This window comes from Streptococcus cuniculipharyngis, from assembly GCF_007859195.1.
Classification (GTDB): Bacteria; Bacillota; Bacilli; order Lactobacillales; family Streptococcaceae; genus Streptococcus; species Streptococcus cuniculipharyngis.
The window spans coordinates 402,824-460,494 of sequence record NZ_VOHL01000001.1 but is presented as its reverse complement, the minus strand read 5'-3'; the positions used below and the strand labels follow the sequence as shown (position 1 = coordinate 460,494).

Annotated in this window: 55 protein-coding genes, 1 tRNA gene and 1 other annotated feature (2 of these 57 running past the window's edge); of the genes, 52 read left to right on the top strand and 4 right to left on the bottom strand. The window is 43.0% G+C overall.

What is annotated here, in order from left to right; all coding sequences use genetic code 11:
• The 13 genes from FRX57_RS02250 to FRX57_RS02190 form a co-directional block, all read left to right on the top strand.
• Nucleotides 1-126, top strand: partial view of a cell wall elongation regulator TseB-like domain-containing protein gene (locus tag FRX57_RS02250; RefSeq protein WP_146566206.1) — the 3' portion only. It extends 345 nt beyond the left edge of the window; the window shows 126 of its 471 coding nt (coding positions 346-471); the start codon falls outside the window, past its left edge; its stop codon occupies nt 124-126.
• Nucleotides 123-1,313 carry a pyridoxal phosphate-dependent aminotransferase gene (locus tag FRX57_RS02245; RefSeq protein ID WP_146566204.1) on the top strand — a complete coding sequence of 397 codons (1,191 nt, stop codon included), beginning with the start codon at nt 123-125 and terminating at the stop codon, nt 1,311-1,313. Before FRX57_RS02250 ends, FRX57_RS02245 begins: the two co-directional genes overlap by 4 nt.
• Nucleotides 1,314-1,335: 22 nt before the next feature.
• Complete coding sequence (asnS, locus tag FRX57_RS02240) at nt 1,336-2,682, top strand: asparagine--tRNA ligase (protein ID WP_146566202.1); 1,347 nt, start codon at nt 1,336-1,338, stop codon at nt 2,680-2,682.
• Nucleotides 2,683-2,747: 65 nt separating this feature from the next.
• Nucleotides 2,748-3,638 (top strand): RNase adapter RapZ, encoded by an 891-nt coding sequence (gene rapZ / locus FRX57_RS02235; RefSeq protein WP_146566200.1) that lies wholly within the window; start codon nt 2,748-2,750, stop codon nt 3,636-3,638.
• Nucleotides 3,635-4,612 (top strand): gluconeogenesis factor YvcK family protein, encoded by a 978-nt coding sequence (locus tag FRX57_RS02230; protein ID WP_146566199.1) that lies wholly within the window; start codon nt 3,635-3,637, stop codon nt 4,610-4,612. The genes rapZ and FRX57_RS02230 overlap by 4 nt, the downstream gene beginning before the upstream one ends.
• The gene (gene whiA, locus FRX57_RS02225; protein WP_146566197.1) at nt 4,609-5,520 is read left to right on the top strand and encodes a DNA-binding protein WhiA; all 912 of its coding nucleotides are present in this window, start codon (nt 4,609-4,611) and stop codon (nt 5,518-5,520) included. The genes FRX57_RS02230 and whiA overlap by 4 nt, the downstream gene beginning before the upstream one ends.
• A gap of 116 nt (nt 5,521-5,636) precedes the next feature.
• Nucleotides 5,637-7,148, top strand: coding sequence for a zinc ABC transporter substrate-binding protein AdcA (locus tag FRX57_RS02220; RefSeq protein ID WP_146566195.1), 1,512 nt, complete (start codon nt 5,637-5,639; stop codon nt 7,146-7,148).
• Nucleotides 7,149-7,405: 257 nt separating this feature from the next.
• Complete coding sequence (locus tag FRX57_RS02215; RefSeq protein ID WP_146566193.1) at nt 7,406-10,177, top strand: class I SAM-dependent DNA methyltransferase; 2,772 nt, start codon at nt 7,406-7,408, stop codon at nt 10,175-10,177.
• A complete protein-coding gene (locus tag FRX57_RS02210) occupies nt 10,155-10,898 on the top strand; it encodes a hypothetical protein (RefSeq protein ID WP_146566191.1) in 744 nt (247 codons plus the stop codon). Before FRX57_RS02215 ends, FRX57_RS02210 begins: the two co-directional genes overlap by 23 nt.
• Entirely contained in the window at nt 10,891-12,810 is a 1,920-nt protein-coding gene (locus FRX57_RS02205) for a DEAD/DEAH box helicase (protein ID WP_146566189.1), read from the top strand. The genes FRX57_RS02210 and FRX57_RS02205 overlap by 8 nt, the downstream gene beginning before the upstream one ends.
• Nucleotides 12,811-12,812: 2 nt before the next feature.
• Entirely contained in the window at nt 12,813-13,106 is a 294-nt protein-coding gene (locus tag FRX57_RS02200) for a hypothetical protein (RefSeq protein ID WP_246100897.1), read from the top strand.
• Nucleotides 13,090-13,959 carry a GIY-YIG nuclease family protein gene (locus FRX57_RS02195; protein ID WP_146566185.1) on the top strand — a complete coding sequence of 290 codons (870 nt, stop codon included), beginning with the start codon at nt 13,090-13,092 and terminating at the stop codon, nt 13,957-13,959. The genes FRX57_RS02200 and FRX57_RS02195 overlap by 17 nt, the downstream gene beginning before the upstream one ends.
• A 363-nt stretch (nt 13,960-14,322) precedes the next feature.
• A complete protein-coding gene (locus FRX57_RS02190; protein WP_146566183.1) occupies nt 14,323-15,339 on the top strand; it encodes a hypothetical protein in 1,017 nt (338 codons plus the stop codon).
• A 218-nt stretch (nt 15,340-15,557) separates the two neighbouring features.
• Here FRX57_RS02190 and FRX57_RS02185 read toward each other — a convergent pair whose 3' ends face one another.
• Nucleotides 15,558-15,800, bottom strand: coding sequence for a type B 50S ribosomal protein L31 (locus FRX57_RS02185; protein WP_146566180.1), 243 nt, complete (start codon nt 15,798-15,800; stop codon nt 15,558-15,560).
• Between the two features lie 70 nt (nt 15,801-15,870).
• The gene (locus FRX57_RS02180) at nt 15,871-16,827 is read right to left on the bottom strand and encodes a DHH family phosphoesterase (protein ID WP_146566178.1); all 957 of its coding nucleotides are present in this window, start codon (nt 16,825-16,827) and stop codon (nt 15,871-15,873) included.
• A 217-nt stretch (nt 16,828-17,044) separates the two neighbouring features.
• Between FRX57_RS02180 and add the strand changes: the two genes are divergently transcribed.
• From add to FRX57_RS02125, 11 genes are all read left to right on the top strand, one after another.
• On the top strand, nt 17,045-18,079 hold the full coding sequence (gene add / locus FRX57_RS02175; protein WP_146566176.1) for an adenosine deaminase: 1,035 nt from the start codon (nt 17,045-17,047) through the stop codon (nt 18,077-18,079).
• A gap of 59 nt (nt 18,080-18,138) precedes the next feature.
• On the top strand, nt 18,139-18,582 hold the full coding sequence (locus tag FRX57_RS02170) for a flavodoxin (RefSeq protein WP_146566174.1): 444 nt from the start codon (nt 18,139-18,141) through the stop codon (nt 18,580-18,582).
• Between the two features lie 170 nt (nt 18,583-18,752).
• Complete coding sequence (gene rplS, locus FRX57_RS02165) at nt 18,753-19,100, top strand: 50S ribosomal protein L19 (RefSeq protein WP_146566172.1); 348 nt, start codon at nt 18,753-18,755, stop codon at nt 19,098-19,100.
• Between the two features lie 54 nt (nt 19,101-19,154).
• A tRNA-Arg gene (locus FRX57_RS02160) sits at nt 19,155-19,226 on the top strand.
• Between the two features lie 33 nt (nt 19,227-19,259).
• Nucleotides 19,260-20,246 (top strand): YeiH family protein, encoded by a 987-nt coding sequence (locus FRX57_RS02155; protein WP_425472608.1) that lies wholly within the window; start codon nt 19,260-19,262, stop codon nt 20,244-20,246.
• 21 nt (nt 20,247-20,267) lie between these two features.
• A complete protein-coding gene (locus tag FRX57_RS02150; protein ID WP_146566169.1) occupies nt 20,268-21,476 on the top strand; it encodes an FtsW/RodA/SpoVE family cell cycle protein in 1,209 nt (402 codons plus the stop codon).
• 107 nt (nt 21,477-21,583) lie between these two features.
• Complete coding sequence (gyrB, locus tag FRX57_RS02145) at nt 21,584-23,536, top strand: DNA topoisomerase (ATP-hydrolyzing) subunit B (protein ID WP_146566168.1); 1,953 nt, start codon at nt 21,584-21,586, stop codon at nt 23,534-23,536.
• 90 nt (nt 23,537-23,626) lie between these two features.
• Nucleotides 23,627-25,351, top strand: a complete 1,725-nt coding sequence (ezrA, locus tag FRX57_RS02140; protein WP_146566166.1) for a septation ring formation regulator EzrA — start codon at nt 23,627-23,629, stop codon at nt 25,349-25,351.
• A gap of 205 nt (nt 25,352-25,556) precedes the next feature.
• Nucleotides 25,557-29,585, top strand: coding sequence for an SH3 domain-containing protein (locus FRX57_RS02135; RefSeq protein WP_246100895.1), 4,029 nt, complete (start codon nt 25,557-25,559; stop codon nt 29,583-29,585).
• Nucleotides 29,586-29,704: 119 nt separating this feature from the next.
• Nucleotides 29,705-30,928, top strand: coding sequence for a peptidase T (gene pepT / locus FRX57_RS02130; protein ID WP_146566162.1), 1,224 nt, complete (start codon nt 29,705-29,707; stop codon nt 30,926-30,928).
• 54 nt (nt 30,929-30,982) lie between these two features.
• Entirely contained in the window at nt 30,983-31,471 is a 489-nt protein-coding gene (locus tag FRX57_RS02125; protein ID WP_146566160.1) for an EbsA family protein, read from the top strand.
• On the opposite strand, the gene FRX57_RS02120 is transcribed toward FRX57_RS02125, so the two are convergent.
• Complete coding sequence (locus FRX57_RS02120; protein WP_146566159.1) at nt 31,461-31,655, bottom strand: ferredoxin; 195 nt, start codon at nt 31,653-31,655, stop codon at nt 31,461-31,463. The genes FRX57_RS02125 and FRX57_RS02120 overlap by 11 nt on opposite strands.
• Before the next feature lie 45 nt (nt 31,656-31,700).
• On the opposite strand from FRX57_RS02120, the gene FRX57_RS02115 reads away from it, so the two are divergent.
• The 19 genes from FRX57_RS02115 to alaS all read left to right on the top strand — a co-directional run bounded on the left by FRX57_RS02115 (nt 31,701) and on the right by alaS (nt 49,247).
• Nucleotides 31,701-32,354, top strand: coding sequence for an SAG1386/EF1546 family surface-associated protein (locus FRX57_RS02115; protein WP_146566156.1), 654 nt, complete (start codon nt 31,701-31,703; stop codon nt 32,352-32,354).
• Nucleotides 32,355-32,363: 9 nt separating this feature from the next.
• Nucleotides 32,364-33,047, top strand: a complete 684-nt coding sequence (gene cmk, locus FRX57_RS02110) for a (d)CMP kinase (protein WP_146566154.1) — start codon at nt 32,364-32,366, stop codon at nt 33,045-33,047.
• 26 nt (nt 33,048-33,073) lie between these two features.
• Nucleotides 33,074-33,198 (top strand) — a sequence feature (ribosomal protein L20 leader region).
• Between the two features lie 14 nt (nt 33,199-33,212).
• The gene (gene infC / locus FRX57_RS02105) at nt 33,213-33,743 is read left to right on the top strand and encodes a translation initiation factor IF-3 (RefSeq protein WP_146566152.1); all 531 of its coding nucleotides are present in this window, start codon (nt 33,213-33,215) and stop codon (nt 33,741-33,743) included.
• 38 nt (nt 33,744-33,781) lie between these two features.
• Nucleotides 33,782-33,982: a 50S ribosomal protein L35 gene (gene rpmI, locus FRX57_RS02100; RefSeq protein WP_146566150.1), complete on the top strand. Its 201-nt coding sequence runs from the start codon at nt 33,782-33,784 to the stop codon at nt 33,980-33,982.
• A 49-nt stretch (nt 33,983-34,031) separates the two neighbouring features.
• Nucleotides 34,032-34,391 (top strand): 50S ribosomal protein L20, encoded by a 360-nt coding sequence (gene rplT / locus FRX57_RS02095; protein ID WP_000124834.1) that lies wholly within the window; start codon nt 34,032-34,034, stop codon nt 34,389-34,391.
• A gap of 159 nt (nt 34,392-34,550) precedes the next feature.
• On the top strand, nt 34,551-35,786 hold the full coding sequence (locus FRX57_RS02090) for a homoserine dehydrogenase (protein WP_146566148.1): 1,236 nt from the start codon (nt 34,551-34,553) through the stop codon (nt 35,784-35,786).
• Nucleotide 35,787: 1 nt separating this feature from the next.
• Complete coding sequence (thrB, locus tag FRX57_RS02085) at nt 35,788-36,654, top strand: homoserine kinase (RefSeq protein WP_146566146.1); 867 nt, start codon at nt 35,788-35,790, stop codon at nt 36,652-36,654.
• 1 nt (nt 36,655) lies between these two features.
• Complete coding sequence (locus FRX57_RS02080; protein ID WP_146566695.1) at nt 36,656-37,909, top strand: bifunctional folylpolyglutamate synthase/dihydrofolate synthase; 1,254 nt, start codon at nt 36,656-36,658, stop codon at nt 37,907-37,909.
• 84 nt (nt 37,910-37,993) lie between these two features.
• Nucleotides 37,994-38,923, top strand: coding sequence for a UDP-N-acetylmuramate dehydrogenase (gene murB, locus FRX57_RS02075; RefSeq protein WP_146566144.1), 930 nt, complete (start codon nt 37,994-37,996; stop codon nt 38,921-38,923).
• A gap of 14 nt (nt 38,924-38,937) precedes the next feature.
• Nucleotides 38,938-40,092 (top strand): ABC transporter ATP-binding protein, encoded by a 1,155-nt coding sequence (locus FRX57_RS02070; protein WP_146566142.1) that lies wholly within the window; start codon nt 38,938-38,940, stop codon nt 40,090-40,092.
• Complete coding sequence (locus FRX57_RS02065) at nt 40,076-40,870, top strand: ABC transporter permease (RefSeq protein WP_146566140.1); 795 nt, start codon at nt 40,076-40,078, stop codon at nt 40,868-40,870. The genes FRX57_RS02070 and FRX57_RS02065 overlap by 17 nt, the downstream gene beginning before the upstream one ends.
• Entirely contained in the window at nt 40,867-41,643 is a 777-nt protein-coding gene (locus FRX57_RS02060; protein ID WP_146566138.1) for an ABC transporter permease, read from the top strand. Before FRX57_RS02065 ends, FRX57_RS02060 begins: the two co-directional genes overlap by 4 nt.
• Complete coding sequence (locus FRX57_RS02055) at nt 41,636-42,703, top strand: ABC transporter substrate-binding protein (protein ID WP_146566136.1); 1,068 nt, start codon at nt 41,636-41,638, stop codon at nt 42,701-42,703. Before FRX57_RS02060 ends, FRX57_RS02055 begins: the two co-directional genes overlap by 8 nt.
• Before the next feature lie 157 nt (nt 42,704-42,860).
• Nucleotides 42,861-43,379: a GNAT family N-acetyltransferase gene (locus tag FRX57_RS02050; RefSeq protein WP_146566134.1), complete on the top strand. Its 519-nt coding sequence runs from the start codon at nt 42,861-42,863 to the stop codon at nt 43,377-43,379.
• Nucleotides 43,376-43,993 (top strand): HAD-IA family hydrolase, encoded by a 618-nt coding sequence (locus FRX57_RS02045; protein WP_146566132.1) that lies wholly within the window; start codon nt 43,376-43,378, stop codon nt 43,991-43,993. The genes FRX57_RS02050 and FRX57_RS02045 overlap by 4 nt, the downstream gene beginning before the upstream one ends.
• A gap of 94 nt (nt 43,994-44,087) precedes the next feature.
• Nucleotides 44,088-44,795: an O-methyltransferase gene (locus FRX57_RS02040; protein WP_146566130.1), complete on the top strand. Its 708-nt coding sequence runs from the start codon at nt 44,088-44,090 to the stop codon at nt 44,793-44,795.
• Between the two features lie 58 nt (nt 44,796-44,853).
• Nucleotides 44,854-45,879, top strand: coding sequence for a peptidylprolyl isomerase PrsA (gene prsA, locus FRX57_RS02035; RefSeq protein WP_146566128.1), 1,026 nt, complete (start codon nt 44,854-44,856; stop codon nt 45,877-45,879).
• 247 nt (nt 45,880-46,126) lie between these two features.
• Nucleotides 46,127-46,612, top strand: coding sequence for an LURP-one-related/scramblase family protein (locus FRX57_RS02030; protein WP_146566126.1), 486 nt, complete (start codon nt 46,127-46,129; stop codon nt 46,610-46,612).
• A gap of 16 nt (nt 46,613-46,628) precedes the next feature.
• A complete protein-coding gene (alaS, locus tag FRX57_RS02025; protein ID WP_146566124.1) occupies nt 46,629-49,247 on the top strand; it encodes an alanine--tRNA ligase in 2,619 nt (872 codons plus the stop codon).
• A 109-nt stretch (nt 49,248-49,356) separates the two neighbouring features.
• Here the strand turns inward: alaS and FRX57_RS02020 are convergent, their stop codons facing one another.
• Nucleotides 49,357-49,983 (bottom strand): Pr6Pr family membrane protein, encoded by a 627-nt coding sequence (locus FRX57_RS02020; protein WP_146566123.1) that lies wholly within the window; start codon nt 49,981-49,983, stop codon nt 49,357-49,359.
• Between the two features lie 119 nt (nt 49,984-50,102).
• On the opposite strand from FRX57_RS02020, the gene FRX57_RS02015 reads away from it, so the two are divergent.
• The 9 genes from FRX57_RS02015 to FRX57_RS01975 all read left to right on the top strand — a co-directional run.
• A complete protein-coding gene (locus FRX57_RS02015) occupies nt 50,103-51,071 on the top strand; it encodes an aromatic acid exporter family protein (RefSeq protein ID WP_146566121.1) in 969 nt (322 codons plus the stop codon).
• Entirely contained in the window at nt 51,071-52,312 is a 1,242-nt protein-coding gene (locus FRX57_RS02010; RefSeq protein WP_146566119.1) for a DUF2130 domain-containing protein, read from the top strand. The genes FRX57_RS02015 and FRX57_RS02010 overlap by 1 nt, the downstream gene beginning before the upstream one ends.
• A gap of 58 nt (nt 52,313-52,370) precedes the next feature.
• Nucleotides 52,371-53,255: a tRNA pseudouridine(55) synthase TruB gene (gene truB, locus FRX57_RS02005; RefSeq protein WP_146566117.1), complete on the top strand. Its 885-nt coding sequence runs from the start codon at nt 52,371-52,373 to the stop codon at nt 53,253-53,255.
• Nucleotides 53,252-54,166 carry a bifunctional riboflavin kinase/FAD synthetase gene (locus FRX57_RS02000; RefSeq protein WP_146566115.1) on the top strand — a complete coding sequence of 305 codons (915 nt, stop codon included), beginning with the start codon at nt 53,252-53,254 and terminating at the stop codon, nt 54,164-54,166. The genes truB and FRX57_RS02000 overlap by 4 nt, the downstream gene beginning before the upstream one ends.
• 78 nt (nt 54,167-54,244) lie before the next feature.
• The gene (locus FRX57_RS01995) at nt 54,245-54,652 is read left to right on the top strand and encodes a Spx/MgsR family RNA polymerase-binding regulatory protein (RefSeq protein WP_146566113.1); all 408 of its coding nucleotides are present in this window, start codon (nt 54,245-54,247) and stop codon (nt 54,650-54,652) included.
• Between the two features lie 3 nt (nt 54,653-54,655).
• On the top strand, nt 54,656-54,931 hold the full coding sequence (locus FRX57_RS01990) for a UPF0223 family protein (RefSeq protein ID WP_146566111.1): 276 nt from the start codon (nt 54,656-54,658) through the stop codon (nt 54,929-54,931).
• A complete protein-coding gene (locus FRX57_RS01985) occupies nt 54,921-55,691 on the top strand; it encodes an inositol monophosphatase family protein (RefSeq protein WP_146566109.1) in 771 nt (256 codons plus the stop codon). The genes FRX57_RS01990 and FRX57_RS01985 overlap by 11 nt, the downstream gene beginning before the upstream one ends.
• 47 nt (nt 55,692-55,738) lie before the next feature.
• Nucleotides 55,739-57,049, top strand: coding sequence for an RsmF rRNA methyltransferase first C-terminal domain-containing protein (locus FRX57_RS01980; protein ID WP_146566107.1), 1,311 nt, complete (start codon nt 55,739-55,741; stop codon nt 57,047-57,049).
• Nucleotides 57,050-57,060: 11 nt separating this feature from the next.
• Nucleotides 57,061-57,671, top strand: the 5' portion of a protein-coding gene (locus FRX57_RS01975; protein WP_146566105.1) for a phosphate ABC transporter substrate-binding protein PstS family protein. It continues 256 nt past the right edge of the window; only the first 611 of its 867 coding nucleotides appear in the window; the start codon lies at nt 57,061-57,063; its stop codon lies beyond the right edge, outside the window.

Genomic DNA, 57,671 nt, shown 5'->3' with positions numbered 1-57,671 from the left:
ACTGCTATTAGAAAAACTGTTTTTGGTCTTTATCAAGGGCAGGCCATTTGGGAAGTAACCTCAGGTAAGGCCTACTATTTAATTGATTTTGTCACAGGAAATTTAGTGAAAAAGGAAGGGATATGAGTAAATTAGCCCACCGCATGACAGCCATGCAAGAGAGTGTGACCTTGGCCACCAGTGCCAGGGCGCAGGCCTTAAAAGCTCAAGGTCTGGATATTTTAGACTTGACCTTAGGGCAGCCAGATTTTATCACGCCTAGCTTTGTTCAACAGCAGGCCATGGCCAGTATTCAAGATGGTCGCGCTAGCTTTTACACACCAGCAGCTGGTCTTCCTCAACTAAAAGACGCCATTGCCAGCTATATGGCAACTTACTATGGCTATGGTGTGACCAGTCAGCAGATTGTGGCGGGAACTGGGGCAAAGTTTATCCTTTATGCCTTTTTTATGGCTGTTTTGGATCCCGGTGATGAGGTCTTAATTCCCACCCCCTACTGGGTTTCTTACGCTGATCAGGTCAGTTTAGCCCAAGGGCAGGCAGTCTTTGTCCCGGCTGAGGAGACCAATGATTTCAAAATTAAGGTGGAGCAGCTGGAAGCAGCTCGTAGCTCCAGAACCAAGGTCTTACTCCTCAATTCTCCTTCAAATCCGACAGGAATGGTTTATAACCGTGATGAGCTTTTGGCGATAGGTCAATGGGCTCTGGACCACGATATTTTAATCTTGGCTGACGACATTTACGGCCGTCTAGTCTATAACAGTGTGACCTTTGAGCCCATCTCTAGCTTGTCTGAACGCCTACGCCAACAAACAGTAGTGGTTAATGGGGTTTCCAAAACCTATGCCATGACTGGCTGGCGGGTTGGCTTTGCCGTTGGACCGGAGGAAATTATTGCTGCCATGAGCAAGCTAATCAGTCAAACGACCTCAAATTTGACAACAGTTGCTCAGTATGCTGCCATTGAAGCATTGACTGGCCCCCAAGAGGAGCTAGAAAAGATGCGGCAGATTTTTGAGGATCGCCTAAACACCATTTATCCCCAACTTAATGCCATTCCAGGTTTTCAAGCCCTCAAACCCCAGGGAGCTTTTTACCTCTTCCCAAATGTTACTGAGGCTATGCGTCTGACAGGCTATACGAATGTGACAGATTTCACCAATGCCATCCTTGAAGAAGCTCAGGTGGCTCTGGTGACTGGTGAGGGCTTTGGAGCCCCTAACCATCTTCGTCTCAGTTATGCGACAGACTTGGCGACCTTGCAGGAAGCCTTAAACCGCTTGAAAAAATTTATGGAAACTAAGAGTCAATAAAAAAGAAAGAGAAAAGAATTTTATGTCAAAAGACTACGTAGCAATCATTGATGTTAAGGACCACGTTGGTCAAGAAGTGACCATCGGTGCCTGGGTTGCCAATAAATCTGGCAAGGGGAAACTAGCCTTCTTGCAGTTGCGTGATGGAACAGCCTTTTTCCAAGCTGTTGCCTTCAAACCCAACTTTATTGAAACCTTTGGAGAAGAAGAAGGGGTAGCCAAGTTTGATACAATCAAACGTTTGAGCCAAGAAACCTCAGTTTTGGTGACAGGGATTGTCAAGGAAGATGAGCGGTCAAAATTTGGTTATGAGCTGGATGTGACAGACCTTCAAGTAGTTGGTGAGAGTGTGGATTATCCGATCACACCGAAGGAACACGGGACGGATTTCCTGATGGACCATCGTCACCTTTGGTTGCGTTCTCGCCGTCAAATGGCCATTATGCAAATTCGTAATGCCATCATCTATGCCACTTATGAATTTTTTGATCAAAATGGTTTTATCAAATTTGATAGTCCGATTTTGTCAGGAAATGCAGCAGAAAATACAACAGAATTATTTGAAACAGACTACTTTGGCCATCCAGCCTTTCTCAGTCAGTCTGGTCAGCTTTATCTAGAAGCAGGTGTGATGGCTCTGGGACGTGTCTTTGACTTTGGCCCAGTTTTCCGTGCCGAAAAATCTAAGACCCGCCGTCATCTGACTGAGTTTTGGATGATGGATGCGGAATATGCCTTCATGAGCCACGAGCAATCGCTTGATTTGCAGGAGGCTTATGTCAAAGCGTTAATTCAGGGGGTACTGGACCGAGCACCCCAAGCCTTGGAAATTCTAGAACGTGATGTTGAGGCCCTAAAACGTTATATTGACCAACCCTTCAAACGTGTTTCTTATGACGATGCCATCACCCTCTTGCAGGAGCATGAGGCAGATGAAGATACCGATTACGATCATTTGGAGCACGGCGATGACTTCGGTTCACCACATGAAACCTGGATTTCTAACTATTTTGGTGTACCAACCTTTGTGGTTAACTACCCTGCTAGCTTCAAGGCCTTCTACATGAAGCCTGTTCCTGGCAATCCAGACCGTGTGCTTTGCGCTGACCTATTGGCTCCAGAAGGCTATGGTGAGATTATTGGTGGCTCTGTCCGTGAAGATGACTACCAAAAACTTTATGATAAGATTGTTGAAGAAGGTCTAAATCCTGATGATTATGCCTTCTACCTAGATTTACGGAAATATGGCTCAGTGCCCCATGCTGGCTTTGGTCTTGGCTTGGAACGTATGGTGACCTTTGTTGCGGGAACCAAGCATATCCGTGAAGCTATTCCATTCCCACGCATGTTGCATCGTTTGAAACCTTAAAAACTGAGTAAAAGTCGCTCTTGGCGGCTTTTTACTGCACTAGGCCATCAGAAAGGAGAATCTTGATGAGTCAATCTCTTATTGATTTAGTGATTGTGACTGGTATGAGCGGGGCCGGAAAAACAGTGGCCATCCAGTCTTTTGAGGACTTGGGGTATTTTACCATTGATAACATGCCGCCAACCCTAATGCCAAAATTTTTAGACTTGGTCCAACAAACAGAGGATCATCAAAAGGTTGCCCTGGTTGTTGACATGCGAAGTCGTCTCTTTTTCAATGAAATTACCCAAATCTTAGACCAGCTAGAAAGTAAATCCCAGTTGGATGTCAAGATTCTCTTTTTGGATGCCACTGATGGTGAACTGGTTTCTCGCTATAAGGAAACCCGTCGGAGCCATCCGTTGGCAGCAGACGGTCGTGTCTTAGATGGGATTATTTTGGAAAGAGAACTCTTGGCTCCCTTGAAAAATCTCAGTCAGCATGTGGTTGATACGACAGAATTAACACCGCGTCAGTTACGCCAAACCATTTCAGACCAATTTTCTGCCTGCGAAGGCCAACACAGTTTTCGCCTTGAGGTCATGAGTTTTGGGTTTAAATATGGTTTACCCTTAGATGCTGACCTGGTCTTTGACGTCCGCTTTTTGCCCAATCCTTATTACCAGCAAACCTTACGTCAGCAGACTGGTTTGGATCAGTTAGTCTTTGATTATGTCATGGGGCATGAGCAATCAGAGGATTTCTATCAACATCTAGTGGCTCTCTTGACCCCCATCTTACCCGCCTATCAGAAGGAAGGCAAGTCTGTCTTGACCATTGCTATTGGTTGCACAGGAGGACAACACCGCAGTGTGGCCTTTGCTCATCGCTTGGCTCAAGACTTAGGGCAAGATTGGCCGGTCAATGAAAATCATCGGGATAAGGATAGACGGAAAGAAACGGTAAATCGCTCATGAGAAAACCACGAATAACAGTAATCGGTGGAGGAACTGGGATTCCAGTGATTTTGAGTAGTCTCCGGCATGAAGAAGTTGATATCACAGCCATTGTGACGGTGGCTGATGATGGCAGTTCGTCAGGCCAACTTCGTTCCGCCATGAAAATTTCACCACCAGGTGATTTGCGTAATGTCTTGGTGGCTATGAGTGATATGCCCAAGTTTTACGAAAAAATCTTCCAATACCGTTTTCAGGAAAATGACGGTCCCTTGGCTGGTCATCCTTTAGGAAATTTAATTATTGCAGGAATTTCTGAGATGCAGGGTTCCACTTATAAGGCCATGCAGATTTTGACCCAATTCTTTCACACCACAGGAAAAATTTATCCAGCCAGTGATCAGCCTCTAACCCTACATGCTGTCTTTCAGGATGGTCATGAGGTTGTCGGTGAGAGCCAAATTGCCAAGTACGATGGCATGATTGAGCGGGTTTTTGTTACCAACACCTACAATGATGATACCCCAAAGGCCAGCCATAAAGTGGTTAAGGCCATCATGGAAAGTGATTTGATTGTCTTAGGACCAGGTTCTCTCTTTACCTCCATCCTACCAAATCTCGTCATTCCTGAAATCAAACAGGCCTTGCAGACCACACCAGCAACAGTGGCCTATGTTTGTAATATCATGACCCAGCATGGCGAAACCGAGCATTTCACCGATAGGGACCATGTGGCGGTGCTCAATCGTCATTTGGGGGTAGATGTGATTGATGCCGTCTTGGTGAATCTTGAACCTGTCCCCCAATCCTACATGAACTGCCATGCCTTTGATGAGTACTTGGTCCAGGTAGAGCACGATGCGTCTGGTCTAGCCAAATTAGCCAAGCGAGTGATTTCCAGTAATTTTCTGTCTTTGAAAAATGGCGGAGCTTTTCATGATGGTGATCGTGTGGTGGTGGAGTTGCTACGACTGATTGGGGAGAGCACTCCATGACTTTCACCATCACCATCAAAGAAGAGTTGCTGACGCAGCCAATAGTGGCTAAGGCGCAACTGGCAGCTCTAGTCAAAATGTCGGGTACACTGGGGTTAACCGCAGAGGGGTTGACCTTATCGGTCTTGACGGAAAATGCCAAAATTGCTCGTCATATTTATGCCTTACTGGTAGAGTATTATCAGATCGAGCCTGACATTCGCTACCATCAAAAGACCAATCTCAAGAAGAATCGTGTCTATATGGTAGTGGTTAATCAGAAGGTTGAAGCCATCTTGTCCGACTTGCGGCTAGCAGATGCTTTCTTCGGTCTGGAAACAGGGATTGAACAAGAAGTCATGCTAGATGATGAGATTGGTCGAAGCTATCTCAGAGGGGCTTTCTTGGCCAGTGGTACCATTCGTGACCCAGAATCTGGCAAATATCAGCTAGAAATCTTCTCGGTTTATTTGGATCATGCCCAGGATTTAGCCCAGCTTATGCGGAAATTTATGCTGGATGCCAAGGTATTGGAGCATAAGAATGGTGCCATGACCTACTTGCAAAAAGCAGAGGACATCATGGATTTTCTGATTGTCGTTGGTGCCTTAGAGGGACTCAAGACTTTTGAACAGATCAAAATCTTGCGGGAAACCCGCAATGATCTCAATCGAGCCAATAATGCAGAAACAGCCAATATTGCCCGAACCATTACAGCCAGCATGAAGACCATCAATAATATCATTAAAATCATGGACACTGTTGGCTTGGATAGTTTGCCTTTAGAGTTACAGCAGGTGGCCCAGATTCGTGTGGCCAATCCTGATTATTCCATTCAACAACTAGCCGATAGTTTAGAGCCTCCCTTGACCAAGAGTGGGGTCAACCATCGCTTGAGAAAACTAAATAAAATCGCTGAAGACTTATAACTTCTAATAAAGCTAGGAAAATTTCCCTAGCTTTTTTAATATTAGGCTTGCAAATATTTTTTAATGTGATATACTTAACTAGTAAATGATTAACTGGTTAAGTAAAGGAGAAAAAAATGAATACGATAAAAACCATCTTTTCCATCTTGTTGGTCAGTTTAGTGATTAGCCTGTTTGGAACGGGTCCTGTCAGAGCCCAGGAAAAAAAGCAACTCCAGGTAGTGACAAGTTTCTACCCCATTTATGAATTTACTAAGGCTGTTGTTGGGGATACAGGTCAGGTCAGCCTCTTGATTGGGGCAGGAACAGAAGTGCACGAGTTTGAGCCGTCAACCAAGACCATTGCTAAATTGCAAGCAGCTAGCGATTTTGTTTACCTAGATGATAGCATGGAAACCTGGGTAGAAAAGACGAGGAAGTCTCTCAATCATAAAACCTTAACTGTTATCAAGGCCAGTGGCAATATGATCTTGGCAGCTGGCACAGAAACAGAAGAAGAGCATGCCAGTGAGGGACATAGTCATGCCTACGATCCCCACCTCTGGTTATCTCCGGCCAGAGCTCAGACACTGGTTGAGAATATTAGGGATGGTCTCATTAAAGCACACCCTGAATTAGCAGAGACCTTGACCAAAAATGCAGCCAAATACCTTGAAAAATTACAGGCATTGGACAAGGATTATCGGGAAGCCTTGGGTCAGGCTAAACAAAAAAGTTTTGTTACCCAGCATGCGGCCTTTGGCTATCTTGCCTTAGATTACGGTTTGAAACAGGTTGCGATTACAGGAGTTTCTGCTGATGCTGAACCTAGTGCCAAGCGCTTGGTTGAATTGAGTCGCTATGTGAAAAAATACCAGATAAAATACATTTATTTTGAAGAAAATGCTTCACAAGCTCTGGCTAAAACCCTAGCTGAGGAGGTTGGTGTGACCACTGCTGTTCTCAATCCGCTAGAAAGTTTGACCAAAAAGCAAATTCAGGCAGGTCAAGATTATTTTTCAGTCATGCGAGCTAACCTAGCCGCCTTACGCCTAACAACAGATCTTGCTGGCAAGGAGATCAGCCCTGAACATAATAGTGATCAGACGGTAGAAAAAGGTTACTTTAAAGATAAGGACATTAAGGATAGGACTTTGGCGGACTGGTCTGGCAACTGGCAATCCCTCTACCCTTACTTGCTAGATGGAACCCTGGATCCTGTCTGGGATTATAAGGCTAAGTCTAAGCAAGACATGACTGCCCAAGAGTACAAAGACTATTACACCAAGGGCTATCAGACGGATGTCGAAAAGATTAGCATTGATGGTCACAAGAAAACCATGACCTTTGTCCAAAAGGGAGTTAAAAAGACCTTTAGCTATCGTTACGTTGGCTATAAGGTTCTAACCTATCCAAAAGGTAACCGTGGTGTTCGCTACCTTTTTGAAAGCCAGGATAAAGATGCTGGTCAATTCAAGTATGTTCAATTTAGTGACCACGGCATTGCTCCACAAAAAGCAGAGCATTTCCACTTGTTCTGGGGTTCAGACAGCCAGGAAGCCCTCTTTAAGGAGCTGGAAAACTGGCCTACCTACTACCCAGACAAGCTTAGCGGCCATGACATTGCTCAGGCACTGGTCGCCCATTAAGATTGACAACCGAGAAGCATTTTCTCGGTTTTTTCTGTACACAAAAGAAAACGCTGCCATCGCTTATATACTAGTATATAAGTTAGTAGTAGTCATTGACATTCCTACTACTAACTTACAAATAATTGTCTCGTCACTGACCAGAGTTGAAAAAACTAGTTTGTATCGTTATCTGATAAGATAGCGACATCTGATCAGTCTTTTATCTACTCGTTGTACTAGAACAAGAGGTTTGGCGAGATTTACTAGGAGTAAGTATGGCAAAACTTGATATTATTACGATTGAAGACAAGATAAAGCAGTTGTTGGAAGCAGGCATTGACCCTGCCACCTTTCTCTACGATTTCTTGTCTTTTTATGCTATTCCCAAGGCAACCATTACACGGTTACGCAAGGAAAATGGCACGACGATTAAGAACAAACTCTATTATCGGCAAGTATCAACAGAGCAGTCGGTTGTGGCTGAGGTAGCAAAGATTGAAGCAGAAATCAGTCAGCAAAAGTCTCAACCACGCTACATTATCGTGACCAACTTTGAGCACTTGGCTAGTAAAGATACCAAGACGGGGGACACGCTCAATATTGCTTTTGCAGATTTGGCCAGCTATGCGGATTTCTTTTTGGCCTGGAATGGTGTAGAAAAGGTTGACTATGCCAAGGAAAATCCTGCCGACATCAAGGCGGCGGAACGCTTCACGCGTCTCTATGACGAACTGCGAAAAATCAATCATTTCACTAATCAAAGTGAGGCTGAAAAAGAGTTTAACCTATTCTTGATTCGTCTCCTTTTCTTGCTCTTTGCAGAAGACACCGACATCATGAAAAAGGGGATTTTAACCAATGCCATCAAGACCCGCTCACGCGAGGATGGTAGTGACTTAAATGCCCTTTTCAACCAAATTTTTGCCAGTTTGGATGTAGCCAATCGTCTCAAACAAGAGAATTGGTTACAGGAGTTTCCCTATGTCAATGGTAAGCTCTTTACAGCGGCCCAAACCAATCTGACCTTTGATCGTAAAACGAGAAAGCTCATCATCGAGGCGGGAGAATTGCTCAACTGGAATGAGATCAATCCTGACATTTTAGGCTCAATGATTCAGACGGTAGCTAGTCAAGAACATCGGTCACGTGCAGGCATGCACTACACCAGCGTCAGCAATATCATGAAGGTCATCAAGCCCCTTTTCTTGGATGACCTGACCCAAGCCTACCAATTGATTATTGATAAAATCAATGAAAATGAAGACAAGCTCATTGCTGACAGAACGCGGCGTGATAATCGTTCCCTATATGCCAAAGCACTCAGAAACTTGCTGGAACGTATCAGCCAGATTAAGTTTTTTGACCCTGCTTGTGGCTCAGGTAACTTTCTGATCATCATCTACAAGGAACTCCGCCGCTTGGAAATCAAAATCCTCAAAAGCCTGCGTCAGCTGACGGATAACCATGCCATCAGTCTCTTTGAAAGCTCCCGCATTTCTCTCAATCATTTTTATGGCATTGAGCTAAATGACTTTGCCCACGAGGTCGCTCGTCTCTCCCTCTGGATAGCAGAGCACCAGATGAATGTCGAGACCGAAAAAGAAATCAACCTCAAACAAGCCTTTCTCCCCCTCAAGGACGCAGGTCATATCGTCCAAGGCAATGCCCTAAGGCTTGATTGGAATGAAGTTGTCCCCCACACAGCAACCGATGAGATTTATCTGATTGGCAATCCGCCGTATATAGGGTATCAACTTCAAAATAAAGAGCAGAAAGAGGATGTGACATTATGTATTAGTCATATTCCTAGATACAAAAGTATGGATTATATTGCGTGTTGGTTTTTTAAGGGAGTGGATTTCATCAATTCTTGTAATGGTAAGCTATCTTTTGTAACCACTAATTCTATATGTCAAGGCGAGCAAGTTCCGATTGTTTGGAATCATTTATTGCAAACATCGGTGATTGAGTTTGCCTATACTTCCTTCAAATGGGGGAACTCGGCTAGCAATAATGCTGGGGTGACAGTTATCATCATAGGATTAGCTAACTTTAGCAATGTCCATTCTAATCGTTATATTTTTAGTGAAGACTCAACTCAAAATAATGTTGAGTATATAAATCCTTATTTGTCATCTGGCGATAGTGTTATCGTTGAAGCTAGTAACAGTCCCTTAAATGGACTACCTAAAATGGTATGTGGTAATATGCCAAAAGAAGGAGGGTATCTGATTATTTCAACAGCGGAAGAAAAGAATAAAATCCTTGCAGATTACCCAGAACTCGTTTCAGTCATCAAATATTATGGGGGTAGTGTAGAGTTTATCAACAATAAGTTAAGGTATGTTTTTTGGTTAAATATCCAAACTTACCAAGAGCTAAAAGGTAATCCTCTCCTCTTTGAGAGAGTTGAAGGTGTCAGAAAAACTCGCCTAGCTAGTAAGGCAGGAAGTAGTCGCAAAGCTGCTGATAAGCCTTATGAATTTATGCAAAGAGGTGAATGGGATAAAGCTTATCAAGAGTTTCTCCATTCCGGTGCAGAAGAGTTTATGCAACTCCTTGTTCCAACGGTTTCTTCAGAACAAAGAGATTATGTGCCTATGGGATTTATGGATGAGAATACAATTATTTCCTCTTCAGCCTATGTCGTGTATAATGCTCCGATTTGGTTATTGGGTCTTCTTCAGTCCCGTCTCCACATGACCTGGTTGCGAGCAATCGGTGGTAAGTTGGAAACTCGTTACCGTTATTCAGCAGGTCTAGTTTACAACACCTTCCCAGTGCCAGACTTGTCTGATAAGCGCAAAAGTCAGATTGAGGAGCAGGTTTTGGAGATTTTGGACTTACGCGAGGAGCTGGGTGGTACCTTAGCCGAACTCTATCACCGAGATACCATGCCAGATAGCCTGCGTCAGGCCCATCAAGTTCTTGATGGTATCGTGGAGCGTGCCTATAAAGAAACCCCATTTCAGAGTGACGAGGAACGCCTCAGCCACTTACTCAAACGTTATAAGGAGATGACAAATGACAAGGGAAAGATTAAGTAAGGATAAGATATTTTCTCTATGCAGTGCTATTGGCAATGCTTTTAGTGGTCGAGAGATTAAACAGCATTTTGCAGATTATAGTGTGAAAAGAAATCTTGAGATAGACTTTCCATCAATGAAAAAAGGGGAAAGCAAATCCAACTATAGCGAGAGGCTTTTTCGCTATCTTGATGGAGAGGAACAAGCGGGTCTTATCGTCTATCTAACGCAACAAAATGAAGCTCTCAAAGAGAAAGAAATAGTACAAAAAGCCCTCTACCAGCTGGCAGAAACCTATGGCATCATCACAGAGACAGTGGAAGAACAGAAATGCCTGACAGAAATAGAATACTTACTTGCAGACTATCCTGGTAGTTTAGACTTTTGGAAAAAAGCCATGAGCCATTACCAAGCCTTTCAATACCGAGAAAGTTTGGATAATGCAAGATTATGCCTGGAGTTGCTCTTAAAATCCTTGTTAGTCAATGAAAAATCGTTAGAAAATCAGAGAAAACCATTGGGTGGCTGGTTGAAAGAGCAGGGGGTTCCAAAAGAAATAAGTAACATGATTTGGGAAAGGATAGACTATTATGCAGCTAGCCAAAATAATCATGTCAAGCATAAGAAAATTAAGGAATTAACTAAGAAATTAACAGAGATTGAAGTTTGTTTGATACGTGATGAAACGTATGCTATCATCAAGTACCTTGTTAATCGTGCCAAGGAGGCTAGCTATGTCTAAGGTTTTTCAAGTCAATTATGGGCAGCAAGAAACGTCGGTCAATACCAATCAGCTAGGTATGCGGGAGATGCAGGCACGGGTTTATGAAAAACGAGCCAGTCGTCATCTCTTGGTTAAGGCACCGCCTGCATCTGGTAAATCACGGGCCCTCATGTTTATTGCTCTGGATAAACTGAAAAATCAGGGCTTGAAAAAGGCCATTATCGCCGTCCCAGAACGCTCTATTGGTAAATCCTTCCGGTCAACTAGACTATCAGACTATGGTTACTACTGGGATTGGCAGGTCAAGGAAGCAAATAACTTGACCACATCTGGAACAGGCAGGAGCAAGGTCACTGCCTTTGTCAACTTTATGACCTCCACAGACCCAACGGACGATGTTCTCATCTGTACCCATGCCACGCTACGGTTTGCTTGGGAGCAGTTGGATGTCAGTAGTTTTGATCATTGTCTCCTAGCTATTGATGAGTTTCACCATGTGTCCCAGGACGACAGTTCGGTCTTGGGCAATGTTCTCCGTGAAGTCTTGCAGTCTTCGACTGCTCACGTTTTTGCCATGACCGGTTCTTATTTCCGTGGAGACAGTGTTCCCATTCTTGACCCGGCAGATGAAGAGCGGTTTGACCGTGTGACCTATACCTACTATGAGCAACTAGAAGGTTATAAATATCTCAAGTCCTTTAGCATGGCCTATAAATTTTACCAAGGCAGTTATCTGGAAGCCTTGCCAGATCTTGTTCCTGAATTTATTGATAAGAAAACCATTATCCATATCCCCAATGTCAACTCGGGCGAATCAACTACGGACAAGTATGGTGAAGTCGATGAGATTTTGGATTTGTTGGGGGATTATCTCGGCAAGGACCAGCATGGGATTATCCAACTTGAAACGGCTTCAGGCAAGGTGTTGAAAATCGCTGATCTTGTCACGGAGGAAGGACGAGAAACCGTGGCCGCCTATTTAGCTGAAATGAGCCAACTGGATGATTTGGATATGATTATTGCCCTAGGCATGGCCAAGGAAGGTTTTGACTGGCCCTTTGCCGAATATGCCCTGACCATCGGCTATCGTTCGAGCCTAACTGAGATTATCCAGATTATTGGGCGTGTCACCAGAGATAGCTCCAACAAGACCGAGGCGGTTTTTACTAATCTTATCGCCCAGCCAAATGCAGAGGATGCGGAAGTTCACTATTCTGTCAATAATCTGATGAAAGCTATTACGGCTAGTCTGCTCATGGAAAATGTTTTATCCCCTGCTTTCACCTTCAAACCCAAGGTGGACAGCAAGCAGAAATCACAGGGAGCTGATATCTATATTCAAGGACTGGCCAAGCCATCCACACCACAAGTAGAGCAGATTATTAAACAGGATTTGACTGAATTAAAGGCCTCTACCCTACAAGATGCGGTGGTACAGGCAGCCATTGCTGCTGGGGCAGATAGCAAAACCATCAATAAGCAGTTAATTCCACGTGTCATTGCCACCCAATATCCCCAACTGAGTCAAACGGAAGTCGAGGAAGTCCGCCAGTATCTGGTTGCTGATTTGACCCTTGCCAATGCCGAACGAGATAAGGATAATAAGCAATTACTCAAAATGGCAGATAAATTTGTCAATATTGATGACTTAAGCATTGATTTGATCGATAGCGTCAATCCCTTCCAAGGAGCTTATGAAGTGTTGTCGCGTGATGTGGATAGTCGAACCCTAAATCTTATTGCTCGTGTTTTTGACAGTAAAAAGATTGAATTTACCGAAGATGAACTTCGCATGCTCTATCCGAAAATCAAGGCTTTTCGAGCTGAACATGGTCGTCTGCCCCAACGAAACGCCAAAGAACTGGATGAGCAACGCCTTTATTATGCCTTGGTAAAATTGGAGCAATTGCGACGTGAAAGGAGGGGTTAATCGTGCAAAATTTTGCGACCTTAGATGATATTTTTGATGATCTTGGTTTTGAAGACTTGGTTGCTGGCATCAAACCAGCTCGAACTGAGCGATTAGATCCAGACATTGAGAAATTCTTAGAAATTGTTGACTGGGTGAGAGAGAATGGCAGGGAGCCGCAAAAATCAACCCATTTGAAAGAACGTAGCCTTTTTTCACGGTTGAAAGGCATGCGGGAACAAGCAGATAGACGGGCCAAGTTACAGGCCTATGATGACCTAGGTTTATTAGGAGAAACGGATGACAGACACGCTTGATGATATTTTGAATGATGATAGCCTTTTTGAGGAGTTTGCACCAGCGAGCAAGCTTTTTGATACCAAACGCTACCAAGGTACGGTGCGAGCAGCAGATAAGATAGCAACCAGAAAACGCATGACAACTGGCTTTGACCATTATCAAACCCTTTTTCAGTCAGTGCAGGCAGATATTGCCAGCGGTCGTCGGCAGATTATCCCTATTTCTGAAGTGGAGATTAGTCAAAAAAGTCCGATTAAGAAAGGAAACTTCTATATTGACAATGGCCTCATGCTTTATGTCAATAGCATCTATCACCCAGAAACAGGAGAGGAAGTGCCTGAGTCAACCAACCGCAAGTATAAGGTACACACGGTTTACCAAAATGGCACGGAAAATCATATTTGGCTACTCAGTTTGGTTTCCTCCCTTTACGATACCAAACGATCGGGACGTCTTGTCACTGAGTTAGTGCAGGAGATATCGCTACTAGGGGAAGAAAGGATCGATTATCACACGACAGGTTATATCTATGTGGTTCAGTATGCCGGCCAAGACCAGCGTTTTTTAGACATGGCCAACCTCTATAAGATTGGTGTAGCGACTAACCTTGAAAAGCGTTTGGCCAATACTGTCAATGAAGCAACCTATCTTTTTGCCCCCGTTCAGTTGGTCCAAAGTTTTGAAATTCAAAACATGAATGCCAAAAAAGTTGAAGCCTATCTCCATCATGCCTTGGCGGATAAAAGGGTGGAGCTTGTGACAGACTCGCCTACTGGTAAGGAAGTTCGTGTGACCGAGTGGTTTATTGTTGATTTGGCAGAAGTGGAGCAACTCTTGAATCAGATGGTGGTAGATGTGCAAAAAGGCTAACGTCACCTCTCAAGCCTATTTTCTGTCAGTTAGTGATAGGAAAACTTGCGTAACGTGATTAAATGTGTTATAAAAAAGTAAACGATGTCAAAGGAGGATGATATTATGGGATTTTTGATAGTCATATTAATTCTATTAGCTATTTTAGCCCCCCCTAGTAATAGTGAAGTGAAATGCAAAAGAAAAAAAATAGTTCACAAACATTATCATAACCATTATACGGAAGAATATTATGGAGATGATGATGACGATTACTACTATTAAGAAGCCAGATAAGCTTATATAAGCCATTCTAAGAATCTTGCTTGTTATTGGAATGGCGTTTTATTATAGTTGAAAAGTTTGTTGTCAGAGGGAAGAACGATGGGATATATTTGGTTACTATTTATACTCTCTGTTTTAACAACAGGGTCCCCAAGTGCTAGTGTGCTTGTTATCATATTATGTTTGTATTATTACTTGCTCAAATGGAAAAAATCAGATAGTCGTGGTTTAGGTTGTGGTTATTCCTTGTTTACATTTTTTGTTTTAACAACGATTGAAACTTGGTCGCTATGGAACTATATTATCGTCATTCTATTATGTTTGTTTTATTATTGGTTACAGGGAGATAGACTAAGAAATATTCGGATTAAACCAAGAAAAGAAAAGCAAACAATAGCAGAAGTAGATGTTACACAATTTGATGAGATTGAAGATAAGGTTGCTATGGAGCTAGCAAGATTAGGAGATAGAGGTGAAGAGTATATTTGTCACCTTGAACATCTTGCTTCTGAATGGGAAAATTTAGGTAAAATGACCTTATGGGAAGCTGGAGATGATACGGTTGCTGAAAAGGCAGAAAAGTACCTGAATAGGTTGGAGAAACATTTAGATAAGGCAAGAGAAGAGACGAGGGTTCTGTTTAGCTCGGCTGATGTAAGACATTTCTTTTTGAAAGAATTAGAAAATATCGAAATGAATTTGTTAATTAATCAACATCGTTTGAATGTGTTACCGACAATAATGGAAAGACAACTAGATTTGGATGAAAATGTCCCAGAATTAGGAAAAGTATATGATGATATATCGTCTCGCTATCTTGATATTCGTACAATTCTCTTAAAGGAAGGTAATCATCAAGAATTATTGGCAGAGCATGAGCTTCGTTTTCAACTATATGATGACATTTTAGGTAAACTGGTTAAGATTTATTTAGCGCCAGATTTGTATGATACAGAGCCTGTCTCTATAGAAGATATTGAAAAGATAAATGCAGATTATCTTGCCTATCAGAAGAAAATCATGAAATCACTCAATCAAGAAGAGGTCCATTCCTTAAAAGTTTCCCTCAAACGGTTTGAGAAGATGGTTAAACATGAGAATTCTCTCGAAAAGTAGGGGAAGACATTTGGAGTTACTGCTACACTAAACTCCCTAGATTTGTTCTAGGGAGTTTTTGTAATGATAAAATTCGTTTAATACTCCGTCCCAGCTAGTGACACTTGATTGTTCTAGTCAATAAGAAAATAGAGTCATTGGCTATCTATCAAAAAAACCACTCCCGATTTCTCGAAAATGGTTTAGTATCAAGATTTTGAATTGATAGATACGGTTGCTTATTTGAGACCGTATTTTTTGTTGAAACGATCCACACGTCCATCTGCTTGAGTGAATTTTTGACGACCAGTGTAGAATGGGTGAGAATCTGATGAAATCTCCACACGGATAAGTGGGTAAGTTTGACCTTCAAACTCAACAGTTTCTTTTGAGTTCTTTGTTGAACCACTTAGGAACTGGTAACCAGTAGTTGTGTCAAGGAATACGACTGGACGGTATTCTGGATGGATGTCTTTTTTCATGTTAAAAATTTCCTTTCTGCCATAGCTTTTTTAAGCCATAGTTTATTAACCATTATAGTCTATCACATTTTTAATCCTTTGACAAGGTTTTTGTCTCTTTTTCCTGAAAAAGTGCCTGTAATTCTTGATAGATGGTCTGATTTTCTGCTAGAGAATAGGAATTGGCACCGCTAGCCAAGGGATGGCCTCCCCCATCATGCAGCTTGGCAATCTGGTTAATGACCTTCTCCTTACTTCGCAAACGAACACGGTAGTGGCCTTCAGGTTGCTCAACAAAGATTGCCCAGGTTTGGACACAATCAATTTTTCCAGGGCTGCCGACAATGGCTGCAGTATCAGCATCGGTTAGTCCAAAGGCCTTTAACGTCTCTTGTGTGAGGGTCACATAGGCAACGCCATTGGCATCCATTTGTAGCTGGTCAAAGACATAGCTTTGCAGCTTGGCTATGGGCAATGAAAAAGAATCCATTTGGCGAGAGATGGCTGCAAAATCAAACTCATAGGTCCGTAGGTGGGCAGCAATTTCCAACGTGCGGCTTGTGGTTGCAGGGTAGAGGAAACGGCCGGTATCACCGACAATGCCCGTGTAGAGTAGGCGGGCAGCTGTGTCAGACAGTTGCCAGTCAAAACTCAAGGCCAGCTGAGTGATGATTTCACTGGCTGATGAGGCGGTCGTATCCACATAGCAGATATCCCCGTAAGGGTCTTCGTTAGGGTGGTGGTCAATCTTAATCAGGTATTGGCCTTGATCATAGCGGTCATCGTCAATACGGGGCCGGTTGGCAGTGTCGGTCACAATGACCAAGGCTGCTTCGTAGTCTTGATCGGCAACCTGATCCATCTGGGCGAGCCAGCTTAGATTAGGCACATCAGTCCCTGTCACCTTGACGATTTTTTCTGGGTAATTGTGGCGGATTAGCTCTGCCAGCCCCACCTGACTGCCCAAAGCATCGGGGTCAGGTCGCTGGTGGCGGTGGATGATGATGATATGGTAGGCTTCAATTTTTTCTAAGATTTGTTTAATCATGTTAGTCACTTTCTCTTTTTTTCCATTATAGCATGAAAACAATAAAAGAGGAAAAAGATCATTTCCCATTCAAAAACCAAAAATTGAGTTCTCAAACTCAAGAAAAAACGACATAAAACGAACGATAAAATTGAAATATAAAAATTACAGATAATTAGTTGATAATAAACAAACTTTCGGATATAATGGTAAAAATAATTTTCGGAGGATAGTGAAAATGGATAAAGCAATGGTCAAGGATTTACCCAAGGTAGAATTGCACTGTCATTTAGATGGCTCCCTGTCTTTGCCCTGTTTGCGGCAGTTAGCTGAGATGGCGGCAATTGACCTACCAGAATCAGATGAGGACCTGCTAGCCTTGGTAACAGCCCCAAGTGATTGTCAAAGCCTCAATGATTATTTGACCGTTTTTGACGTGGTTCGTCCTTTGCTCCAAACCAAAGAGGCCCTGACCTTGGCGGCCTATGATGTGGCTCGTCAGGCAGCCCAAGAAAATGTGATTTATACGGAAATTCGCTTTGCACCAGAATTATCGCTAGATCAAGGCTTGACGGTTGCTGAAACCATTGCGGCTGTTTGTCAAGGGCTTAATCAAGCTCAAGAGGAATTTGGTATTGTGGCCAAGGCCTTGATTTGCGGCATGAGACAGAGCAGTTTAGACTTAAATGAAGAGATTTTTCAAGCGGCCAAGGGTCAATTGGGTCAGACGCTGGTCGGTGGTGACTTTGCGGGGAATGAGGCTGACTATCCAACGGCTGATTTGGCTGATTTTCTGAGCCATGTGCAGGACGACTTGGCTTATCCCATGACCTTCCATGCTGGTGAGTGTCAGTGTCCCTGCCCAGCCAATATTGCCAGAGCAGTTGAACTAGGGGTTAAGCGGATTGGGCACGGAACGGCAGCCTATAATCAGCCTGAGTTGATTGAAGACCTTGTGGCCAATGAGGTAACTGTAGAACTCTGCCTGATTAGTAATCTCCAAACCAAGGCGGCACCAAGCATTGAAGCCTTTCCTTACCTAGCCCTGAAACAAGCAGGAGCTAGGTTGACCATCAATACGGATAACCGTACGGTATCTCAGACCAATCTGGTCAGAGAATATGAGGCTTTCATGACCCATTTCAAAACTAACCTCGAGGAATTTTATCACTACAACCGCTATGCCTTGGAGGCTTCTTTTGCCAGTCTTGAGGAAAAAGCAGAGCTTTTTAATCGCTTGGCAGAGGGCTATCAGTCCCATTTGAAACAATAAATATTTGTTGCTAGGCTAGAATTATGGTATAATAACTGACAAATGCAACGGAGGATACTATGGCTTTAGCAAAAGTGGTCTATGCCAGTATGACTGGTAATACAGAAGAAATTGCCGATATTGTGGCGGATAAATTAAAGGACTTGGGACATTTAGTTGATGTGGATGAGTGTACAGCAGTAGATGCCAGTGATTTTGAAGATGCGGATATCATGGTGGTCGCCAGCTATACCTATGGTGATGGTGAATTGCCTGACGAGATTGTTGATTTCTATGAAGACTTGCAAGATTTGGATTTGACAGGCAAGGTTTATGGTGTGGTCGGCTCAGGCGATACCTTTTATGATGATTTTTGTAAGGCGGTTGACGATTTTGAAGAAGCCTTTGCTAAGACAGGGGCGAGCAAGGGGGCTGACTCGGTCAAGGTTGATTTAGCAGCTGAGGATGAAGATATTGAAAAATTAGAGGCTTTCGCTCAAACCTTGTCAGACCAGCTAAACTAGGAGATGTTTAACAATCATCTTCTTTTTTCATCTTCTTTTTTATGGTAAAATTCTTGACAAATTTGGAAAGTTTTTGTTAAAATTAATCTTGTATGTAATGGACATACGAAAAACGGCTAATCCGCTGGGACAAGCACCTTATGATTGGCAAGAGAAGGAGAAAAAATTAGATGAATCCATTAATTCAAAGTTTGACAGAAGGCCAACTTCGTTCTGATATCCCATCATTCCGCCCTGGTGACACTGTTCGTGTTCACGCAAAGGTTGTTGAGGGTAACCGTGAGCGTATCCAGCTTTTTGAAGGTGTCGTTATTTCACGTAAAGGTCAAGGCATCTCAGAAATGTACACTGTTCGTAAAATTTCGAGTGGTATCGGTGTAGAGCGTACTTTCCCAATCCACACTCCTCGTGTTGACAAGATTGAGGTTGTTCGTTACGGTAAAGTTCGTCGTGCGAAACTTTACTACTTGCGTGCCCTTCAAGGTAAGGCTGCACGTATCAAAGAAATCCGTCGTTAATCCGTCAGGTTTCTTGATGATAAAATCTGCTCTCGTGGCAGATTTTTTACTTACGTCCCCTTAGTTAAATGGATATAACAACTCCCTCCTAAGGAGTAGTTGCAGGTTCGATTCCTGCAGGGGATATCGGTTAAAAAGAGAAGATGCTAGGAGAAGGTTTTGAACAGATTGGCAGCTATCAGGAATGGATTGGTTCTGTGTCTTATCTTGGGGAGTTTAGCCTTGGTATTGGGACAATTATTTCCCTTAGTTGGCCCTAATCTCTTAGCTATTGGTTTGGGAATGTTACTTCCCAAAACGATTTCAACCACTCCGGCTTATCAAGAGGGGCTGACTTATAGCAGTAAGACCCTGCTACAGTATGCGGTAATATTATTGGGATTTAGTCTATCCATTACAGAAGTTTCTCAACTAGGCTTGGCTTCCTTACCCCTTACCCTACTGACCATTAGCTTGGCTTTTTTTACGGCCTTATTTTTTGGAAGACGATTGGGATTGTCAGGTAATTTGTCAAGCCTTATTGGTTTTGGGACTGCCATTTGTGGTGGTTCAGCCATCTTAGCCGCTGCGCCAGTTTTGGAAGCAGACAGTGATGACATTGCCCTGTCCTTGTCAACAATTTTTTGCTTCAATAGTCTGGCTATTTTAATTTTCCCCCTTGTCGGGCATTGGCTCCAACTATCTGATGAGGCTTTTGGCCTTTGGACAGGGACAGCAGTTAATGATACTTCCTCGGTAGTAGCGGTTGGTTATAGTTATAGTCAGGAAGCTGGAGATTATGCGACTATTGTCAAGTTAGCTCGGTCCTTGATGATTGTGCCTATTTGTCTTGTCTTTGGTTTGGTCAAATCTTATCAAGCACGAAAACAGGCCAATCTTTCATCTGTGATTCAGGGATTTCCTTGGTTTATCCTTTATTTTTTGTTGGCCTCACTGGTGAGGAGCCTAGGGTGGTTTCCGTTGCTTATTTTGCCTTACACCAAAGCCCTTTCTAAACTCTTTATGGCGATGGCCTTGGTTGGTCTAGGTTCAAAGTTATCATTTGATCAATTTAAACAGGCAGGTCCAGCACCTTTCTTGACGGGTCTTTTGAGTTGGATAGCAGTGGCCCTAGCTAGTTTGTTGTTACAGCAGGTTTTGTTTTAATCTTAGAAATGGAGTGACCCTATGGCACAAAAAAAATCAATTGACAGCCGGATTGACTATTCTGTTATTCTGCCTGTTTTTTGTTTGCTACTTGTTGGTTTGTTGGCTGTTTACGTTGCTAGCTATCATGATAATCCACAGATGGTCTGGACCATCATTGGTCAACAATTTATCTGGATTGTTCTAGGGTGTTTGATTGGTTTTGTGGTGATGTTTTTTAGCACAGCCTTCCTTTGGAAAGTTACTCCAGCCCTATATTTGCTAGGTTTGATCATCATGGTGTTGCCACTAATCTTTTTTAGTCCTAGGCTGGTGGAGGCGACAGGAGCTAAAAACTGGGTGAGCATTGGGTCAGTAACGCTTTTTCAACCTTCGGAATTCATGAAAATCTCTTATATTCTTGCGCTCTCCCGACTAACCCTCTGGTTTAATCAGGACCTTACCGAACGTCGTCTTAAAGACGATTTGTTCTTGTTGCTGGGCTATGTGTTGTTGACTTTGCCAGTTTTGACACTTTTGGCCTTGCAAAAAGATTTAGGAACCGCCATTGTTTTTTTGGCCATTCTAGCTGGCTTAATTGTCATTTCAGGAATTTCTTGGAAAATCATTTGGTCAATGATAGGTTTGGTTGGTCTCTCTTTCTTATCTTTTATTCTTATTTTCCTTTCAGAAAATGGTCGTGAATGGTTTCATCGGTTAGGTATGAGTACCTATCAGATTAACCGCATTTCTGCTTGGATTAATCCTTTTGATTATGCAGATAACATTGCCTACCAACAGACCCAGAGTATGATTGCCATAGGAACAGGGGGCTTACAAGGTAAGGGATTTAATGTCGCAGACCTATCGGTGCCGGTTCGTGAGAGTGATATGATTTTCACAGTTATTGGTGAAAATTTCGGTTTTATTGGGTCGGTTGCTGTCTTGGGGCTCTACCTTCTCCTGATTTATCGCATGTTACGTGTAACCTTTCTGTCTAACAATGTTTTTTACACCTACATATCGACTGGGTTTATCATGATGATTCTTTTTCACATTTTTGAAAATATTGGTGCCAGCTTAGGCATTTTACCCCTGACAGGCATTCCTCTTCCCTTTATTTCACAAGGTGGCAGTTCCCTTATTAGTAATTTGATTGGGGTCGGCTTGATTTTATCAATGTCTTATCAAAATCAGTTGATGAAAGAAAAGGGCATTGAACAACGCTTTCGTCGCTCTCGGTCAGTATAATCCTGAGAAGCCCTCAAAAGAGGGTTTCTTTTTCTGTCATCAGGTGTTATTTTCTGTAAAATATGTTATAATGGGTAGTAAAACTATCAAGGAAAAAGGTTAGGGACATGACAGAAGAAATGAAAAATTTGGAAGAATTAGCCCAAGCATATGATGCCAGCCAAATTCAAGTCCTAGAAGGTCTAGAAGCAGTTCGCATGCGGCCCGGCATGTATATTGGCTCTACCTCCAAAGAAGGTCTTCATCATTTGGTTTGGGAAATTGTCGATAATTCCATAGATGAAGCCCTGGCAGGTTTTGCAACAAGAATTGATGTCATTATTGAAGCGGATAATTCTATCACGGTAGTGGATGATGGACGTGGTATCCCCGTTGATATTCAGGAAAAAACTGGCCGTCCGGCGGTGGAAACTGTCTTTACAGTCCTCCATGCGGGAGGAAAATTTGGCGGTGGTGGCTATAAGGTTTCTGGTGGTCTTCATGGGGTAGGTTCTTCAGTTGTTAATGCCCTGTCAACTCAGCTTGATGTCAAGGTTTATAAAAATGGTCACATTTACTTCCAAGAATATCGTCGTGGTCAAGTTGTGGCGGATTTGACAGTTATTGGCGAGACAGATCGCACAGGGACAACCGTACACTTCACGCCAGATCCAGAAATTTTTACCGAAACCACCGATTATGATTTTGATAAATTGGCCAAGCGGATTCAGGAGTTAGCCTTTCTCAACCGAGGGTTAAAAATTGCCATTGAAGATAGACGGCCCGGCAAAGAGCAGACCAAACCCTTCCATTATGAAGGGGGAATTGTCAGCTATGTGGAATATATCAATGCGAATAAAGACGCTATTTTTGAGCATCCCATTTACACAGATGGAGAGCTAGAAGGCATCTCAGTGGAAGTAGCGATGCAGTATACCACTAGCTACCACGAGACAGTCATTAGTTTCGCTAATAATATTCACACCCATGAAGGGGGGACCCATGAACAGGGGTTTCGTACGGCCTTAACGCGTGTGATTAACGATTACGCTAAGAAAAATAAGATTCTCAAAGAAAATGATGACAACTTAACTGGAGAAGATGTTCGCGAGGGATTGACAGCAGTTATTTCCGTTAAACACCCCAATCCTCAATTTGAAGGACAGACCAAAACCAAGCTCGGAAATTCAGAAGTAGTGAAGATTACCAACCGTCTGTTTAGTGATGCCTTTCAACGTTTCCTATTGGAAAATCCCCAAATTGCCAAGAAAATTATTGAAAAAGGAATTTTGGCAAGTAAGGCAAGGATTGCAGCCAAGCGAGCCCGCGAAGTCACACGGAAAAAATCCGGCTTGGAAATCTCTAACCTGCCGGGCAAGTTGGCTGACTGTTCTTCAAATGATCCTAGTCAAAATGAGCTTTTCATTGTAGAGGGAGATTCAGCTGGTGGATCAGCAAAATCTGGGCGTGATAGAGAATTTCAGGCGATTTTACCAATTCGTGGTAAGATTCTTAATGTTGAAAAAGCGACTATGGATAAGATTTTGGCCAATGAGGAAATTCGAAGTCTCTTTACAGCCATGGGAACTGGTTTTGGGGCTGATTTTGATGTGAGCAAGGCCCGCTATCATAAGCTAGTGATTATGACGGATGCGGATGTTGATGGCGCCCATATCCGGACCCTGCTACTAACCCTGATTTATCGCTTCATGCGTCCTGTTTTAGAAGCCGGCTATGTGTATATTGCTCAACCGCCAATTTATGGGGTTAAGGTAGGCAGTGAGATTAAGGCCTACATTCAACCAGGTAGTAATCAAGAAGCTGACCTCAAATCAGCTTTGGAAAAATACAGTCAAGGTCGCTCTAAACCGAATGTTCAGCGTTATAAAGGATTGGGGGAAATGGATGACCATCAGCTTTGGGAGACAACCATGGACCCTGCTAATCGCCTCATGGCCCGAGTGTCAGTTGATGATGCGGCAGAAGCTGATCGGATTTTTGATATGTTGATGGGAGATAAGGTAGAGCCCCGCCGTGAATTCATTGAAGAAAATGCGGTCTATAGCACTTTAGATATTTAACATAGCTTTCTTGAAAATAACTGAAAGTATGTTATAATAGGAATGTTATAGTCTATCTTTGAGAAAAAATGATAATTTAAGGAGATATTAATGTCTAGCGGAATCATTTTGCTAATGGTAGCAATAGTTGTTATTGTAATTATTGTTTACTTGATTAGCGTAATTATCAGAAAGCGCAATGATTCTTTAATTGCCAAATTAGAGGAACGTAAGCAAACCCTCTTTTCGCTACCAGTTAATGAAGAAATTGAAACCGTCAAGCAACTTAATTTGATTGGGCAAAGTCAGACTCAGTTTAGGGAGTGGGAACAAAAGTGGGTGGATTTATCAGTCAATTCTCTCCCAGCCATTGAAGCTAATATGTTGCAGGCAGAGAATTTCAACGACACTTTCAACTTCTTACGGGCAAAAAATGAAGTCACTAAAATTGACAGTCAGTTAAATCTAGTTGAAGAGGACATCTTGGCCATTCGCGAAGGTCTGGCCAACCTCTGCGAGCAGGAAGAAAAAAATAGTGCTCGTGTCACTCATGCCTTGGACTTGTATGAAACCTTGCAACAGTCGATTGAGGAAAATTCTGATAATTTTGGCTCAACCATGCCTGAAATCGAAAAGCAGCTCAAGAATATTGAAGCTGAATTCTCACAATTTGTTGCCTTAAACTCGTCAGGAGATCCAATTGAAGCAGCAACAGTCTTGGATAGGGCAGAAGAGCATACCATTGCCCTAGGGCAAATCACGGAGCAGATTCCAGCCATTGTTGCCAAGCTAGAAGATGATTTCCCAGATCAGCTAGATGATTTGGAGGCAGGCTATGCCCGTCTATTGGAAGAAAAATACCATTTCGCAGAGAAAGATATTGAAGGTCGATTCCAAGATATTCGCGAGTCTATCCAAAGTAACGCTTCTGAATTGGTTACTCTAGATTTAGAACGTGGTAAGGCGGAAAACCAAGATATTCAAGAGAAAATTGATAACCTCTATGACATCTTTGAGCGAGAAATTCAAGCTCAGAAGCTAGTGATGAAGGATGTTAAGATAATTCCTGACTACCTAGCCCATGTAAAAAATAATAATCAACAGTTGGAAACCGAGTTGAGTCGTTTATTACGCAAATATATTTTGACAGATAATCATAATCTGAGTATTCGTAACTTTGCTAACGAATTAACAAAAGTTGAAGAAGCGGTTTCGCCAACAATTGATCATTGGGACACGCAAGATAAACCATTCTCTGAGTTACAAGTTCTTTTTAGTCGGCAATTGAAATCTCTATCAGCAATTGAAAAAGACCAATTAGAAGTCTTTGAGGATTTGAAGAAGATTGAGCAGACAGAAAAAACAGCGCGTGAGAGTGTTGAAGTGTATGTGAACAAGCTGCATATGATTAAGCGTTACATGGAAAAGCGTAACCTACCGGGAATCCCGCAAGAATTTTTAAGTGTCTTTTTCACAACCAGCTCGCAATTAGAGGCCTTGATGGATGAATTAAGTCGTGGTCGTATTGATATTCAAGCGGTTAGTCGTTTGTTAGAAGTGGCCACAGCGGCGATTGAAAACTTAGAAGCAACGACTTATCAGGTGGTTCAACATGCGACTTTGACAGAACAGTTGCTCCAGTATTCAAATCGCTATCGTAGCTTTGAACAAGGAGTCCAAAATAGCTTTGAACATGCCTTGAAATTATTTGAAGTGGACTACGCTTATGAAGCGGCCTTCAATGAAATTTCTTATGCCTTAGAATTGGTTGAACCTGGAGTAACCGATCGTTTTGTTTCTTCTTATGAAAAAACACGAGAAAGTATTGTTTTTTAAAAAAGTGGATTTTTCCACTTTTTTTATTTGTCGTTTACGAATAAATAGATAGGATAGATTAAGTGACTTAATTTATTCTAAATTGTTTGAATTTTAAATTTGTCTTATGTTATAATAGAATTGAGGATAGTTTAAGATTTTGATAATGCTTGAGGATTTCTCAACTAAAGCAGAGGTGCTAAAATTTTAGAAAGAGGAGATGCGTATGCGTAAAAAAATGTATAAAGCTAAAAAACGTTGGGTAGTTGCTAGTGTGGCTATTGTCGCTGCAATTGGTCAAGCAGGCCTAGCTGCTGCTAACACAACCGACAATGTTTCAGAAAGTAGTAGCCCAGAAGTTGGTCTGACTCAAGCGTCTGAATCAGTGACGTCTTCCAGTGTAGGGGAGACTGAGCCGGCTACAAGCAGTGAAGCTGATTCAGTAATAGAAGAGTCACCGGTCTCAACCCCAGTGAGTTCAGAATCAGCGAGTTCAGGAGAAAACAAAGAGGAAACATCACCAAGTTCTACTGAAGCTGCAGTCAGCCCAGAAACGACAGTCGATAAAGAGGTAGTATCTCAGGATGGGCAAGTAACCACTACGGATACATCAGCTCCTTCGACCGTAAAAACAGACGAGGCCGTGTCAGAGCAAAAAACATCCCCATCAGCTTCTCAAGGTAATTATGCCGCTTTAAATAAGATTGTCTATCTTGATGCTGGTCACGGAGGATTTGATCCAGGTGCAGGCTATCAGGGAGTTAGTGAAAAAAATCTAACGCTATCTATCTACAACTTGGTGAAAAAAGGGTTAGAACAATCAGGGTATCAGGTAGAATCTACCAGAAGTGATGATCGGTATGTTGGCTTAACAGAACGATCTAATCAGGCTAATCAAACCTTGGCAGATATTTTTGTAAGTATCCATATCAATGCTTCAACAAGTGCAGCTACTAATGGTATCGAGACTTATTATTACAAATATGATCCTTATTATCCAGCAAAGATGAACGCTCAATATCATGTGGATGTTGAACGCTTGAAACGCAGTGCTCTACTTGCTCAATCCATCCAGGCATCAACAGTTGCGAAAACAGGAGCTAGCGATCGTGGTGTTTTACGCCAAACATTTGCTGTCTTGCGGGAAACAACCGCACCATCTGTTCTGTTAGAGTTGGGTTATCTATCAAACCCATCGGAAAGAGCTAATCTATCAACGAAAGCCTATCAAGAAAAACTGGCTACCGGTATCGTGGAAGGCATTAAAGCCTACTATAGGGCCTATGGAGTAGAGTCTAAAAAAACTGAACTGGACAGTCCTAATACAGAAGTTGTCGAGATGCCTCCGGTCAAAAATGTAGCGGCGACAAGCGGTAGCCCAGTGGTTGCACCGAGTCAGCCTGCAAGCAATGCACTTGCACCGTCTGGTACCTATGAGTTCACAGAACGTACCGGTGTAAAGAATGAGGCCAAGCTATCAAGCCCAGATTTGGCTTACTATGAAGCAGGTCAAAAGGTTAATTATGATAAGGCCTTGACATCTGAAGGCTACAACTGGTTGAGTTATGTGTCCCATAGTGGTACCCGTCGTTACGTGGCAGTTTCAAAACAAGCTGCAAGTAATGTTTCAACCACGCCATCAACCCGTCCAACAAGCCCAGTGGCTGCACCGAGTCAGCCTGCAAGCAATACACTTGCACCGTCTGGTACCTATGAGTTCACAGAACGTGCTGGTGTAAAGAATGAAGCCAAGCTATCAAGCCCAGACTTGGCCTACTATGAAGCAGGTCAAAAGGTTAATTATGATAAGACCTTGACATCTGAAGGTTACAACTGGTTGAGTTATGTGTCACACAGTGGTACCCGTCGTTACGTGGCAGTCTCAAAACAAGCTGCAAGTAATGTTTCAACCACGCCATCAACCCGTCCAACAAGCCCAGTGGCTGCACCGAGTCAGCCTGCAAGCAGCGCACTTGCACCGTCTGGTACTTATGAGTTCACAGAACGTGCCGGTGTAAAGAATGAGGCCAAGCTATCAAGCCCAGATTTGGCTTACTATGAGGCAGGTCAAAAGGTTAATTATGATAAGACCTTGACATCTGAAGACTACAACTGGTTGAGTTATGTGTCCCATAGTGGTACCCGTCGTTACGTGGCAGTTTCAAAACGAGCTGCCGGTGCCACCGCATCTACCTCAACTAGTGCAACCCCAACTCGTCCAACAAGCCCAGTGGCTGCACCGAGTCAGCCTGCAAGCAGCGCACTTGCACCGTCTGGTACTTATGAGTTCACAGAACGTGCCGGTGTAAAGAATGAGGCCAAGCTATCAAGCCCCGATTTGGCCTACTATGAGGCAGGTCAAAAGGTTAATTATGATAAGACCTTGACATCTGAAGGTTACAACTGGTTGAGTTATGTGTCACACAGTGGTACCCGTCGTTACGTGGCAGTTTCAAAACAAGCTGCCGGTGCCACCGCATCTACCTCAACAACCCCAACCCGTCCAACAAGCCCAACGGCTGTACCGAGTCAGTCTGCAAGCAATGCACTTGCACCGTCTGGTACCTATGAGTTCACAGAACGTGCTGGTGTAAAGAATGAGGCTAAGCTATCAAGCCCCGATTTGGCTTACTATGAAGCAGGTCAAAAGGTTAATTATGATAAGACCTTGACATCTGAAGGCTACAACTGGTTGAGTTATGTGTCCCACAGTGGTACCCGTCGTTACGTGGCAGTTTCAAAACAAGCTGCCGGTGCCACCGCATCTACCTCAACAACCCCAACCCGTCCAACAAGCCCAGTGGTTGTACCGAGTCAGCCTGCGAGCAGCGCACTTGCACCGTCTGGTACTTATGAGTTCACAGAACGTGCTGGTGTAAAGAATGAAGCCAAGCTATCAAGCCCCGATTTGGCTTACTATGAAGCAGGTCAAAAGGTTAATTATGACAAGACCTTGACATCTGAGGGCTACAACTGGTTGAGTTATGTGTCCCATAGTGGTACCCGTCGTTATGTGGCAGTTTCAAAACAAGCTGCCGGTGCCACCGCATCTACCTCAACAACCCCAACCCGTCCAACAAGCCCAGTGGTTGTACCGAGTCAGCCTGCGAGCAGCGCACTTGCACCGTCTGGTACTTATGAGTTCACAGAACGTGCTGGTGTAAAGAATGAAGCCAAGCTATCAAGCCCCGATTTGGCTTACTATGAAGCAGGTCAAAAGGTTAATTATGATAAGACCTTGACATCTGAGGGCTACAACTGGTTGAGTTATGTGTCCCATAGTGGTACCCGTCGTTATGTGGCAGTTTCAAAACAAGCGGTATTGCCTGCAACTACTGTGTCAGCTACAACCGAAAAATCAGCAGAGAAGACTACAGAAAATGAGAAAGCTGAGTCTAGCAAATCTGACAATTCGGTCACGACTAAGACGGAAAATGGTTATACAACAACTGTTGCTTATCAAGGGACAGGTGTCTATCAAGTCACGATTGATCAAGTGGATAGTCAGAAAGGTCCTGTGAAAATGGCCGTTTGGTCAGAAGATAACGCACAGGATGATATTCGTTGGTATGATTTAACGACTACAGCTAGTAGCGCACAAGCTAAGTTTGATGTGACAAATCATCAGGGAACAGGCCGTTATCAAGTGCATCTTTATCAAGAAAATCAAGGTAAGATGGAATTTTTAACGGCCATTAGTCAAGAAGTCAAACGCACAAACTTTGATATACCTTATTATTCACAACGTGATTTGCGCTGGTCTACTAAACGGTATGGTGCCTATACGATGGATGCGACTGGTTGTGTTCCAGCTGCCTTGAGTATGGTATTTTCAGGGCTGTCTGGCAAGGATATTAAACCAACAGAAGTGGCAGATTACCTTTACAATAAGACGGTTTCATTCAATAAGTTGGAGTCAGGAACCATTGCTACAGGTATTTTAGAAGCGGCAAACAACTGGAATATGACAGCGACAGCTGTGACTAGTCATCAGGCACTTGTTGATGCCTTGAAAGAAGGTCACTATGTTTTGGCGGCAGTACAGGGCCCACCATATGTTCGTGTTTATGGTAGCTTGAGTCATGAACTTGTTTTATCAGGCTATCAAAATGGGATGACTTATGTGCGAGATCCTTATACACCAGCCCTAAACGGTTGGCGGTCCTTGGCAAATATCTATAATCAGCAAAGTCGATTCCCTTCAGATATTGTTGGAATTGGTAAGCCGTTTGTTAAGATTACAGATAAACTATAAGGAATCATTCAGAGAGGTCTAGTTTTGAACTAGGCTTCTTTTATTTTGGAAAATCATGGGTTTTATATAGTTTTTCTTAGTAATTTCTTATATAATAATGGTAAGAGAGGGGGAGGACGATGAGAGAAGAATTATTAAATCGTTTTTTAACTTATGTTAAGGTGAATACAAGAAGTAATCCAGAGAGTCAAACAAGACCATCTACTCAGAGTCAGGTAGATTTTGCCTTGACTGTTTTGAAACCGGAAATGGAAAAAATTGGTTTGACGAATGTGCATTATTTAGAGAGTAACGGTTATGTGGTGGGAACCCTGCCCGCTAATTCAGCAGATTTTCCATATAAGATTGGTTTTATTGCTCATATGGACACAGCAGATTTCAATGCTGAGGGTGTTAGCCCTCAACTTATTGAAGCTTATGATGGCTCAGAGATTCCTTTGGGACAATCGGGCTTTGTGTTGTCACCGACAGATTTTCCAAATTTGAAAAATTATCTGGGTGATACCTTAGTAACAACAGATGGGACCACCTTATTGGGGAGTGATGATAAGTCAGGTATTGCGGAAATTATGACAGCTATGGCTTATTTGGTCCAACATCCAGAGATTCCTCACGGGGAAATTAGGGTTGGTTTTGGTCCTGATGAAGAAATTGGAATTGGGGCAGATTTCTTTGATGTGGCGGATTTTGATGTTGATTTTGCCTATACTGTAGATGGCGGGCCACTGGGAGAATTGCAGTATGAAACCTTTAGTGCTGCGGAGGCTGAGTTGCGTTTTCTAGGGCGAAATGTTCATCCAGGCACAGCTAAGGATAGTATGATTAATGCTTTGCAGTTGGCTATTGATTTTCATCAACAATTGCCAGAGGCAGATCGTCCTGAGTTGACAGAGGGGTATCAAGGATTTTATCACTTGATGGAGCTGTCGGGTAGTGTAGAGGAGAGCCAAAGTTACTATATTATCCGTGATTTTGATAACCAAGCTTTTGAAAAGCGTAAGGCGACCATCTTAGCTATTGCCGAGCAGATGAATAAGGAGCTGGGGAGTGAGCGGGTTCTTGTTAAGATGAAGGACCAATATTATAATATGCGTCAGGTTATTGAAAAAGATATGACACCTGTTAAACTGGCCAAACAGGTCATGGAAGATTTGGGGATTACTCCAATTATTGAACCAATCCGTGGAGGCACTGATGGGTCTAAAATTTCCTTCATGGGGATTCCAACTCCTAATATCTTTGCGGGTGGTGAGAACATGCACGGTCGTTTTGAGTTTGTTAGTCTAGAAACCATGTTAAAGGCTGTGGAAGTTATTGTAGGAATTGCTTCTTTTAACAAATAGAGCTAGCAAAGGACGGGATAATGTGATAGAATAGAGTCAATCGGAGGTCATTACATGATAGAAATATTTGGGAAAATCAGGTATCATTGGCAGCCTGAACTTTCTTGGTTCATTACCTACTGGTCTATAGCCATTACACCTATTTTCTTGAGTCTAGCCTTGGTTTATGAGCACACGCGAATACCTCGTAATATTTTTATTCTATTTACTATTTTTGTCATTTTGGTTGGTTTGGGTTTTCATCGTTATTTTGTGATAGAAGATAAGGGTGATCTAAGGATTGTTTCTTTGAATATTTTTCGGGCTTCCCGAGTGGCAATTGCCGATATTCAAAAGATTGAGGTGACTAAATCGACAGTTACCTTGGTCTTTGCGAATCAAAAAAAACGCACGGTTAGCATGCGAAAGTGGCCTAAGAAATATTTTTTGGATGCTTTGGCTATCCATCCTGACTTTAAAGGCGAGGTGGAATTGGTAGATAATTTTACTCACTTAGATTATTTTGAATTGTATCAGGATGATAAAAAGGCCCTTAATCGTTGATTAGGGCCTTGGTTGGGCAAGATTTGACCGCCAAAAGGGTGTCTGGATTGTCTGGGACTTCTTCAACTAGGGAGTCGGTATGGGAAAATTTCACGATACCATCGTCATGATAGTCAAAAACATTGGAGTAGGTCTGACAGAGACCGCAAGCGATACATTTTTCTGGTATTATTGATACTTTCATAGTATTATTGTAATATGAATTTTAAAAATTAACAAGGGGGAACTTATGGTGAAAAAACCGTGGGAACAAAAAATTGACGATAGCAAGGTTGAAGAAGTGACACGTAAGGGGAAAAAATTAGGCTTTATTAGTACACCTATTTTGACGATCTTACTTAGTATTTTCTTCTTCATTGTTGTAGCTATTTTATTTGTTGTCTTTTATACTTCAAATGGAGGCAGTGACGAGACTAAGGCAACACAGGGATTTTATGGGGCGTCTAAGGCTAGTTCGTCAGTGACGGAACCATCTTCTAAGGTATCAGTAACCGGAGATGACACAACGGAATCTAGTGAGTCAACAACTGAGGTAAATGTTAAGTCAAGCACGACTAAATCAAGTACCAAGTCAAGCACTAAATCATCAACTAGTACGGAGAATACTTATACAGCAGATAGTTATACGGTTGAAAATGATACAACTCAGTATTATCAAGATGCTAATGCTGGTAACTACTATGACTCTTCTTCACAGGAGTATTATGATAACAGTAATGTGGCAGCAGCAGGTCAAACAACAACTGTTTTAGCTGGTGAGGGAGCAAGTTCAATTGCAGCACGTGCCGGAATTTCAGTTGCACAACTCCAAGCCTTGAATCCTGATCACATGACACGTGGTTACTGGTATGCAAACCCAGGAGATGTTGTCAATACTAACTAGTAAATAATCATGAAAAAAATAACAATTGCAATTGATGGACCAGCCTCAAGTGGAAAATCGACAGTAGCTAAGCTGATTGCCAAGGACTTAGGCTATGTTTATTTGGATACGGGTGCGATGTATCGCTCGGTTACCTATTTGGCCTTACAAGCTGGTTTGACCGAGGAAACAGTAAATGTTCCTCAACTACTTGACTTGATAGATAGACACCCTATTTCTTTTGGACTAGCAGCCGATGGGAGTCAAACAGTATTTATTAAAGATCAGGATGTGACCTTGGCTATCCGTCAAAATGATGTAACAGCTAATGTCTCTTGGGTTGCTGCTTTGGCAGAAGTTAGAGAGAAATTGGTTGAGCAACAGCGGCAGCTGGCTAAGTCTGGAGGGATGATTATGGACGGACGTGACATTGGTACGGTCGTCCTTCCTAAGGCAGAGCTTAAAATCTTTTTAATTGCTTCGGTAGAAGAGAGGGCAGAACGCCGCTATAAAGAAAATTTAGCTAAAGGGATTGAGGCCGACTTAGAAGAACTCAAACAAACCATTGCAGAGCGAGACTATAAGGATAGTCACCGTCGGGTGTCACCCTTAAAACCAGCTGATGATGCCCTGATATTTGACACGACTGGAGTAAGTATTGAGGGTGTGGTAACATTTATTTTAGAAAAAGCGAAACAAATTATTGACAAGTAATTCTTGATGTGGTACACTAGTACCAATGAGAAAAGCAGAAGTGAGAGCTTCTCGCCTTGCGACTAACGTTGTCTGGCTCTACATGTCAAGTTTCAGAAATGAAATATAATGTAGTGCGGACTTATTGATAGGTCCGCTTTCGTTTTTCTCTAAAAAAATGAAGAGGTGAAGAACATAGCTAAAAAAGATTTGTTCATCAATGATGAGATTCGTGTTCGTGAAGTTCGTCTAATCGGTCTTGAGGGGGAACAATTAGGAATCAAGCCTTTGTCAGAGGCTCAAGCATTGGCTGATGATGCTAATGTCGATTTGGTGTTGATTCAACCGCAAGCGACACCACCTGTTGCTAAAATCATGGACTATGGTAAGTTCAAATTTGAGTATCAAAAGAAACAAAAGGAACAGCGTAAAAAACAAAGCGTTGTGACGGTCAAAGAGGTTCGTTTGAGTCCTGTTATTGACAAGGGTGATTTTGAGACTAAATTACGAAATGGCCGTAAGTTCCTTGAAAAAGGGCATAAGGTTAAGGTATCTATTCGTTTTAGAGGACGGATGATTACACATAAGGAGATTGGCGCTAAGGTTTTAGCAGACTTTGCAGAGGCGACACAGGATATTTCTATCATTGAGCAGCGTGCTAAGATGGACGGTCGTCAAATGTTTATGCAACTTGCACCAATTCCTGACAAAAAGTAGGGTAGCCCCTGTAGTTTATTTAAAAGGAGAAAATAATAATGCCAAAACAAAAAACACACCGCGCATCAGCTAAGCGTTTTAAACGTACAGGTTCAGGCGGTCTTAAACGCTTCCGTGCATATACGTCACACCGTTTCCACGGAAAAACTAAGAAACAACGTCGTCATCTTCGTAAAGCATCTATGGTGCATTCAGGAGATTTCAAACGTATTAAAGCAATGTTGACAGGTCTTAAATAAGACGACTTGCTGACTGGATTATATTAGAATTTTTGGAGGAAACTTATAAATGGCACGTGTTAAAGGTGGCGTTGTATCACGCAAACGTCGTAAACGTATTTTAAAATTAGCTAAAGGTTACTATGGCGCTAAGCATATTTTGTTCCGCACAGCGAAAGAACAAGTGATGAATTCTTACTACTATGCTTACCGTGACCGTCGTCAAAAGAAACGTGATTTCCGTAAGCTTTGGATTACACGTATCAATGCGGCTGCACGTATGAATGGTTTGTCATACTCACAATTGATGCACGGTTTGAAATTGGCTGAAATCGAAGTCAACCGTAAAATGCTTGCTGATTTGGCAGTTAATGATGCAGCAGCTTTTACAGCTCTTGCTGATGCGGCGAAAGCAAAACTTGGTAAATAGATTTAATTAATAAAAACATGCGATGATTCATTGCATGTTTTTATTGTTTATGAGAGTTTTTGAGGAAGTTGCTAAGAAAAGCTGAATTTACTTAGTTTTTTATTGTCTAAAGCGGTAGTTTTGGGTTATAATGAAAAAAATGTGAAAAGGGGATTAGTCATGACAATCAAGATTGGCGTGTTAGGATTTGGTACGGTAGCCCAAGGTTTACCGAAATTATTGGCAGAAAAAGGCCTGCACCTTGAGCAAATGTTGGGAGAGTCTTTTGCTATTAGTAAGGTTTTAGTACGGAATCAGGAAAAGCGAGAGCAGTTGGCGAATGGCGATTGGTCCTATGATTTTGTTACTGATATTAAGGAGATTATTGCTGATGACAGTATTCAGGTGGTTATCGAACTGATGGGACGGATTGAACCGGCTAAAACTTATATTAGTCAGGCTTTAAAGGCTGGCAAGCATGTAATCACTGCTAACAAGGATTTATTGGCCTTATACGGAAGTGAGTTAAGTCGGTTAGCAGAAGATAATCAGGTCGCTTTTTACTATGAGGGGGCTGTGGCAGGTGGAATTCCTATTTTACGGACCTTGGCTAATGTTTTAGCCTTGGATAAGGTGGAGCGTATTTTAGGGATTTTAAATGGCACGTCTAATTTTATGCTAACCAAGATGATTGATGAGGGCTGGACTTATGAGCGAGCTTTGGCTGAAGCCCAAGCTCTGGGTTATGCAGAAAGTGATCCGACTAATGATGTGGAGGGCATTGATGCTGCTTATAAAGCCAGTATTTTAGCCCAGTTTGGTTTCGGGATGCGGGTTGATTTTGACCAGGTGAGCCATCAAGGCATTCGTCAAATTAGTCCTGTAGATATCACGTTAGCGCAAAAATTAGGTTATGCAATTAAATTGCTTGCTGATGTCCGCCAACTAGCTTCGGGGTTGTCTGTTAGTGTGGCACCGAGCCTGATTCCTTTAGATTATCCACTAGCAAGTGTCAATGGGGTCATGAATGGTGTGTTTGTAGAGTCTTTGGCTTTGGGGCAGAGCATGTATTATGGGCCTGGTGCTGGTCAGTTGCCAACCGCTCTTTCAGTGATGGCAGATTTGTGGCAAGTAGGGAGAGTGATTTTAGGACAAGAAACAGTGAGACCTTTTAATCCCCTACAAGCCCCCGCTCAGCTGGCTAGGCAAGAAGATATTTTGTCAATTTACTATATTTTGATTGAGCAAGCAGAGGTTAGTAAATTTAACCAATTAGGTTTAGCTGTGTCTCAGTCCCTTGCCTTGGAAGGGTATCAAGCTTATTTAACCCCACTGATTAGTCTTGTTGAGCTGGAAGACAGGTTAAATCAGGTAGGTCTTAATCCAATCAGTCTAATTAAAGTGTTAGGAGAATAAAATGAAGATTAGTGTACCAGCAACCTCTGCCAATCTAGGACCTGGTTTTGATTCTGTTGGTTTGGCAGTTTCTAAATATTTGACGATTGACGTCCTGGGTGTGGCACCAGACTGGCAGGTAGAACATGACTTGGGAGCAGATATTCCAAGCAATGAGGATAACCTTTTGGTTCAGGTGGCGCTCAAGGTTTGTCCAAATCTCTTGCCACAAAGGATTAAAATGACCAGTGACATTCCTCTAGCACGGGGATTGGGGTCTTCTAGCTCAGTGATTGTGGCAGGTATTGAGCTAGCCAATCAATTGGGGCAACTCGGCCTATCTGATGAGGATAAATTAACCTTGGCGACAGAGATTGAGGGCCATCCAGACAATGTGGCACCGGCCATATTTGGTAATTTGGTTGTTGCTAGCTATCATCAAGGGCAGGTTAACCATCTGGTGGCTGATTTTCCAACAGCAGCCTTGCTCGCCTTTGTGCCTAATTATCAGTTGAAAACCAGCGATAGTCGTCAGGTCTTGCCCCAAAGCATGAGCCATGCTCAGGCAGTAGCGGCTAGCAGCATTGCCAATGTCGCTGTTGCAGCCCTGCTAGCAGGGGATTTAGAGAAGGCAGGTCAGGCCATGGAAGCTGACCAATTTCATGAGAGCTATCGTCAACCCTTGGTCAAGGAATTTGCGCAAATTAAAGAGTTAGCTAAAAGACATGGTGCCTATGCGACCTATCTATCAGGTGCGGGGCCGACAGTGATGGTCTTGGTGCCACAAGGTAGGGAGCAAGCATTGAAGTTAGCTCTTGACCAGTTAGCCTTGGCAGGAGAAACCTTCCTTTTGACCGTTGATGGTGAGGGTGTCCGTGTCTATGACTAAGATGACTTATGACCAAGCGGTGGCCTGGATTCATGACCAGTTGAAATTTGGCATGAAACCGGGGATTGAACGCATGACCTGGCTCTTAAACCAGTTCGATAACCCTCAAAACAAACTCAAGGCTATCCATGTGGTAGGGACCAATGGCAAGGGCTCGACGGTCAATTACCTGCAAGAAATGTTTAGTTTTGCAGGTTATGAGGTGGGGACCTTTACCTCACCTTACTTGATGGACTTTCGGGAACGAATCAGTCTCAATGGGCAGATGATGGCCAAGGAGGACCTCTTGACCTTGGTTGAGCGAGTGAAACCAGTGGTTGAGCGTCTGCCCAGGGAAACAGCTTATGAGCCGGCAACTGAATTTGAAATTATTACTCTAATCATGTTCCTTTATTTTGGTCAATATCATCCAGTGGATTTGGCAATTATTGAGGCCGGTTTGGGTGGTCGTCATGATTCAACCAATGTTTTTCAAGCCTTGGCAGTGGTTTGTCCTTCTATTGGCTTAGACCATCAGGATATCTTGGGCCAGACCTATGCAGAGATTGCGGCAGAAAAGGCAGCTGTTTTGAAGGCTGGTGAGCCCTTTATTTTTGCGACCGAGCGTGAGGACGTGCGTCAGGTCTTTTTGAAAAAAGCAGAGCAGACCCAAAGTCCAGTTTTTGAACTGGGACGGGACATTCAAGTGCTTGATCAAGAGCAGACCTTTGACCTTAACACTCCCAAGGGGAGTTTGTCAAATCTTGCCTTGGCCATGCCAGGTCAGCACCAAAGGGCCAATGCGAGTTTGGCAGTAATTACTGGTCAACTCTTACAAAGTAGCTATCCCAAGGTGACCGATACCGTCATCAGACAGGCCTTGGCTCAGGCACAATGGGCGGGGCGGACGGAACTCGTAGGGCCCCAGCTCATGCTTGATGGTGCCCATAATCAGGAGAGTGTGGCTGTCTTGGTTGACTTGCTGAAAAGTCACTATGCAGACCGTCAGATACACATTCTGTTTGCAGCTATTGCCAATAAACCTGTTGAGAAAATGCTAGCTAGCTTATCAGACTTTGCTAGCCTGACGGTGACCAGTTTTGACTACCCTAAGGCCCTGCCTTTGGCGGCTTATCCAACAACTTATCAGCGGGTGGAAAATTTCCAATCATGGTTGGCAAAGATGACTTTTGATGAGGGACAGTTATATCTGGTGACAGGTTCGCTTTACTTTATTTCTCAAGTCCGTCAGTACCTGTTTGCGACTGAAAATTGATGACTAGCTATCGTCAAAGTCTGGCTTTTTTGATATAATAAAAGGTGGCTTAGGCCAAATTGATAGAATGGACACTGTATAGAAATGACTAGCTTAATGGAGAAGATTAAAGAGGCTTTGGCAGGGCTTGACCTGCGTTTTAATGAGCCTTTGAAAAATTATACTTATACCAAGGTAGGAGGCCCTGCTGACTACTTGGTTTTTCCACGAAATAAGATGGAATTGGTCAAGATTGTGACCTTTGCTAATTGGGAGGGGATTCCCTGGTTGGTTTTGGGCAATGCCAGTAATTTAATTGTGCGTGAAGGCGGTATCCGAGGTTTTGTCATCATGTTTGACAAATTTAACAGTATCACAGTTAATGGCTACACCCTTGAGGCAGAAGCGGGGGCCAAGTTGGTTGAAACGACCAAGGTAGCCCTTTATCATAGTCTGACAGGTTTTGAATTTGCCTGCGGTATCCCAGGTAGTGTGGGTGGGGCGGTCTTTATGAATGCTGGTGCCTATGGGGGAGAAATTGCCCACGTCTTGGTTTCAGCTCAAGTCTTGACTCGTGAGGGAGAGATTGAAACCTTGGAGGCTCGTGACCTACGGTTTGGTTATCGTAGCTCAGCCATTCAGGAGACTGGAGCGGTGGTGATTTCTGCAAAATTTGCCCTTAAACCTGGTGATTACCAACAAATTGGTCAAGAGATGACACGCTTAAATCACCTGCGTGAATTGAAACAACCCTTGGAATATCCTTCGTGTGGCTCAGTCTTTAAGCGGCCAGCAGGTCATTTTGCAGGGCAGTTGATTATGGAGGCCGGTCTTAAAGGCCATCGGATTGGTGGTGTAGAGGTGTCAACTAAGCATGCCGGCTTTATGGTCAATGTTGACCAAGGGACGGCGGCTGATTATGAGGCCTTGATTGCCTATGTCATTGACAAGGTCAAAGAAAACTCTGGTATTACCTTGGAGCCAGAAGTTCGGATTATTGGTGAAACGGTAACAAAAGCATTAGAAGAAAATTAGGAGATTTATGAGAGTTGGCAAAACCAATTATTGAATTTAAAAATGTCACCAAGACATTTGAGGACAGTGGCACTCGTGTGCTCAAAAATATCAATTTTGAGTTGGAAGAAGGGAAATTTTATACCCTGCTAGGAGCTTCAGGGTCGGGAAAATCAACCATTCTCAACATTATTGCAGGGCTTTTGGATGCGACAACAGGAGATATTTTCCTTGATGGGAAACGGATAAATGACATTCCGATTAACAAGCGAGATGTCCATACCGTTTTTCAAAATTATGCCCTCTTCCCTCACATGACGGTCTTTGAAAATGTGGCCTTTCCCTTAAAACTAAAAAAGGTGGATAAGGCAGAAATTGACCGTCGTGTTGAAGAGGCCCTCAAGATGGTGCGTTTAGCTGGCTATGAAAAACGTCGAATTCAAAAATTATCGGGTGGCCAGCGGCAGCGGGTTGCCATTGCCAGGGCAATCATCAATCAGCCCAAGGTGGTCTTGTTAGATGAGCCTCTGTCAGCTCTGGATTTGAAATTGCGGACGGAAATGCAGTATGAACTGCGAGAATTGCAGCAGCGGTTGGGCATTACCTTTGTTTTTGTCACCCATGACCAAGAAGAAGCCTTAGCCATGAGTGACTGGATTTTTGTCATGAATGATGGTGAAATTGTCCAGTCAGGGACACCAGTGGACATCTATGATGAGCCGATCAATCACTTTGTGGCCACCTTTATTGGCGAGTCTAATATCCTGTCAGGAACCATGATTGAGGATTATTTGGTGGAGTTCAATGGCAAACGCTTTGAGTCAGTGGATGGTGGTATGCGACCAAATGAAGCGGTCGAGGTGGTTATTCGCCCAGAAGACTTGCAAATTACGCTGCCAGAAGAAGGCAAGCTACAGGTTAAAGTCGATACCCAGCTCTTTCGTGGGGTCCATTATGAGATAATTGCCTATGATGATTTTGGCAATGAATGGATGATTCACTCAACCAGAAAGGCTATTGTGGGCGAGGTTATCGGTTTAGATTTTACGCCAGAAGACATCCATATTATGCGTCTCAATGAAACCGAGGAAGAATTTGATGCCCGTATTGAAGAATATGTGGAAGTGGAGGAAGTAGAAGATGGCCTGATTCATGCCATTGAGGAGGAGAGAAATGAAGAAAACGACTAATCTCTTTTCTCTTCCCTACTTTCTTTGGTTGTTGCTCTTTATCATTGCACCTGTTGGCTTGACCATTTACCAGTCTTTTTTTGACATTGAGGGTCGGCTGAGTTTGGTCAATTATCAAACCTTCTTTAGCAGTTGGACCTACTTGAAAATGAGTCTCAATTCGGTCATCTATGCTGGTGTTATTACCTTACTGACGCTCTTGATTAGTTATCCAACAGCCTTTTTCCTGACCCAACTCAAGCACAAGCAGTTGTGGCTCATGCTGGTGGTCTTGCCTACCTGGATTAATCTCCTTTTGAAAGCCTATGCTTTTATGGGGATTTTTAGCCAGCAAGGGGGGATCAATAACTTTCTCACCTTGATTGGTATCGGACCGCAACAGATTTTGTTTACTGATTTTTCTTTTATTTTTGTGGCGAGTTACATTGAGTTGCCTTTCATGATTTTGCCGGTCTTTAATGCCCTAGATGATATTGACCCTAATGTCATCAATGCCAGTCGTGATTTGGGTGCTAATGGTTGGCAGACCTTTACTAAGGTCATTTTCCCCTTATCCCTCAATGGGGTTAGAAGTGGGATTCAATCCGTTTTTATTCCCAGTCTCAGTCTCTTTATGCTGACGCGTTTGATTGGTGGTAATCGTGTGATTACTCTGGGAACGGCTATTGAACAGCATTTTTTGACCACACAAAATAAGGGGATGGGGGCTACCATTGGTGTGATTTTAATCCTTGCCATGCTGGCAGTCATGTTGGTAACAAAGGAGCGACAAAAATGAAAAAATTTGCTAATCTCTACTTGACCCTTGTCTTTCTCATTCTCTATCTGCCTATCGCCTATTTGATTGTTTATTCCTTTAATCAAGGGGGGGATATGAACCGGTTTACAGGCTTTACCTTGGAGAATTATCAGACTCTTTTTGGTGATAGCCGGCTCATGCTGATTTTAGTTGAGACCTTTTTTCTGGCTTTCCTCTCTAGCTTATTGGCGACGGTCATTGGCACCTTTGGGGCCATTGCTATTTATCAGGCTAATCGTCGTTGGCGGACAGGGTTGCTTTCTTTAAACAATGTTTTGATTGTGGCACCTGATGTGATGATTGGGGCAAGTTTTCTCATCTTGTTCACCGTGCTAGGGTTTCAACTGGGCATGGTTTCAGTCCTACTTAGCCATGTGGCCTTCTCCATTCCCATTGTGGTGTTGATGGTCCTACCGCGCCTACAGGAAATGAATCATGATATGATCAATGCGGCTTATGATTTGGGGGCAACGCCTTTTCAAATGCTCAGAGAGGTCATGTTGCCTTATTTGACGCCTGGGATTATTGTTGGCTACTTTATGGCCTTTACTTATTCACTGGATGATTTTGCCGTGACCTTCTTTGTGACGGGCAATAGTTTTTCTACCCTATCGGTAGAAATTTATTCACGGGCAAGAAAAGGTATTTCTTTGGAAATCAATGCCTTGTCAACGGTTGTTTTCCTCTTTAGTATCTTGCTAGTGATTGGTTATTATATGATTTCCCAGGATAAGGAGGACAAGCATGCGTAAACTCTATTCCTTTGTGATTGGCATTACGGCTATTGTGTCCATCTTGTTTAGCCTGTCTTTTCTCATGAAGCAAGAGGAGGGGGCAAGTAGTGATAAATTGGTGATTTATAATTGGGGAGATTATATTGACCCTGAGCTGTTGACTAAATTTACCCAAGAAACAGGGATTAAGGTGCAGTATGAGACCTTTGATTCTAATGAGGCCATGTACACCAAGGTCAAACAGGGGGGAACGACCTATGATATCTTAGTTCCTAGCGATTATATGATTGACAAGATGACCAAGGAAGATTTGCTGGTCAAGTTGGATAAAGCTCAAATCAAGGGCTTGGAAAATATCGGTTCTCAGTTTCTTGGCAAGTCTTTTGACCCTAACAATGATTACTCCATTCCTTATTTTTGGGGAACGGTCGGTATTGTCTATAATGAAAAAAAAGTTAAACAGGCTCCGCAGCATTGGTCAGACCTTTGGGATAAATCGTATGCTAATGACATTCTCTTGGTTGATGGGGCGCGTGAGGTCATGGGCTTTGGTCTCAATAGTCTGGGCTATAGTCTTAATAGTAGAGACATGACCCAGCTCCAAGAAGCCAAGGAAAAATTGACCCAGCTAACCCCAAATGTCAAGGCTATTGTCGGGGACGAGCTTAAAAAATACATGATTCAAGGGGACGCAGCCATTGGGGTAACCTTCTCAGGTGAAGCCAGTGAAATGTTGGATAACAATGAAGACCTGCGTTATGTGGTGCCTAGTGAGGGCTCTAATCTCTGGTTTGATAATTTGGTCATCCCTAAAACGGTCAAACATGAGAAGGAGGCCTATGCCTTTATCAACTTTATGCTCCGACCTGAAAATGCTGCTCAGAATGCGGAATACATCGGCTATGCCACCCCAAATACTAAGGCTAAAGCCCTCTTACCCGAAGAGATTACGAGCGATGAAGCCTTCTATCCAACAGATGCAACCATGAAGAATTTGGAAGTCTATAACAACCTCGGCCAATATTGGTTAGGTGTCTACAATGACCTTTACTTGCAGGTCAAGATGTATCGGAAATAAAAACAGTAGAAAAAGGCCCCTGGCCTTTTTTGTTATCACTTGTACCAGTAAACTAACCTACTTTCAGTAATCCTTACTTGTTCAGACGAAATTCATTTACTTCATTTATTAAGTGAGAGATATGGTATAATGGAGCTAAAGAAAAGGGAGAGTGGATATGAAAGACATTAGGCGGATTGAGCTGGCAGACCAAGTGGCTTTTGAACGGTTTCAAGCCATGATGTTGGCTGAAAAGGCTGCTGGCAATCCCTTTATTGAAACCAAGAAGGTCAATGATTTTCCAGCTTTTGTGGAAAAATCTCACCGTTTTGAAGATGAGACGGATGATCCTGACTGGGCACGGTCAACCACCTATTATTACTTTTTGGACGGTGAGATAGTGGCCAAGATTTCTTGCCGCTGGGAGTTAAAAGGGATGTTGTCCAGTATCGGCGGTCATATCGGTTATGCGACTAGAAAAGATTTTCGTGGTCGAGGTCTCATGACGGAACTTTTGGCCTTTGCCCTAGATAGATACCGTGAAAGGGGGATAGGGCGAGTTCTCATCGTTGCTTTACAAGCTAATGAACCCAGTCGTCGTACCATTGAGCGGGCAGGTGGGGTCTTGGAAAATATCATCAACCACGAGGGACAAGACTTTGCACGCTACTGGATTGATTTGGAGGTAAAGAAATGACAACAAATTTTATTTGGGATTTTGATGGCACTTTGGTTGACTCCTACGAGGCTATTATGGAGGCCATGGCGGTGCTTTATGACCATTATCAGTTGCCTTTTGAGGCGGAGAGCATTCGCCAGACTATTTTGACGACTTCAACAGGGCATTTATTCGACCAGCTAGTGGCAGATTATGGTTTGGACGGACAAGACCTACGAGAATTTTTTACACGAGAGCAGGAAAAACGAGATGACCGCATTGTTCTCCTGCCCCATGTGCGAGAGGCTCTGCAATTTACCAAAGATAAGGGCATTAGAAATTTTATCTACACCCACAAGGGCAAGACGACCCAGCAGGTTTTGGATAATCTCGGCATTGCTAGTGATTTTGTTGAAGTGGTGACAGCGGCCAACGGTTTTGAGCGTAAACCTCATCCAGCAGCTATTAATTACCTGTTGGATAAGTATGGCTTGGACAAGGCGAGTACTTATTACATTGGTGACCGGTTGATTGATGTTCAGGTGGCAAAGCAGGCAGGTATTCGGAGCATCAATCTTAATCTGCCAACGGATGATGTTAATCAGAAGATTGAAAGTTTGGCTGATTTGGCCAATTTATTTCAAAATAGTTAGCCTAAAGAGCAGTTTTCCTGTTTCATTCACGAATAACTAAGTAGGAGAGCAGTTTTCTCTCCTTTTTCACTTAAATTTTGTTATAATAGGACTTATGGTTGAATCATATAGTAAAAATGCAAATCACAACATGCGTCGTCCTGTTGTCAAAGAAGACATTGTTACCTTGATGCGTCAGCGACAGGCTGATAACCAAGGCCATTTAAAGCTTTTGGCTGATTTTGCCAAGGCAGAAAATATCCCCATTATTCCACATGAAACAGTGGCTTATTTTAGGGTACTGATGCAGACCTTACAGCCCCAAAAAATCTTGGAAATTGGCACGGCCATTGGTTTTTCAGCCCTTTTGATGGCAGAATATGCCCCCAACAGTCAGATTACCACCATTGACCGCAATCCTGAGATGATTGGTTTGGCCAAGGAAAATTTCGCCAAATATGATAGCCGCCGGCAAATTACCCTGCTGGAAGGAGACGCGGTTGACCTGCTGGCAAACTTAGAGGACACCTATGATTTGGTCTTTATGGACTCGGCCAAGTCAAAGTACATTGTCTTTCTGCCAGAGGTACTGAAACGAGTTTCAGTTGGTGGCTTGATTGTCCTTGATGATGTCTTTCAAGGGGGTGATGTGGCTAAGCCGATTGAGGAAGTTCGTCGTGGCCAACGGACCATCTACCGTGGCCTGCAAGCCCTTTTTGATGCCACCTTGGACAATCCTGATTTGACCGCTAGTCTTTTGCCTTTGGGGGATGGTCTCTTGTTGTTACGTAAAAATGTTGCTGAGGTCAAGTTGACAGATTAAGCAGAATTTAAGAAAAAATGATATACTAATACAGGTTAAGAGTAAAAGGAGTAAAAATATGAAGAAAAAATTTGCCGCAGGTTTAGTAACCCTGCTATCAGTGGCCACCTTGGCAGCCTGCTCAAACAGTAAAGAAAATACATCGGTAGTGACCATGAAAGGTGATACGATTACCGTGTCTGATTTTTATGAACAAGTCAAAACGAGTACTGCTGCCCAACAATCAATGTTGACATTGGTCCTTTCACGTGTTTTTGAAGCCCAATATGGGGATAAGGTTTCTGATAAAGAAGTTACTGAAGCCTATAATAAAACAGCAGAAAGCTATGGGGCCTCTTTCTCACAAGCCTTGACAGCGGCAGGAATGACTACAGATTCTTATAAGCAAACCATTCGTCTGCAAAAATTGATTGAATACGCGGTCAACAAGGAAGCTGAGAAAGCCTTGACTGATGAAAATTATAAAAAGGCTTATGATAGTTACACGCCAGAAGTATCTGCTCAGATTATCAAATTATCTGATGAAGCAAAGGCTAAATCAGTCTTAGAACAAGTCAGAGCAGAAGGAGCGGACTTTGCAGCCATTGCTAAAGAAAATTCAACAGATTCAACAGTGGATTATAGCTTTGATTCTGCTAGCACTAATCTACCTGCAGATGTGAAAAATGCAGCCTTCGGTCTAGGAGTGGACAGCATTTCTGAGGTCTTGACCGTTTTGGATAATGCAACCTACACAACGAACTACTATATTGTTAAGGTAACCAAGAAGACTGAAAAAGCAGCTGATTGGAAAACTTACAAAGACCAGTTGAAGAAAATTATTTTGGCAGAGCAAACAGCTGATGGCAGTCTACAAAAGAAAATTATTACAGAAGCCTTGCAAAAAGCTAATGTGAAGGTTAAGGATCAAGCTTTTGCTGGTATCCTATCACAATTTGCCTTGTCAGACAGTTCATCAAGCACTGTGCAAACATCAGACAGTAGCTCAAGTGCGGCTTCAACGGAGGCAAGTTCAGAAAGTTCGGCCTCAGAGTCTTCAGACAGTAGCTCAAGCGAGGCGGAATCAAGTTCTTCAGCCCAATAATTGACAGTTACCAATTGACGAAAAGGTCTTAAGCCTGTATAATAGTCATATCAAGAATTGATTTTATCTATCTTGGCCCAGAAAAGTGGCGGTTGTTGCGAGCCATGCAAGGGAGAAATCATGCTACTTGTGTCTGGATTTATCACATAGTTAATGAGAATGACAAGGTCATTGAATGAGGGTGGTACCGCGGTTTTTCGCCCCTCGTTTAGTGTTCTTGTCGTTTTTTGTATAGGGAGGTGACCTGATGAAGACCTTTTATCTCAAGGAAAAGTTTTGGTCCTGGACGGATGATTTTTATGTCACGGATGACCGAGGGCAGGCTTGTTATCAAGTAAAGGGCTCTTTCTTCAAATGGGCTAAGGAATTTACCTTGCTTGATTTGGCTAATCGCCCCGTAGCTCGGGTAAAGAACCATTTATTGTCTTTTCTACCTCGCTTTACCATTGAACTGGCTAATGGGCAGAGATTTTTGTTGGAAAAGAAATTGAGTTGGTGGCGGGCTCGTTATGAAGTGGCAGGTCTGGGACTAAAGGTCAAGGGTGACTTGTTAGCCATGAACTTTACCTTGACCAAATATGGTCAGGAAATTGCCAAAGTGAAACAAGAATGGTTCAAGATGACACATAGCTACCGTGTTAAGGTCCATGACGACCAGTACAGTAGTCTAGTACTTGCCTTGGTCATCGCCATTGAATATGTGAAAGACAGTCAAATAAGTCGCAAAGCTTAAAAGGAGAAATAATCTAATGAAATACATGACATCTGCACAAGTTCGCCAAATGTGGTTGGACTATTTTGCCTCAAAAGGACATGCCGTTGAGCCATCAGCCAATCTGGTGCCAGTCAACGACCCTACTTTGCTCTGGATTAATTCTGGCGTGGCAACCTTGAAGAAATATTTTGATGGGACAGTGATTCCGGATAACCCACGCATCACCAATGCCCAAAAGTCTATCCGTACCAATGACATTGAAAATGTTGGTAAGACAGCTCGTCACCATACCATGTTTGAGATGTTGGGGAACTTCTCAATTGGGGATTATTTCCGTGATGAGGCTATTGGCTTTGCTTTTGAGCTTTTGACTAGCCCAGACTGGTTTGATTTCCCGCTGGATAAGCTTTACATGACCTACTATCCAGATGACAAGGATTCTTATAATCGTTGGATTGAGTTGGGGGTTGACCCAAGTCACTTGATTCCTTTGGAGGATAATTTCTGGGAAATTGGGGCAGGCCCATCAGGTCCTGATACGGAAATCTTTTTTGACCGTGGCCCAGACTTTGACCCAGAAAATATCGGCATTCGCCTTTTGGAAGAAGATATTGAAAATGACCGTTATATTGAGATTTGGAATGTCGTTCTGTCACAATTTAACGCTGACCCAAGTGTGCCACGCAGTGAGTACAAGGAATTGCCAACTAAAAACATTGATACGGGGGCAGGTTTGGAGCGCTTGGTTTCTATTGTCCAAGGGGCTAAAACCAACTTTGAAACAGACCTTTTCATGCCAATCATCCGTGAAGTTGAGCAAATTTCAGGCAAAACCTACGACCAAGATGGCGACAACATGAGTTTCAAGGTCATCGCAGACCACATTCGTTCGTTGGCTTTTGCCATCGGTGATGGGGCACTGCCAGGCAATGAGGGACGTGGTTATGTCCTACGCCGTCTGCTTCGTCGGTCAGTCATGCACGGCCGTCGTCTAGGAATTACCGAGCCTTTCTTGTATAAGCTGGTTGTCATTGTCGGTCAGATTATGGAAAGTTATTATCCAGAAGTCTTGGCTAAGCATGATTTTATTGAAAAAATCATCAAACGTGAGGAGGAAACTTTTGCTCGCACCATTGATTCTGGTTCCGTCCACTTGGAGCAACTCTTGGCTGAACTCAAGGAAAAAGGGCAAAGCCAACTGGATGGTAAAGATATTTTCAAACTCTATGACACTTATGGTTTCCCAGTTGAATTGACCGAAGAATTGGCTGAAGATGCAGGCTTTAGCATTGACCATGACGGTTTCAAGGCAGCCATGAAAGAGCAGCAAGATCGTGCGCGTGCTAGTGTGGTCAAGGGTGGCTCCATGGGCATGCAAAATGAAACCTTGGCAGGTATTGTTGAGCCATCACGCTTTGTTTATGGGGCAGAAACATTGACCAGTCAGTTGTCTGTCATTGTTGCCGATAATGAGCGGACAGAAATGGTTTCAGAAGGTCAAGCCCTACTGGTCTTTGAACAAACACCATTCTATGCTGAAATGGGTGGTCAGGTCGCTGACCATGGTTGGATTAAAAACAATCAAGGCGATGTGCTGGCCAAGGTTATTGACACCCAGAAAGCGCCAAATGGTCAGGCACTTCATACGGTAGAAGTCTTGGCTAGTCTGGCTGTGGGGACAGAGTATGTCCTTGACATTGACAAAACACGCCGTCATCGGGTCATGAAAAACCATACTGCAACTCACTTACTCCATGCAGCCCTTCATCATGTCATTGGTGAGCATGCGACTCAGGCTGGCTCACTGAATGAAGTGGAATTCCTACGCTTTGACTTTACCCACTTTGAGGCGGTAACGGCCGAAGAACTTCGTCGTATTGAGGAAGAAGTCAATGAGCAGATCTGGAATGCTATTCCAGTAAGGACGGTTGAAACAGATATTGACAGGGCTAAAGCGATGGGTGCCATGGCTCTCTTTGGCGAGAAATATGGTAAGGACGTTCGTGTGGTGACCATTGGTGATTATTCTGTTGAGCTTTGTGGTGGTACCCATGTTGGCAATACGGCTGAAATTGGTGTCTTCAAGATTGTCAAAGAAGAAGGAATCGGCTCTGGCACTCGCCGTATCCTAGCAGTGACTAGCCGAGAGGCCTTTCTTGCCTACCGTGAACAAGAAGATAGCTTGAAGGCGGTGGCAACAACTATCAAATCGCCACAAATCAAGGACGTTCCTAACAAGGTGGCTAGCCTACAAGAGCAGGTTCGTGACTTGCAAAAGGAAAATGCAGAGCTGAAAGAAAAAGCAGCTGCGGCTCAAGCAGGTGATGTCTTTAAGAATGTTCAAGAAGTCAATGGTATCTCTTACATTGCTAGTCAAGTGGCCGTTTCAGATGCAGGAGCTCTTCGTACTTTTGCCGATAATTGGAAGCAAAAGGACTATTCTGATGTTCTTGTCTTAGTGGCTGCTATTGGCGATAAGGTCAATGTCTTGGTGGCTAGCAAGACTGACCAGGTTCATGCTGGTAATCTGATTAAAGTTTTGGCGCCAATCGTATCAGGTCGTGGTGGCGGTAAGCCAGACATGGCTATGGCAGGTGGAACAGACAGTTCTGCTATTGAGCAATTATTGGCTAGTGTGGCTGATCAATTATAAGCTAGTCTCTTACATCAGGTTTGAAGTGGATTTTCTAAAAATCCACTTCAATTTTTTAGGGCAAGAGAAAAACTCTCAGCCGACTAGCTAAGAGTTAGTGAGAGTAGGCTTAGTTGCTCTGCTTTTTTCCCAAGAAATACTTGCTGATGACGAGCAGGTAGCCGACAAGGACATAGCCGATAAAAATGCCCAATGAATTTTGTAGAACGGTAGGCCAGCCATATTTACCAACATTGATGAAGAAATAAGGGAAAGGACTATCGGTTGCACCGGGAACGGGTAACTTGGTAACCAGTCCATTGAATATGGCAAAAAGGCTATAAAAAAGAGGCGTTAGGCTCCAACTGAAGGGGTCGGACCAGCGGTAGACTTTTCTAGTGTCTATTAATAGAGTATCCAAGATTAAAGCGATGGGAACAATATAATGGACTAAGAAATTACGCACATTCCAGAAGTCTTCTGGTTTGGCCAAGGGAGCTAAAAGAAAATGGTAGATAACGAAAGTAATGGTAATGGCCATAGTAACGCCGCCCTTGATACGAAGTAGTTGCTTATCTTGGTTAAGAGGATTCTCTTTTTCGTTAAGGCAGAGAAAAATGAGGAAGCTAAGTACTAACATGTTGGACAAGACAGTATAGTAGAGTAACATGCCCCAGCCATCTTCAGCAATCTGTAGGCTGACTCCAAAGATGCCTAGGCTGGCGATGAGGGCCCAGTAAACAAGTCTTTTAGACATAAAAATTCCTTTCTGTGGATAAGATTAAATACTTATTATATCTCACTTAATCCTTAAATTTCAAGCCAGATGGCTCAGGATATGATACAATAATATTATTATAACAAAAGGAGAGGATTATGCCTATTTGGCAACGGACAATTAAGCTAGCCTTGGCTTTTAGTTTAGCCATCTATTTTGCTAATCAGCTAGGGTTGTCCTATGCTAGTTCGGCAGGTATTATAGCCCTGTTAAATGTGATGGATACTCGGCGTTCATCGCTGAAAATAGCCAATCAACGGTTACTTGCAGTAGTCTTGGCTTTTTTAATTGCTAGCATACTTTTTGCTATTTTTGGCTATCACCTCTGGGTTTTGGGACTCTATTTGATTAGTTATGTTCCTTTGGCTCATAGATGGCATTTGGCGACCGGTATTGCCCCGAGTACGGTTTTAGTGAGTCATCTTTATGGAGAAACCAGTATTGCTTGGGAGTGGCTAACGAATGAATTGAGCTTGTTTTTATTGGGAACAGGCTTTGCTCTTTTGGTTAATGCCTATATGCCGTCTTACCAGGGACAACTTGATGATTACCATCAAAGGGTAGAGGAGAGTTTACGGGCTATTTTAGGACGCTTTAGTGTTTTTTTAGACAGTGGAGATGGGCGAAACCAAGCACAAATGATTGATGACCTAGACCGGCTATTGGCCCAGGCTCAGGAAGTGGCTATCCTAGAAGAGCGCAATCAATTATTTCAGCAGGCTCATCATTATCAGTTGCATTATTTTAGCATGCGGGAGAGTCAGGCTCAGCTCTTGCGACAGATGGCAGGTCAGGTTAACCGCTGTTATCAGGCTAGCCAAGAAAGTCGGGTTTTAGCTCAGTTATTTCGACAAACTGCCCAGGAACTAAGTCAAACTAATCCTGCCCAAGGCTTATTGACAGAGATTGAGCAGCGTCGAGACTTTTTTCGTCAAAGAGCCTTACCACAAACGCGTCAGGAGTTTGAGACTAGAGCCCTGCTCTTTCAACTCCTAAATGACCTTGAACGTTTTATTCAGTTAAAGGTCAATTTCTATCAACACTATCAAGAGGAAGAAGGAATCTAATGAATCAGCTTATTTGTCCCCATTGTCAAACGGCATTTACAGTCAACGAAAATGACTATCATCATTTGTTAGAGCAAGTGCGAAGCAATGTTTTGGAAGACGAGATTGCGAGGGAGAGAGCCCATCTGGCAGAAGAGGCCAAGTACCAACTACAAGCAGCCATGACCAGTAAAAATCAAGAACTGGCTGATTTAAGACTGGCCTTAGAAAAGCAAGTGGCTCAAGAACGTGAGAAAAACCAAGAGGCCTTGATGGCAAAAAAGGATGAGATCCAACAGTTACATCATCAACTAGATAAGTTGAGTTTAGAAAATCAGGCTAGCTTAAAAGCAGCTGTGGCGGGCTTGGAAAAGGAGCGAGATGAGTTGCAAAATCAGCTTCTCTTGCAGGAAAAGGAAAATGATCTGTCATTGGTGGCTCTGCGGCAGGATTTTGAAAATCAGCTAAAGGCTGCCAATGAGCAGGTGGAATTCTATAAAAACTTTAAGGCTCAACAATCGACCAAAGAAATCGGTGAAAGTTTGGAGCGTTATGCCGAAACCGAGTTTAACAAGGTGCGGCAGTTGGCCTTTCCCAATGCCTATTTTGAAAAGGATAACCAGCTTTCTGAGCGAGGGTCTAAGGGCGATTATATCTACCGTGAGCTTGATGAGCATGGTGTGGAGCTGATTTCCATTATGTTTGAGATGAAAAATGAGGCTGATACGACCAAAACCAAGCATAAAAATGAAGATTTTTTCAAGGAATTGGATAAGGACCGGCGAGAGAAAAAATGTGAATATGCTGTGCTGGTAACCATGCTGGAAGCTGATAATGATTATTATAATACAGGTATTGTTGATGTCAGTCACCGCTATGACAAGATGTATGTGGTCAGACCCCAATTTTTCATTCAGCTGATTGGTATTCTCCGCAATGCTGCCATGAATAGTCTTAAATATAAGCAGGAATTGGCCCTTATTCGAGAACAAAATATTGACATCACTCATTTTGAAGAGGACTTGGAAACCTTTAAGACAGCCTTTGCTAAAAATTACCAAAGTGCCAGCAAAAATTTCCAAAAGGCCATTGATGAGATTGACAAGGCCATTAAACGCATGGAAGCGGTCAAAGCAGCCCTGACCACCAGTGAGAATCAACTACGTCTGGCCAATAATAAGTTGGATGATGTGTCCGTTCAAAAATTGACCCGAAAAAATCCGACCATGAAGGCCAAGTTTGAGGAGCTTAAATCATCATAGAAGAGAAGGCAGGAAGGGATTTTTTGCCTTCTTTTGCTTTTGTGATATAATAGCAGGTATGGTAAATGGAATTATCAATTTGAAAAAAGAAGCTGGCATGACCAGCCATGATGCCGTTTTTAAATTGCGTCGATTATTGCAGGAAAAGAAAATCGGTCACGGTGGAACTTTGGATCCTGATGTGGTTGGTGTCTTACCGATTGCAGTAGGCAAGGCGACCCGAGTGATTGAATACATGACCGATAGTGGCAAGGTCTATGAGGGAGAGATTACCTTGGGCTATGCCACGACGACAGAGGATGCTAGCGGCCAAACCATCGAGGTGAAACCGGTGGCAGCAGATTTAACTCAAGTCCAAGTGGACCAAGCCATGGCGACTTTTGTGGGTGAGATTACCCAGATTCCGCCCATGTATTCGGCTGTTAAGGTCAATGGACGCAAGCTATATGACTACGCTCGGGCTGGAGAAAGTGTTGAACGGCCTCGTCGTCAGGTCAAAATTACCAGCTTTGAGCGGACCAGTGACTTGCTAGTCAGCGATGGCCTTTGTCGTTTTAATTTCCGTGTCGCTTGTAGCAAGGGGACCTATGTCCGCACCTTGGCAGTTGACTTGGGCCGAGCTTTAGGCTACCCTAGTCATATGTCTGCCCTTGTTCGCACAGCCTCTGCAGGTTTAACTCTAGAGACAGCCCTGACCTTAGATGAGATTAAGACCAAGCTTGTTCAAGGAGATTTCAGTTTCCTTTTGCCAGTGGAATATGGGGTTAAGGAGCTATCTCGCGTTGAGATTAGTGCTGAGGACAAGGTTGAACTAGCTTATGGCCGGTCAATTCGTTTGCCTGATCACGGCCAATTAGTGGCTGCTTTCTATCAAGGTCGATTGATTGCGATTTTAGAAAAACGATTAGCTCTTTATAAACCACGTAAAGTATTTGAAACATGAACATAAAAAAACTTAAAGATTACAAGGATATAAAAACCAATCAGGATGTTGTTTTAGTCCTCGGTTATTTTGATGGGCTTCACTTGGGGCATCAGGCTCTGTTGAGAGAGGCTAAAAACATAGCAAATCAAGCGGGTGGCAAGGTATTGGTTTTAACCTTTCCTGAAAGTCCTCAGCTGGCTTTTCAGAAATTTAGTCCAGAACTATTGTTACATATTAGTTCTCCAGAAAAGCGTTATGAAAGATTTGCCGCCTATGGCGTCGATGAGCTTTATTTGCTAGATTTTACCAGCTCTTTTGCCCAACTGACAGCGGCTGAATTTTTAACAGACTATATTGGCCGTATTGCCCCCCTTGCAGTGGTTGTTGGCTTTGACTATAAGTTTGGCCATGATGGTAAGGATGGTGCTTATTTGGCTCAAGCCTTATCTGTGCCAGTACGAATTGTTGAAGAGGTCAAACAAGGTGATGAAAAAATTAGCTCTACTCGAATTCGAGCCCTATTAAAAGAAGGTAAGGTGAAGGAGGTCAACCAGTTATTGGGATATGACCTCTCAATTACTGGGCTAGTTGTTCATGGCGACGCCAGAGGGAGATTGTTAGGGTTTCCCACAGCCAATCTCGCTTTGTTGGATCGGGTCCATCTGCCTGCAGAGGGTGTTTATGTCACTAAGGTTAGGGTAGGACAGCAAGATTATCGGGCCATGACCAGTATTGGTAAAAATGTCACTTTCGGTGGAACAGAACTGAGGATTGAATCTCATCTGTTTGATTTTACTGGAGATATCTACGGGGAAAAAATTGACATTTTTTGGCTAGATAAGATCAGAGAAATGGAGAAATTTTCCGAAATTAATCAACTCGTTTTGCAATTAAAAAAAGACCAAAAAATTGCCAAAAATTGGAAGTAACGCTAGAAAATAGGGTGATAATTTGATATAATGAAAAAAAGAGATTTTTAATGCTGGAAAGTTTATGGAGTGCATTGTATGATTACCTTATTTTTATCTCCTAGTTGTACAAGCTGTCGCAAGGCGAGGGCTTGGTTAATCAAACATGGGCTTCCCTTTGTGGAGCATAATATTATGACCAACCCATTAAGTCGTGAAGAGTTAATGGGAATTTTGGCTTTGACCGAAAATGGCACTGAAGATATCATTTCCACACGCTCTAAGATTTTTCAGCGGTTAAACATTGATGTGGAAGAAATGTCCATTACAGAATTAATGACCTTGATTTCAGAAAATCCAAGTTTGTTACGACGACCGATTATTATGGATAGCAAACGGATGCAGATTGGCTTTAATGAAGACGAAATTCGAGCCTTTTTATCAAGAGATTATCGTAAGCATGAGCTGAGACAGGCGACGATTAGAGCAGAAATAGGAGAAGGTTAACCTATGAAAAATTACACTTATCCGATTGATTTATCCTGGAGCACTGACGAGATAACATCAGTGCTTCATTTTTTCAGTAAAATTGAAGCGGCTTATGAGACCCGTGTGGACACTACTGAGCTTTTGGTCGCCTATGATCATTTTAAACAGATTGTTCCAGGCAAGGCTCAAGAAAAGCAATTGGACCGTGAGTTTGAAAAGCTCAGTGGCTATTCAACCTATCAAGCGGTAAAAAAAGCCAAGGAGTTGGGGAAAGGATGGTTGTCACTTGGAAAATAAGTATCATTTTGCCTGCCAACTCATCAGAGAGGCAGGGCAATTTATCAAAGGCAGAATGACCTCAGACTTAGATATTGAGGAAAAATCTGGTTTTGGTGACTTGGTCACCAATATGGATCGAGAGACCCAGGATTTTTTGATTGCCGGCATCAAAGCAAGATACCCAGATGATGCCATCTTAGCTGAAGAAAATGGGGTCACACATGACATCAAAGATGGTAGGGTCTGGGTTTTGGATCCTATTGATGGTACGGTCAATTTTATTGTCTTGCAAGATGATTTTTGCATCATGATGGCTTACTTGGAAGATGGTGTCGGTCAGTTTGGTTTGATTTATCAGGTTATGGCTGACAAACTTTATAGTGGTGGTGGCCAATTTGCGGTTGTTTGTAACAAGGAGCCCCTTCCAGTCTATCAAGAGCGTCAGCTAGCACAGAGCCTGTTTGCTTGTAATAGTCGTATGTACGCACAAAATACAGGAGGTGTGCGTCAGCTATTGGATCAATGTCTGGGTATTAGGATGTATGGTGGCGCCGGTATTAGCATGAGTAAGGTCTTAAGTGGGCAACTGCTGGGCTATTTTTCAAGGATTCAGGTGTGGGATTATATGGCGGCCAAAATTATGGGGGAAGGCTTGGGTTATTGCCTTCTGACCTTGGACGGTCAAGAACCTGACTTTAAGACAAGACAACAGGTCATGTTTATTCCAAAGGCTAAGTTGACTGAGGTGTTGAGTTACTTGAAAGGGGTAACAATCTAATGTCAGATATATTGCCAGATTAGTTGGGAGTATAGTATAATAGACTTATGACACTACCTAAAGAATTCACGACTAAATATAAGCAGCTTTTAGGGGCTGAAGCTGAGAACTTTCTTGCAACTTTTACGGAGAAACCTGTGGCTGGTTTTCGGTCTAATCCCTTAAAGAAAGCTCAGCAGTCTTTTGAAAATCCCATTCCTGAGACTCCTTGGGGTTATTATGGCAAGGTATCAGGGAGGTCTAAGGAACATGTGACAGGCTTGGTTTATTCACAAGAACCAGCAGCCCAGATGGTGGGACAAGTGGCTCAACCCAGTCAGGGCACGCGTGTTTTGGATTTAGCAGCAGCTCCGGGTGGAAAAAGTACCCATCTCTTATCTTACCTTCAAAATACAGGGGTTTTGGTGAGCAATGACATTTCTAGTAAGCGTAGCCAAATTTTGGCTGAAAATATTGAGCGCTTCGGTGCCCGAAATGTGGTGGTTTTGAATGAAAGGCCCGAGCGATTGGCTAAGGTTTTCCCAGGGTATTTTGACTTGATTGTGTTTGATGGTCCCTGTTCGGGCGAAGGCATGTTTCGTAAGGACCCTGAGGCTAGCCAGTATTGGTCAATCGACTACCCAAAAGAATGTGCAGCCTTACAAAAGTCTATTTTAAAACCAGCCCTGGACATGTTGGCTCCTGGCGGACGTTTGGTTTATTCAACATGCACTTGGGCACCGGAAGAAAATGAGGATGTTGTTGACTGGCTATTACAAGAGTATGATAACTTAGAGTTGTTAAATATTCCCAAAATAAATGGTATGGTGTCGGGTCTTAATCAGCCACAGACGGCTAGGATGTATCCCCATCATTTTGCCGGGGAGGGACAGTTTGTTGCTCATTTTCAAGACAGACGGTCGCCAGAGGAGTCTAATTATCGTCCAGCCAGGTCTAACATCAGCAAGAGTCAATTAGAAGATTGGCAGACCTTTGCTAAGAGTTACCTCAAGGTAAGCTTATCTGGTATTTTGCAAGTCTTTGGTGATCAACTTTATCTTTTGCCAGAAGATTTACCGGATTTGTCTAAACTAAAGATAGCCCGCAATGGGCTCCACTTAGGAACCTTCAAGAAAAATCGCTTTGAACCCTCCTTTGCTCTGGGTTTGGCCTTAACGGCTGATGAAGTCAAACAAAGTATTGATCTTGATGACGATGCTTTTAGGCGTTATGTAGCGGGCGAAACGATCAATTTGGAAGAAGATAGGGAGACTGGTTGGTATCAAATTTTGGTTGATGGCAATGGTTTGGGCTTTGCCAAGATTGTGGGTAAGGTGATTAAGAATTATTATCCCAAGGGATTACGATTTCACTCATAAAGGAAAGAAAGATGAAAAAACAGATAAAATTAGCGATGCTAGGCACAGTGGTTTTGGCTAGTTTCGGCTTGGCTGGCTGTGCCAGCTGGATTGATAAGGGCGAATCGACAACAGCTGTTGGTTCTACAGCTCTTCAACCTCTCGTTGAGGCAGTTGCTGATGAATTTTCTAAACAGAATATTGGAAAATACATCAATGTTCAAGGGGGTGGCTCAGGGACAGGCTTGTCGCAGGTTCAGTCAGGGGCTGTGGAGATTGGGAACAGTGATTTGTTTGCTGAAGAAAAATCAGGAATTGATGCTTCAGCCTTGGTTGACCATCAGGTTGCCGTTGTGGGTGTTGTTCCCATTGTTAACCGAAAGGTCAAGGTAGATAATCTCAGCGTAGAGGAGTTACGGAAAATCTTTACAGGTGAGGTTAAAAACTGGAAGGAATTAGGCGGTCAAGACCTGGTTATTACAGTAATCAACAGAGCTTCGGGATCAGGTAGTCGTGCTTCATTTGATAGTTCGATTATGGGAGACAGTCAGCCCAAGAAGGCCCAGGAACAGGATTCAAACGGAATGGTGCGGAGCATTGTTTCGCAAACACCTGGAGCAATTTCCTACCTAGCCTTTTCTTA

Bases quoted from the DNA above. Each gene is read 5' to 3' on its own strand.
- FRX57_RS02190 (WP_146566183.1), top strand. From the start codon at position 14,323: ATGGGATATATTTGGTTACTATTTATACTCTCTGTTTTAACAACAGGG.
- FRX57_RS02170 (WP_146566174.1), top strand. From the start codon at position 18,139: ATGGCTTTAGCAAAAGTGGTCTATGCCAGTATGACTGGTAATACAGAA.
- FRX57_RS02050 (WP_146566134.1), top strand. From the start codon at position 42,861: ATGAAAGACATTAGGCGGATTGAGCTGGCAGACCAAGTGGCTTTTGAA.
- FRX57_RS02065 (WP_146566140.1), top strand. From the start codon at position 40,076: ATGAAGAAAACGACTAATCTCTTTTCTCTTCCCTACTTTCTTTGGTTG.
- FRX57_RS02230 (WP_146566199.1), top strand. From the start codon at position 3,635: ATGAGAAAACCACGAATAACAGTAATCGGTGGAGGAACTGGGATTCCA.
- FRX57_RS02180 (WP_146566178.1), bottom strand. From the start codon at position 16,827: ATGATTAAACAAATCTTAGAAAAAATTGAAGCCTACCATATCATCATC.
- FRX57_RS02125 (WP_146566160.1), top strand. From the start codon at position 30,983: ATGATAGAAATATTTGGGAAAATCAGGTATCATTGGCAGCCTGAACTT.
- FRX57_RS01980 (WP_146566107.1), top strand. From the start codon at position 55,739: ATGACACTACCTAAAGAATTCACGACTAAATATAAGCAGCTTTTAGGG.
- FRX57_RS02000 (WP_146566115.1), top strand. From the start codon at position 53,252: ATGAACATAAAAAAACTTAAAGATTACAAGGATATAAAAACCAATCAG.
- FRX57_RS02090 (WP_146566148.1), top strand. From the start codon at position 34,551: ATGACAATCAAGATTGGCGTGTTAGGATTTGGTACGGTAGCCCAAGGT.
- FRX57_RS02045 (WP_146566132.1), top strand. From the start codon at position 43,376: ATGACAACAAATTTTATTTGGGATTTTGATGGCACTTTGGTTGACTCC.
- rplT (WP_000124834.1), top strand. From the start codon at position 34,032: ATGGCACGTGTTAAAGGTGGCGTTGTATCACGCAAACGTCGTAAACGT.
- rapZ (WP_146566200.1), top strand. From the start codon at position 2,748: ATGAGTCAATCTCTTATTGATTTAGTGATTGTGACTGGTATGAGCGGG.
- FRX57_RS02060 (WP_146566138.1), top strand. From the start codon at position 40,867: ATGAAAAAATTTGCTAATCTCTACTTGACCCTTGTCTTTCTCATTCTC.
- FRX57_RS02080 (WP_146566695.1), top strand. From the start codon at position 36,656: ATGACTTATGACCAAGCGGTGGCCTGGATTCATGACCAGTTGAAATTT.
- FRX57_RS02210 (WP_146566191.1), top strand. From the start codon at position 10,155: ATGACAAGGGAAAGATTAAGTAAGGATAAGATATTTTCTCTATGCAGT.
- ezrA (WP_146566166.1), top strand. From the start codon at position 23,627: ATGTCTAGCGGAATCATTTTGCTAATGGTAGCAATAGTTGTTATTGTA.
- murB (WP_146566144.1), top strand. From the start codon at position 37,994: ATGACTAGCTTAATGGAGAAGATTAAAGAGGCTTTGGCAGGGCTTGAC.
- FRX57_RS02135 (WP_246100895.1), top strand. From the start codon at position 25,557: ATGCGTAAAAAAATGTATAAAGCTAAAAAACGTTGGGTAGTTGCTAGT.
- FRX57_RS02115 (WP_146566156.1), top strand. From the start codon at position 31,701: ATGGTGAAAAAACCGTGGGAACAAAAAATTGACGATAGCAAGGTTGAA.
- FRX57_RS02040 (WP_146566130.1), top strand. From the start codon at position 44,088: ATGGTTGAATCATATAGTAAAAATGCAAATCACAACATGCGTCGTCCT.
- FRX57_RS02020 (WP_146566123.1), bottom strand. From the start codon at position 49,983: ATGTCTAAAAGACTTGTTTACTGGGCCCTCATCGCCAGCCTAGGCATC.
- FRX57_RS02185 (WP_146566180.1), bottom strand. From the start codon at position 15,800: ATGAAAAAAGACATCCATCCAGAATACCGTCCAGTCGTATTCCTTGAC.
- truB (WP_146566117.1), top strand. From the start codon at position 52,371: ATGGTAAATGGAATTATCAATTTGAAAAAAGAAGCTGGCATGACCAGC.
- FRX57_RS02150 (WP_146566169.1), top strand. From the start codon at position 20,268: ATGGCACAAAAAAAATCAATTGACAGCCGGATTGACTATTCTGTTATT.
- rpmI (WP_146566150.1), top strand. From the start codon at position 33,782: ATGCCAAAACAAAAAACACACCGCGCATCAGCTAAGCGTTTTAAACGT.
- pepT (WP_146566162.1), top strand. From the start codon at position 29,705: ATGAGAGAAGAATTATTAAATCGTTTTTTAACTTATGTTAAGGTGAAT.
- prsA (WP_146566128.1), top strand. From the start codon at position 44,854: ATGAAGAAAAAATTTGCCGCAGGTTTAGTAACCCTGCTATCAGTGGCC.
- alaS (WP_146566124.1), top strand. From the start codon at position 46,629: ATGAAATACATGACATCTGCACAAGTTCGCCAAATGTGGTTGGACTAT.
- FRX57_RS02195 (WP_146566185.1), top strand. From the start codon at position 13,090: ATGACAGACACGCTTGATGATATTTTGAATGATGATAGCCTTTTTGAG.
- FRX57_RS01995 (WP_146566113.1), top strand. From the start codon at position 54,245: ATGATTACCTTATTTTTATCTCCTAGTTGTACAAGCTGTCGCAAGGCG.
- FRX57_RS02120 (WP_146566159.1), bottom strand. From the start codon at position 31,655: ATGAAAGTATCAATAATACCAGAAAAATGTATCGCTTGCGGTCTCTGT.
- gyrB (WP_146566168.1), top strand. From the start codon at position 21,584: ATGACAGAAGAAATGAAAAATTTGGAAGAATTAGCCCAAGCATATGAT.
- FRX57_RS02220 (WP_146566195.1), top strand. From the start codon at position 5,637: ATGAATACGATAAAAACCATCTTTTCCATCTTGTTGGTCAGTTTAGTG.
- add (WP_146566176.1), top strand. From the start codon at position 17,045: ATGGATAAAGCAATGGTCAAGGATTTACCCAAGGTAGAATTGCACTGT.
- rplS (WP_146566172.1), top strand. From the start codon at position 18,753: ATGAATCCATTAATTCAAAGTTTGACAGAAGGCCAACTTCGTTCTGAT.
- FRX57_RS02205 (WP_146566189.1), top strand. From the start codon at position 10,891: ATGTCTAAGGTTTTTCAAGTCAATTATGGGCAGCAAGAAACGTCGGTC.
- FRX57_RS02245 (WP_146566204.1), top strand. From the start codon at position 123: ATGAGTAAATTAGCCCACCGCATGACAGCCATGCAAGAGAGTGTGACC.
- FRX57_RS02215 (WP_146566193.1), top strand. From the start codon at position 7,406: ATGGCAAAACTTGATATTATTACGATTGAAGACAAGATAAAGCAGTTG.
- cmk (WP_146566154.1), top strand. From the start codon at position 32,364: ATGAAAAAAATAACAATTGCAATTGATGGACCAGCCTCAAGTGGAAAA.
- thrB (WP_146566146.1), top strand. From the start codon at position 35,788: ATGAAGATTAGTGTACCAGCAACCTCTGCCAATCTAGGACCTGGTTTT.
- asnS (WP_146566202.1), top strand. From the start codon at position 1,336: ATGTCAAAAGACTACGTAGCAATCATTGATGTTAAGGACCACGTTGGT.
- FRX57_RS02055 (WP_146566136.1), top strand. From the start codon at position 41,636: ATGCGTAAACTCTATTCCTTTGTGATTGGCATTACGGCTATTGTGTCC.
- FRX57_RS02015 (WP_146566121.1), top strand. From the start codon at position 50,103: ATGCCTATTTGGCAACGGACAATTAAGCTAGCCTTGGCTTTTAGTTTA.
- whiA (WP_146566197.1), top strand. From the start codon at position 4,609: ATGACTTTCACCATCACCATCAAAGAAGAGTTGCTGACGCAGCCAATA.
- FRX57_RS02010 (WP_146566119.1), top strand. From the start codon at position 51,071: ATGAATCAGCTTATTTGTCCCCATTGTCAAACGGCATTTACAGTCAAC.
- FRX57_RS02030 (WP_146566126.1), top strand. From the start codon at position 46,127: ATGAAGACCTTTTATCTCAAGGAAAAGTTTTGGTCCTGGACGGATGAT.
- FRX57_RS01990 (WP_146566111.1), top strand. From the start codon at position 54,656: ATGAAAAATTACACTTATCCGATTGATTTATCCTGGAGCACTGACGAG.